This window comes from Aeromonas salmonicida (assembly GCF_028355655.1).
In the GTDB taxonomy this organism is placed as follows: domain Bacteria; phylum Pseudomonadota; class Gammaproteobacteria; order Enterobacterales; family Aeromonadaceae; genus Aeromonas; species Aeromonas salmonicida.
The window spans coordinates 1-53,006 of the sequence record NZ_CP110646.1 but is presented as its reverse complement, the minus strand read 5'-3'; the positions used below and the strand labels follow the sequence as shown (position 1 = coordinate 53,006).

Annotated in this window: 70 protein-coding genes (1 of these 70 running past the window's edge); 11 read left to right on the top strand and 59 right to left on the bottom strand. The window is 58.6% G+C overall.

Translation table 11 applies throughout. From position 1 onward, the window contains the following. Positions 1–643, bottom strand: the 5' portion of a protein-coding gene (locus ONZ54_RS22990) for a tyrosine-type recombinase/integrase (protein WP_271788333.1). 479 nt of this gene lie to the left of the window's left edge; the window shows 643 of its 1,122 coding nt (coding positions 1–643); the start codon lies at positions 641–643; its stop codon lies beyond the left edge, outside the window. A gap of 1,156 nt (positions 644–1,799) precedes the next feature. Here ONZ54_RS22990 and ONZ54_RS22985 point away from each other — a divergent pair. Further along, on the top strand, positions 1,800–2,657 hold the full coding sequence (locus ONZ54_RS22985) for a hypothetical protein (protein ID WP_271788332.1): 858 nt from the start codon (positions 1,800–1,802) through the stop codon (positions 2,655–2,657). Positions 2,658–2,680: 23 nt separating this feature from the next. Here ONZ54_RS22985 and ONZ54_RS22980 read toward each other — a convergent pair whose 3' ends face one another. Then, positions 2,681–4,186, bottom strand: a complete 1,506-nt coding sequence (locus ONZ54_RS22980) for a terminase (protein WP_271788331.1) — start codon at positions 4,184–4,186, stop codon at positions 2,681–2,683. Beyond that, positions 4,186–5,001, bottom strand: a complete 816-nt coding sequence (locus ONZ54_RS22975) for a hypothetical protein (RefSeq protein WP_271788330.1) — start codon at positions 4,999–5,001, stop codon at positions 4,186–4,188. The genes ONZ54_RS22980 and ONZ54_RS22975 overlap by 1 nt, the downstream gene beginning before the upstream one ends. Positions 5,002–5,895: 894 nt before the next feature. Here ONZ54_RS22975 and parM point away from each other — a divergent pair. Continuing rightward, on the top strand, positions 5,896–7,077 hold the full coding sequence (gene parM, locus ONZ54_RS22970) for a ParM/StbA family protein (protein WP_334312743.1): 1,182 nt from the start codon (positions 5,896–5,898) through the stop codon (positions 7,075–7,077). After that, on the top strand, positions 7,074–7,490 hold the full coding sequence (locus tag ONZ54_RS22965) for a hypothetical protein (protein WP_271788328.1): 417 nt from the start codon (positions 7,074–7,076) through the stop codon (positions 7,488–7,490). Before parM ends, ONZ54_RS22965 begins: the two co-directional genes overlap by 4 nt. Positions 7,491–7,529: 39 nt before the next feature. Here the strand turns inward: ONZ54_RS22965 and ONZ54_RS22960 are convergent, their stop codons facing one another. From ONZ54_RS22960 to ONZ54_RS22740, 45 genes are all read right to left on the bottom strand, one after another. Continuing rightward, the gene (locus tag ONZ54_RS22960; RefSeq protein ID WP_271788327.1) at positions 7,530–7,922 is read right to left on the bottom strand and encodes a hypothetical protein; all 393 of its coding nucleotides are present in this window, start codon (positions 7,920–7,922) and stop codon (positions 7,530–7,532) included. Positions 7,923–7,941: 19 nt separating this feature from the next. After that, positions 7,942–8,127 (bottom strand): hypothetical protein, encoded by a 186-nt coding sequence (locus ONZ54_RS22955; protein ID WP_271788326.1) that lies wholly within the window; start codon positions 8,125–8,127, stop codon positions 7,942–7,944. A 356-nt stretch (positions 8,128–8,483) separates the two neighbouring features. Beyond that, a complete protein-coding gene (locus tag ONZ54_RS22950) occupies positions 8,484–8,924 on the bottom strand; it encodes a hypothetical protein (RefSeq protein WP_271788433.1) in 441 nt (146 codons plus the stop codon). 41 nt (positions 8,925–8,965) lie between these two features. Then, positions 8,966–9,400 carry a hypothetical protein gene (locus tag ONZ54_RS22945; RefSeq protein ID WP_271788432.1) on the bottom strand — a complete coding sequence of 145 codons (435 nt, stop codon included), beginning with the start codon at positions 9,398–9,400 and terminating at the stop codon, positions 8,966–8,968. Positions 9,401–9,414: 14 nt separating this feature from the next. Then, positions 9,415–9,630, bottom strand: a complete 216-nt coding sequence (locus ONZ54_RS22940; protein ID WP_271788431.1) for a hypothetical protein — start codon at positions 9,628–9,630, stop codon at positions 9,415–9,417. Continuing rightward, positions 9,627–9,851, bottom strand: a complete 225-nt coding sequence (locus ONZ54_RS22935) for a hypothetical protein (RefSeq protein WP_271788430.1) — start codon at positions 9,849–9,851, stop codon at positions 9,627–9,629. The genes ONZ54_RS22940 and ONZ54_RS22935 overlap by 4 nt, the downstream gene beginning before the upstream one ends. A gap of 174 nt (positions 9,852–10,025) precedes the next feature. Continuing rightward, on the bottom strand, positions 10,026–10,373 hold the full coding sequence (locus ONZ54_RS22930; protein WP_271788429.1) for a hypothetical protein: 348 nt from the start codon (positions 10,371–10,373) through the stop codon (positions 10,026–10,028). Continuing rightward, complete coding sequence (locus ONZ54_RS22925) at positions 10,374–10,622, bottom strand: hypothetical protein (RefSeq protein ID WP_271788428.1); 249 nt, start codon at positions 10,620–10,622, stop codon at positions 10,374–10,376. A 238-nt stretch (positions 10,623–10,860) separates the two neighbouring features. After that, complete coding sequence (locus ONZ54_RS22920) at positions 10,861–11,169, bottom strand: hypothetical protein (protein WP_271788427.1); 309 nt, start codon at positions 11,167–11,169, stop codon at positions 10,861–10,863. Continuing rightward, on the bottom strand, positions 11,169–11,378 hold the full coding sequence (locus ONZ54_RS22915; RefSeq protein WP_271788426.1) for a hypothetical protein: 210 nt from the start codon (positions 11,376–11,378) through the stop codon (positions 11,169–11,171). Before ONZ54_RS22915 ends, ONZ54_RS22920 begins: the two co-directional genes overlap by 1 nt. Beyond that, on the bottom strand, positions 11,378–11,542 hold the full coding sequence (locus tag ONZ54_RS22910) for a hypothetical protein (RefSeq protein WP_465248793.1): 165 nt from the start codon (positions 11,540–11,542) through the stop codon (positions 11,378–11,380). The genes ONZ54_RS22915 and ONZ54_RS22910 overlap by 1 nt, the downstream gene beginning before the upstream one ends. Beyond that, positions 11,509–11,931 carry a phiTE_072 family protein gene (locus ONZ54_RS22905; RefSeq protein ID WP_271788424.1) on the bottom strand — a complete coding sequence of 141 codons (423 nt, stop codon included), beginning with the start codon at positions 11,929–11,931 and terminating at the stop codon, positions 11,509–11,511. Before ONZ54_RS22905 ends, ONZ54_RS22910 begins: the two co-directional genes overlap by 34 nt. Positions 11,932–11,933: 2 nt before the next feature. Then, the gene (locus ONZ54_RS22900) at positions 11,934–12,275 is read right to left on the bottom strand and encodes a hypothetical protein (protein ID WP_271788423.1); all 342 of its coding nucleotides are present in this window, start codon (positions 12,273–12,275) and stop codon (positions 11,934–11,936) included. Further along, positions 12,272–12,589, bottom strand: coding sequence for a hypothetical protein (locus ONZ54_RS22895; protein ID WP_271788422.1), 318 nt, complete (start codon positions 12,587–12,589; stop codon positions 12,272–12,274). The genes ONZ54_RS22900 and ONZ54_RS22895 overlap by 4 nt, the downstream gene beginning before the upstream one ends. Next, positions 12,586–12,936, bottom strand: a complete 351-nt coding sequence (locus ONZ54_RS22890; RefSeq protein ID WP_271788421.1) for a helix-turn-helix domain-containing protein — start codon at positions 12,934–12,936, stop codon at positions 12,586–12,588. The genes ONZ54_RS22895 and ONZ54_RS22890 overlap by 4 nt, the downstream gene beginning before the upstream one ends. Before the next feature lie 217 nt (positions 12,937–13,153). Then, positions 13,154–13,507, bottom strand: coding sequence for a hypothetical protein (locus ONZ54_RS22885; RefSeq protein ID WP_271788420.1), 354 nt, complete (start codon positions 13,505–13,507; stop codon positions 13,154–13,156). Next, the gene (locus ONZ54_RS22880) at positions 13,504–14,118 is read right to left on the bottom strand and encodes a hypothetical protein (protein ID WP_271788419.1); all 615 of its coding nucleotides are present in this window, start codon (positions 14,116–14,118) and stop codon (positions 13,504–13,506) included. Before ONZ54_RS22880 ends, ONZ54_RS22885 begins: the two co-directional genes overlap by 4 nt. Positions 14,119–14,120: 2 nt before the next feature. Continuing rightward, positions 14,121–14,336, bottom strand: a complete 216-nt coding sequence (locus ONZ54_RS22875; RefSeq protein ID WP_271788418.1) for a hypothetical protein — start codon at positions 14,334–14,336, stop codon at positions 14,121–14,123. After that, the gene (locus tag ONZ54_RS22870) at positions 14,323–14,568 is read right to left on the bottom strand and encodes a hypothetical protein (protein WP_271788417.1); all 246 of its coding nucleotides are present in this window, start codon (positions 14,566–14,568) and stop codon (positions 14,323–14,325) included. The genes ONZ54_RS22875 and ONZ54_RS22870 overlap by 14 nt, the downstream gene beginning before the upstream one ends. 14 nt (positions 14,569–14,582) lie before the next feature. Further along, positions 14,583–15,086: a hypothetical protein gene (locus ONZ54_RS22865; protein ID WP_271788416.1), complete on the bottom strand. Its 504-nt coding sequence runs from the start codon at positions 15,084–15,086 to the stop codon at positions 14,583–14,585. Beyond that, complete coding sequence (locus tag ONZ54_RS22860) at positions 15,070–15,912, bottom strand: HNH endonuclease signature motif containing protein (protein WP_271788415.1); 843 nt, start codon at positions 15,910–15,912, stop codon at positions 15,070–15,072. The genes ONZ54_RS22865 and ONZ54_RS22860 overlap by 17 nt, the downstream gene beginning before the upstream one ends. Next, positions 15,909–16,142 carry a hypothetical protein gene (locus ONZ54_RS22855; RefSeq protein WP_271788414.1) on the bottom strand — a complete coding sequence of 78 codons (234 nt, stop codon included), beginning with the start codon at positions 16,140–16,142 and terminating at the stop codon, positions 15,909–15,911. Before ONZ54_RS22855 ends, ONZ54_RS22860 begins: the two co-directional genes overlap by 4 nt. A 23-nt stretch (positions 16,143–16,165) precedes the next feature. Continuing rightward, positions 16,166–16,636, bottom strand: a complete 471-nt coding sequence (locus tag ONZ54_RS22850; RefSeq protein WP_271788413.1) for a DUF4262 domain-containing protein — start codon at positions 16,634–16,636, stop codon at positions 16,166–16,168. Positions 16,637–16,756: 120 nt separating this feature from the next. Further along, positions 16,757–16,990, bottom strand: coding sequence for a hypothetical protein (locus tag ONZ54_RS22845; RefSeq protein WP_271788412.1), 234 nt, complete (start codon positions 16,988–16,990; stop codon positions 16,757–16,759). A 101-nt stretch (positions 16,991–17,091) separates the two neighbouring features. After that, on the bottom strand, positions 17,092–18,018 hold the full coding sequence (locus tag ONZ54_RS22840) for a hypothetical protein (protein WP_271788411.1): 927 nt from the start codon (positions 18,016–18,018) through the stop codon (positions 17,092–17,094). Positions 18,019–18,118: 100 nt separating this feature from the next. Then, positions 18,119–18,421 carry a hypothetical protein gene (locus tag ONZ54_RS22835; protein WP_271788410.1) on the bottom strand — a complete coding sequence of 101 codons (303 nt, stop codon included), beginning with the start codon at positions 18,419–18,421 and terminating at the stop codon, positions 18,119–18,121. Between the two features lie 264 nt (positions 18,422–18,685). Then, a complete protein-coding gene (locus tag ONZ54_RS22830; RefSeq protein WP_271788409.1) occupies positions 18,686–18,913 on the bottom strand; it encodes a hypothetical protein in 228 nt (75 codons plus the stop codon). Between the two features lie 12 nt (positions 18,914–18,925). Then, the gene (locus ONZ54_RS22825; protein WP_271788408.1) at positions 18,926–19,255 is read right to left on the bottom strand and encodes a hypothetical protein; all 330 of its coding nucleotides are present in this window, start codon (positions 19,253–19,255) and stop codon (positions 18,926–18,928) included. Further along, entirely contained in the window at positions 19,252–19,479 is a 228-nt protein-coding gene (locus tag ONZ54_RS22820; protein ID WP_271788407.1) for a hypothetical protein, read from the bottom strand. The genes ONZ54_RS22825 and ONZ54_RS22820 overlap by 4 nt, the downstream gene beginning before the upstream one ends. A gap of 87 nt (positions 19,480–19,566) precedes the next feature. Continuing rightward, positions 19,567–19,794, bottom strand: coding sequence for a hypothetical protein (locus tag ONZ54_RS22815; protein ID WP_271788406.1), 228 nt, complete (start codon positions 19,792–19,794; stop codon positions 19,567–19,569). Next, positions 19,791–21,053, bottom strand: coding sequence for a DNA-methyltransferase (locus ONZ54_RS22810; RefSeq protein WP_271788405.1), 1,263 nt, complete (start codon positions 21,051–21,053; stop codon positions 19,791–19,793). The genes ONZ54_RS22815 and ONZ54_RS22810 overlap by 4 nt, the downstream gene beginning before the upstream one ends. Continuing rightward, positions 21,050–21,400, bottom strand: coding sequence for a hypothetical protein (locus tag ONZ54_RS22805; RefSeq protein WP_271788404.1), 351 nt, complete (start codon positions 21,398–21,400; stop codon positions 21,050–21,052). The genes ONZ54_RS22810 and ONZ54_RS22805 overlap by 4 nt, the downstream gene beginning before the upstream one ends. Beyond that, on the bottom strand, positions 21,397–21,756 hold the full coding sequence (locus tag ONZ54_RS22800) for a hypothetical protein (protein WP_271788403.1): 360 nt from the start codon (positions 21,754–21,756) through the stop codon (positions 21,397–21,399). The genes ONZ54_RS22805 and ONZ54_RS22800 overlap by 4 nt, the downstream gene beginning before the upstream one ends. Next, positions 21,746–22,054, bottom strand: a complete 309-nt coding sequence (locus ONZ54_RS22795) for a hypothetical protein (protein ID WP_271788402.1) — start codon at positions 22,052–22,054, stop codon at positions 21,746–21,748. The genes ONZ54_RS22800 and ONZ54_RS22795 overlap by 11 nt, the downstream gene beginning before the upstream one ends. Beyond that, positions 22,054–22,338, bottom strand: coding sequence for a hypothetical protein (locus ONZ54_RS22790; RefSeq protein ID WP_271788401.1), 285 nt, complete (start codon positions 22,336–22,338; stop codon positions 22,054–22,056). Before ONZ54_RS22790 ends, ONZ54_RS22795 begins: the two co-directional genes overlap by 1 nt. A 95-nt stretch (positions 22,339–22,433) precedes the next feature. Further along, entirely contained in the window at positions 22,434–23,033 is a 600-nt protein-coding gene (locus tag ONZ54_RS22785; protein WP_271788400.1) for a hypothetical protein, read from the bottom strand. Between the two features lie 8 nt (positions 23,034–23,041). Beyond that, on the bottom strand, positions 23,042–23,686 hold the full coding sequence (locus ONZ54_RS22780) for a VRR-NUC domain-containing protein (RefSeq protein WP_271788399.1): 645 nt from the start codon (positions 23,684–23,686) through the stop codon (positions 23,042–23,044). Between the two features lie 2 nt (positions 23,687–23,688). Beyond that, positions 23,689–25,209, bottom strand: coding sequence for a coiled-coil domain-containing protein (locus ONZ54_RS22775; protein WP_271788398.1), 1,521 nt, complete (start codon positions 25,207–25,209; stop codon positions 23,689–23,691). A gap of 201 nt (positions 25,210–25,410) precedes the next feature. After that, a complete protein-coding gene (locus ONZ54_RS22770) occupies positions 25,411–25,632 on the bottom strand; it encodes a hypothetical protein (RefSeq protein WP_271788397.1) in 222 nt (73 codons plus the stop codon). After that, on the bottom strand, positions 25,622–25,792 hold the full coding sequence (locus ONZ54_RS22765) for a hypothetical protein (protein WP_271788396.1): 171 nt from the start codon (positions 25,790–25,792) through the stop codon (positions 25,622–25,624). The genes ONZ54_RS22770 and ONZ54_RS22765 overlap by 11 nt, the downstream gene beginning before the upstream one ends. A 351-nt stretch (positions 25,793–26,143) precedes the next feature. Beyond that, the gene (locus ONZ54_RS22760; RefSeq protein WP_271788395.1) at positions 26,144–26,434 is read right to left on the bottom strand and encodes a helix-turn-helix domain-containing protein; all 291 of its coding nucleotides are present in this window, start codon (positions 26,432–26,434) and stop codon (positions 26,144–26,146) included. A gap of 8 nt (positions 26,435–26,442) precedes the next feature. Beyond that, on the bottom strand, positions 26,443–26,880 hold the full coding sequence (locus ONZ54_RS22755) for a hypothetical protein (RefSeq protein ID WP_271788394.1): 438 nt from the start codon (positions 26,878–26,880) through the stop codon (positions 26,443–26,445). After that, positions 26,877–27,653 carry an MT-A70 family methyltransferase gene (locus ONZ54_RS22750; RefSeq protein WP_271788393.1) on the bottom strand — a complete coding sequence of 259 codons (777 nt, stop codon included), beginning with the start codon at positions 27,651–27,653 and terminating at the stop codon, positions 26,877–26,879. The genes ONZ54_RS22755 and ONZ54_RS22750 overlap by 4 nt, the downstream gene beginning before the upstream one ends. Continuing rightward, entirely contained in the window at positions 27,653–28,081 is a 429-nt protein-coding gene (locus tag ONZ54_RS22745) for a hypothetical protein (RefSeq protein ID WP_271788392.1), read from the bottom strand. Before ONZ54_RS22745 ends, ONZ54_RS22750 begins: the two co-directional genes overlap by 1 nt. Next, on the bottom strand, positions 28,078–28,374 hold the full coding sequence (locus ONZ54_RS22740; protein ID WP_271788391.1) for a hypothetical protein: 297 nt from the start codon (positions 28,372–28,374) through the stop codon (positions 28,078–28,080). The genes ONZ54_RS22745 and ONZ54_RS22740 overlap by 4 nt, the downstream gene beginning before the upstream one ends. 841 nt (positions 28,375–29,215) lie before the next feature. On the opposite strand from ONZ54_RS22740, the gene ONZ54_RS22735 reads away from it, so the two are divergent. Further along, positions 29,216–30,091 carry a RepB family plasmid replication initiator protein gene (locus tag ONZ54_RS22735; protein WP_271788390.1) on the top strand — a complete coding sequence of 292 codons (876 nt, stop codon included), beginning with the start codon at positions 29,216–29,218 and terminating at the stop codon, positions 30,089–30,091. A gap of 466 nt (positions 30,092–30,557) precedes the next feature. Here ONZ54_RS22735 and ONZ54_RS22730 read toward each other — a convergent pair whose 3' ends face one another. Then, positions 30,558–30,695, bottom strand: coding sequence for a hypothetical protein (locus tag ONZ54_RS22730; RefSeq protein WP_271788389.1), 138 nt, complete (start codon positions 30,693–30,695; stop codon positions 30,558–30,560). A gap of 546 nt (positions 30,696–31,241) precedes the next feature. On the opposite strand from ONZ54_RS22730, the gene ONZ54_RS22725 reads away from it, so the two are divergent. From ONZ54_RS22725 to ONZ54_RS22715, 3 genes are all read left to right on the top strand, one after another. After that, entirely contained in the window at positions 31,242–31,526 is a 285-nt protein-coding gene (locus ONZ54_RS22725; protein WP_271788388.1) for a chromosome segregation protein ParM, read from the top strand. 75 nt (positions 31,527–31,601) lie between these two features. Beyond that, entirely contained in the window at positions 31,602–31,847 is a 246-nt protein-coding gene (locus ONZ54_RS22720) for a type II toxin-antitoxin system Phd/YefM family antitoxin (protein ID WP_271788387.1), read from the top strand. Beyond that, positions 31,828–32,103: a Txe/YoeB family addiction module toxin gene (locus ONZ54_RS22715; protein WP_271788386.1), complete on the top strand. Its 276-nt coding sequence runs from the start codon at positions 31,828–31,830 to the stop codon at positions 32,101–32,103. Before ONZ54_RS22720 ends, ONZ54_RS22715 begins: the two co-directional genes overlap by 20 nt. Positions 32,104–32,151: 48 nt before the next feature. On the opposite strand, the gene ONZ54_RS22710 is transcribed toward ONZ54_RS22715, so the two are convergent. Together ONZ54_RS22710 and ONZ54_RS22705 are read right to left on the bottom strand one after the other, a co-directional pair. Further along, complete coding sequence (locus ONZ54_RS22710; protein ID WP_271788385.1) at positions 32,152–33,120, bottom strand: hypothetical protein; 969 nt, start codon at positions 33,118–33,120, stop codon at positions 32,152–32,154. Next, positions 33,117–34,811 carry a portal protein gene (locus tag ONZ54_RS22705; protein WP_271788384.1) on the bottom strand — a complete coding sequence of 565 codons (1,695 nt, stop codon included), beginning with the start codon at positions 34,809–34,811 and terminating at the stop codon, positions 33,117–33,119. Before ONZ54_RS22705 ends, ONZ54_RS22710 begins: the two co-directional genes overlap by 4 nt. Before the next feature lie 163 nt (positions 34,812–34,974). On the opposite strand from ONZ54_RS22705, the gene ONZ54_RS22700 reads away from it, so the two are divergent. The 4 genes from ONZ54_RS22700 (at position 34,975) to ONZ54_RS23320 (ending at position 42,770) form a co-directional block, all read left to right on the top strand. Then, positions 34,975–41,655 (top strand): helicase-related protein, encoded by a 6,681-nt coding sequence (locus ONZ54_RS22700; RefSeq protein ID WP_271788383.1) that lies wholly within the window; start codon positions 34,975–34,977, stop codon positions 41,653–41,655. Further along, positions 41,652–42,074, top strand: a complete 423-nt coding sequence (locus ONZ54_RS22695; protein ID WP_271788382.1) for a hypothetical protein — start codon at positions 41,652–41,654, stop codon at positions 42,072–42,074. The genes ONZ54_RS22700 and ONZ54_RS22695 overlap by 4 nt, the downstream gene beginning before the upstream one ends. Positions 42,075–42,219: 145 nt before the next feature. After that, the gene (locus ONZ54_RS22690) at positions 42,220–42,552 is read left to right on the top strand and encodes a hypothetical protein (protein WP_271788381.1); all 333 of its coding nucleotides are present in this window, start codon (positions 42,220–42,222) and stop codon (positions 42,550–42,552) included. 17 nt (positions 42,553–42,569) lie between these two features. Continuing rightward, a complete protein-coding gene (locus tag ONZ54_RS23320) occupies positions 42,570–42,770 on the top strand; it encodes a DUF4236 domain-containing protein (protein WP_416995765.1) in 201 nt (66 codons plus the stop codon). Between the two features lie 26 nt (positions 42,771–42,796). Here ONZ54_RS23320 and ONZ54_RS22685 read toward each other — a convergent pair whose 3' ends face one another. The 8 genes from ONZ54_RS22685 to ONZ54_RS22650 form a co-directional block, all read right to left on the bottom strand. Then, a complete protein-coding gene (locus ONZ54_RS22685; RefSeq protein ID WP_271788380.1) occupies positions 42,797–43,264 on the bottom strand; it encodes an N-acetylmuramoyl-L-alanine amidase in 468 nt (155 codons plus the stop codon). A gap of 114 nt (positions 43,265–43,378) precedes the next feature. Further along, positions 43,379–43,762, bottom strand: a complete 384-nt coding sequence (locus ONZ54_RS22680) for a hypothetical protein (RefSeq protein WP_271788379.1) — start codon at positions 43,760–43,762, stop codon at positions 43,379–43,381. Next, a complete protein-coding gene (locus tag ONZ54_RS22675) occupies positions 43,762–47,400 on the bottom strand; it encodes a hypothetical protein (protein WP_271788378.1) in 3,639 nt (1,212 codons plus the stop codon). The genes ONZ54_RS22680 and ONZ54_RS22675 overlap by 1 nt, the downstream gene beginning before the upstream one ends. 50 nt (positions 47,401–47,450) lie before the next feature. Beyond that, positions 47,451–48,572 carry a hypothetical protein gene (locus tag ONZ54_RS22670; RefSeq protein WP_271788377.1) on the bottom strand — a complete coding sequence of 374 codons (1,122 nt, stop codon included), beginning with the start codon at positions 48,570–48,572 and terminating at the stop codon, positions 47,451–47,453. Then, positions 48,572–51,088, bottom strand: a complete 2,517-nt coding sequence (locus ONZ54_RS22665) for a defense against restriction DarA-related protein (RefSeq protein WP_271788376.1) — start codon at positions 51,086–51,088, stop codon at positions 48,572–48,574. The genes ONZ54_RS22670 and ONZ54_RS22665 overlap by 1 nt, the downstream gene beginning before the upstream one ends. After that, a complete protein-coding gene (locus ONZ54_RS22660) occupies positions 51,085–51,720 on the bottom strand; it encodes a hypothetical protein (RefSeq protein WP_271788375.1) in 636 nt (211 codons plus the stop codon). Before ONZ54_RS22660 ends, ONZ54_RS22665 begins: the two co-directional genes overlap by 4 nt. Continuing rightward, positions 51,717–52,136: a hypothetical protein gene (locus ONZ54_RS22655; RefSeq protein ID WP_271788374.1), complete on the bottom strand. Its 420-nt coding sequence runs from the start codon at positions 52,134–52,136 to the stop codon at positions 51,717–51,719. Before ONZ54_RS22655 ends, ONZ54_RS22660 begins: the two co-directional genes overlap by 4 nt. 444 nt (positions 52,137–52,580) lie before the next feature. Beyond that, positions 52,581–53,006 (bottom strand): tail fiber assembly protein, encoded by a 426-nt coding sequence (locus tag ONZ54_RS22650; RefSeq protein WP_271788373.1) that lies wholly within the window; start codon positions 53,004–53,006, stop codon positions 52,581–52,583.

Genomic DNA, 53,006 nt, shown 5'->3' with positions numbered 1-53,006 from the left:
TGCGGGCCACCTCGGACGCCCGCAGCAGCGTTTCATAAGCCACCACCAGCAGCGCCAGATCCCGCTTGCGCACCAGGTAATGGGATTGCCCCCAGAGCTCTACCAGGCTATCGAGGTGAACCTCGCGCAGCGCGGAGGCCTGGTCGATCGTCTCCTCGGCCTTCACCTTGGCCCGCACCAGGGCGGCAAAGGTCCCCTGCAAACGCTCATCGGTGGTCGGGTCCGGACAGCCGGCCGCCCGGTGAACCCGCCCAATAGCCCAGCGGTCGATCGCCAGTGTGTTGCGGTGGACGCTGGTGGCCCGCTCGGTCAGATAGGCCTCAACGTCGGCCACGTCGGCCGGTAGTGGTGACCGGTCACCCGAATTCGCGCACCAGGTAGCGAACCGGGACCAGGCGCCGGTCAGGGATTCAATGGTCCGCTCGGAGTAGCGGCCGGCTCGCACCTGGAATTCCTCCAGGAACTGGGCGATTGCTTCCTGGATGCGAGGGTGTCGGTCGATACGATGGCCATGCAGGCGAGCGCGGCGGATCAAGTCGCCCAGGTCGCTCGGGGTGAAGGCGTCGAGATCGAGTTGGTCGATGGTGGCGGTGAGTTCGGCAGGCAACATCTTATCGCCGGCGAAGATTGCGAGTTGAGTCATGGGAAAGGGTCTTTTCTTGTTGTTTGGGCGCGTCGGTGAGTATAGCCCCATTCGCGTCAATTCGGAATAATTGTCATTAGTCCGAATTGATAAATCTTAGCAAGTGAGAGGGTGATTGCCTCCAGCATTGCGCGAGAGGGCCCGGATGGCTCGATCCACCATAAGGAGCCATAAAGAACCCAATCAAACGCCTGTTTACAATATAAAAAACTACCCGCGTCACACTTTGCGGAATTTTCGGTTAATTGGTGAGCTTTCCATTTTTTCGGATAGCGGCTTTCCTTGCCACTCGCGGAGGATGCTGAGAAAATCCGAGCCACAAAGAATAACAAGCTACACGCTATTTGGGCGGGATGAATGGATAGCAAGCTATCATTAAGAAGTGTTGTTAACGACATTGAATTTATTTACACGCGGGCCACTAATAACCAACCAGCACAATTTAAACTTCCACCCAACATTGCTGACATAGAAGCAGTAAGTCCCGCCTCTGATATTTTATCGGTCTGGATTACTTACCAGTTCGCAATACCTGACGAGTATGGCGACGAACTCTGTCACATCCAAAAACTATTTATTTCCGCCATGAAGAAACACCGACATGACCGACGCACCTAAACGAACTGAACCTCGCCAGCAGGGGCGCGAGAAATTGATTGGCATAGTTAGGGTCGTCCTTAGTGGCGCCCTGATAGGCTGGCTTTTGAGTCGGATCCCATTGGAATCCGGCGCTTGGGTAGCACTCGGACTCCTTATGGTGGCCCTCCCCCTTAACATCCTAACCCCGAACTCTGTTCAGCTCTGTGTCAGGATTACCGGCGTTACCGTGGCTTTGGTCACACTAAGCCAACTCATCGGAGGAGATATTTTTATGGTTTCAGCCGTAGCTACATGGATTGCTTTGGCTACCATTGCAGTGAACCGCTACATAAAGCGCGGGTAACCGACGCGCCCAGCCATACTCTGGCGCCAAGGGTGACAATCCTGGCGCCACTCCCCAAAAAGACGCCCCCCCCATCCGGGGTTGCACTATCAATCCAAATCCAGCCCGCCTCACTTCCTAAGCCCCTGATCATTGACTTGCACAGTCCTTTTGTGAGCTACTATGATCTCTATACACTTAATAAACCACCCTACAAAGAAGGCGGTCAACGTTATGGCAGTAGATATTTCCCGGTACGAAAAGTTCTTGGAAGTTCGCAATAACGCAATAAAGATAATCGAGAGCTATTCAGTTCATCATGAACTAAAGGGTGAAGATGAAGAATACTCTCAACTTAAAGCACTGGAAAATAGTGAGGCTGCCCAGCAGCCTAGCGGGGGCTATTTAACAGGCGAACAAAACGAGCCGGATAATAACAACACCAAACCAGCCACTAAAATAAGGCACGTTGGAATTATAACGAACCACAGCCACATTATGGAGCTGGAAAGATTAATTCAGGAATGGGATAACAGAGCTAGAGACTTAACAGCAGCCGACCCCCTTAGATTTCCAAAAACAGCATTTGTATTGGCACCAATCCCCCAAGTGATATATGGGGTAGGCTCCATGTCTATCGCCGTAGGGGGTGCTACTACCAGCAAGAAATTCACCAAACAGAGCTTTCTAGGGCGCTATGACCGCGCAATTAAACACGCCCGCCAGGCCGAGCAGGTAAGCCACAATAACACCCTCCTCAAACAGCTGGAGCGAGAACGGGCGTTATTGGCAGCAGATAACGAAACCCACTACCGAGTACGGAATAAGTGCGGGACTGAAACAATCTGCACGGTCACATTTACAGACGGCACAACCAGCCGGGTTCGCGTCCCTCGCGTTGGCGTCGCGTTTGCCGCACCATTTGGGGGTATAGAAATACGTAAGCCCCGCATGATGAGCCCTCGCTCTGACCGCTTGGAGCATATGGGCGTCGAGCCCCTTGATTGCTCGTTATCCGGCCTGGCCGGACTGGTATATAAGGAATCGGAGATTATTAAAGCCAGGGAAGAATACAACCGTCGCAATAAATAAGGCGAGCCATCAGGCTCGCCTATTTAACAGTCTTCGGCCACCATCGCCGCCGCCCAACCGGCCACAGATTCGCGCTCGGCAACCATATCCTCGGTGATGACCATATCTGCCGGGATGTAGTCGGCTATAAAGCCAAAACAGTAGGTATCCCATCTATCCGGGGAGGGTAACCCCTTTTCCTTTCGCATAACCTCCTTCTTCATCATGCACCAGCGGCCCATTTCATCGAGCCTGCAGGGGAGTCGTGACGCCTGATCCATCGTCTTTTCGTGCTTATCCAGGCGCAGACGGCCAGATTTCACCGCGTCCCGGGCCATGACATTGGCGAACGCCCGCTTATTGAGGAACCGCTTCTTATCCTCCTGGGAGAAGCACGATTGACCCCAACGTATGCGCTGCACCTGCCGCCCCGCCTCCTCCAGGATCGTTGCTGTATCGGCGCCTACGCCGTCGCCGTCCACGGCTATGGAAATGTTCGGGTATTGCTCTGGCGTGTACTCAGCGGCCACCAGGCGGCCAAAGTTGACGGGGTCGATAGTCCCCGGCCACTCCTTCACGCTCAGGGGCACAATCCGCCGCTCTAACCGCTCACCACTGACCCGCACCAGCGTAGCCACCGAACTGTCACGGCCGTTACCCACGTCCACCAGCAGCAGCCATCCCCAGTCCTTCGCCAGCTTGGGCATTGCCCTGGTAGCCTTCTCGCAATCGTCACGCGACAGCAGATATTCAGACGACGTGCGCGGGAACTCGCCCCGCACCTTGATCATGTACTCGGGCGCGTCACGGGAGCCGCCATACTCGCGGATCTTGGCCCGGATAAAGGCGATCGTGACCAGGGGGGATTGCTCAGAGTTGAGCTTTATCGACGTGTACCCTTCCGCGTCGCCGGCGTGGCGCTTCTTGAGCTTGTGGTGAGTGTCGTAGAAGTAGCCGCTTGGCCGCGTTGGCTGGCTCAGCAGGAGGATCCGGTTGTCCGTCTCGGTCAGGGCGCCCGTCATGACACCAAACGCCTTATCAGAGACGCCGGAGGCCTCATCCACGATGTAGAACAGGTGCGCGGCGTGTTCGCCGGCCAGCGACTCCTCGTTGCCGATACGGCAACCCTTGGGGGAGACGAACCAGACGCCCTTACTGGACCGCTCGAAGAAGGTGGTTTCGGTCAGGACAAAGTATTGCTCTATCCAGGGGTGGCGACGGCACAGCTCCTTGTAGTTCTGCTTGAGGTACTTCCAGACCACTGTCTGAACCTGGCCTATCTTGTTCGCCACCACAATGACGCGAGCGCCCGGGAAACAGAGCATGAAGATAAGGATCATGATACTGGTCATGTCTGACTTGCCGGTACCGTGGCCGGAGGAAACGGACGTTCTCGCCCCCGTCTCCTGGGCAGAGTCCAGAATGAGCTCCTGCTGCCAGGTGGGCTCCTTGGCGAACAGCTCCACCGCTGCAAGGGTCCAGTCATAGCGGTACCGCTTCACCAGGTCGAGATAGCGGGGGTCCTTGGTAATCGAGCGAATGCGGGCCATTACTCGAAGCCCTCGGGATCGTCGTCATCCAGTACCACATCCTCCGGGGTCCAGGTGCCATCGTCACCGATCAGTATCACCTCCCCCTTATCTGGGTCCTCGGTGCCGGCATTGGCAAAGTCTCCCTCACCCAGCAGCTCGCCGGCGAGGTGGGCGGCCTCATTGGCAATGACTCCCTCGATCAGCAGGGCCCGCTCAGGCATCCACTTATCCCGGATGAACTGGCGTTTCTCCATGTACGCCCGGGATTCTCTCTCCAGCTCCTCGGGGGTGATGCCGCCACCATTCTCGGTGGTGGGCTCCAGCCAGGTGATTTCCTTAAGCATTTCGGCATGAAGGGCCGGTGGCAGGTCTAGATCCTCACGGCTGAACAGATAGGCCGTCTCGGTGGCGCTCAGGGATTCCCGGGTCCGCTGATCCAGCAGCTCCGCGGTGCGGGCTATGCGCTCGCTGCGAGTGAGAGGGTGACGGTTCCACTCGGCCAGTGCCATGCGCCGTTGCTCGAGGGCCATCTTGTCGCGGTCCAGTTCGAGCTTGAGCACTCCCAGCTTGTGACGGGCTATCGAGGATTCCAGCTCCGTCATGCGCTGACTGATACCAAAGACAGCCTGGGCCTCGGCCTGGTCGCGGGGCATCTTATTGCCCTCGTCATCTATCCAGGCACCGCCCTCTAAGTAGTTGGTCTCTATCCGTTTGAGGATCTGGTTCTGTTTGCGATACATGGTCATGTACCGCCCCTGGGCGAGAAGGAGATCGCGATTGCCATAACTGGTGGCCAGAGCCAGGTCGCGTATCTCGTCATCGATCTCTAGCATGGAGCAGTAGCCGCCGAAGTCCATTGTATGGACCCCGCCAAAGTCGCCGTAGCGTTGGCCGTCGCCGCCGTTATTTGGGCGCGTCGGCCAATGCTCCCGAGAATTTTGATCAGCTGTTCGCCCTGATCCTCTCGCGTCTGCACCCCCCCCTGATCTGCCCCCTGACCCACCCTTAATCGGCCCCTTTTGGGCCTGTTTCCTGCCTTTTGGCGCTGCTTTCGCCTTCTGACCGGGTTGATCAGATGCAATGTGATCAGATAAACGCTCTTGATCAGATGCGCTTATCTGATCAGATGCAGCCACCTGATCAGATGTGTGAGCCTCGCGTCTCGACCCCTTACCCTGCTTGCTCTGGCGGCTCTCGGCGGTCATCTGGCGGGCCTGCTTACGTACCACCTTACCCACCCTGATCGCAGCGTCAGAGGGTGGTTTCCCGGCCGGTTCTGCAACCTGATCAGCTGGCTGACGCTCAGCCAAGGCAGCGGCCACCGCGGCGGCCATGGAACGGCGGGCAGAGTTGCGGTTTAAACCATTGGTTAGCACGTACTCCAGAAGCGACATAGCGCCAGAATGATGCTCAACGTAGTTGTTGATGTGGTACTGCCAGTCGATGGTTGCCTTAGCCAAAACACGTCTCCATTCCTACAACCTAACGATTTTGCCTGTTTGAGGTTGTGTAAACCAGCGGCGAAAGTACCCCCGACCCCCGGCGTACACGCCGCGAGCAATTTATACCCGATTATCCCCGCTATTCCCCCCTGTTCCCCAAATAGATATATACGGGCCAGAATTGGCCCTTTAATGAACAGCCGCAAGCGCATGGTTTGACCATTGCGGGTAAACCCCGGGGAAAATCGGTACTAATAGGGCATTCTGGGAGCTAGAATGGTTTAAATGGGGACGTTTTCGGCATATTATGCCCGCTGGCAACCATGCCAACCTGTCATCAAGGAGCCTATGACAATGACCTCTAAATCTGCTGCAAACACCGCCGAACATCCTAAGCCGTTCATAGCCCTAGTAGCACTGGACGACGGCAGCGGTAATATCGCCTGCTCATTCCACGATGCCGGCGGTGCGGTTTACGAGTCTCACCAGCCCTCCCTTATCGAAAAGGGCGCCGCTGCTGGGCTCGGCGCCTCACACATGAGCAATAGCATTTGGGAGACAGAGGAAGGCGAACGCTTCACAGTCCGCCGCAACCCAACAAAGCCTCTCACCACCCTGGACCCTGCCTACCAGCTCGGCCAAGCCAACCGGGTGCTTGCCATCGACACCATGGCGAAGGCCAACCTGGGCGGCGTGGCCTGTGTTGTTGGCTGTACCCTGCCGGTGGAACAGTTCTACAACCGAGGGGATGAAGCCAAACCAGTAAACGTTGAGCGCATCCAGGCCAAGAAAGACAACCTCATGAAGCGGGCTACCAACGTGTACGGCGCCTATGACTCCCCCGTCATCCTGCATGTGAAGGTTTTCCCAGAGGCCTTCCCGGCCTACTACTACTGCGCCAGCAAGACCCCTAAGGACTACCCAGAGGAGCATAAGACCCTGGTCGTTGACCTGGGCGAGTTCACGGCCGACCTGGCTATCATCAGCACCGGTGACGAATTCGTGGACTTCTCCACTCACGAGCACGGCATACACCTGATGGTGGCCCACTTCCGCACCCTGCTGGCCCGCCACCTGGACGACGTGCAATCCATGCTGGACGCCGACATTAAGAGCATCATCAAGCGCGGTTATATCGGCTCGGACAAGGACAACCCAGCAGCTATCGCCGCCCGCATTGACGTTACTCACCTCATCAAGGAATCGGCCGACTACCTCAACAGCCTGCTGCAGGCCGACATTCGCGAACTGGCCCGCGGCCAGATGCACAACTTGGATAGAATCGTGTTCGTAGGTGGGGGGGCGAACTGGCTCCGCGAGCAGGCCGCGGGATGGCACCACACCGTTGACATTCCCTCTGACCCCCACATGGCCGTAGTCCGCGGCGTCCAGCTGCTGCTGCAAGCGAACGCCAAGGAACTGCAGGCCGAAGCGAACGCCATCCTGGCGGAGAAGGCGGCTGTATGAGCGGCGCAGCAAAGTACCCGCTGACCCCGGAAACCAATAACGTGCATGGTCGATTCGCTCGGCTGTATGAGACAGGAGCGGCAGGCAAGGGGGCGCTGGTCGTTCAGTGTGTCGCGGGCGGCATGATGCTCAAGGAGTGCGGCATCCTGGACACGATCACCATGCTGGACCAGCACCCGGCATATCTGGCCGGCACCCCATCTGTGCGCCGGTCCATTCTGATCAATGAGCTGATCGCCCTGCTGGGGAATCAGGCGCCGGTCCACCAGCCCACCAGCGACGTTTTGACGACGCAACAGGCGGCGCCGGTAGCGGAGCCCTCCCCCACACCTCAAAAGCCAGCTGACAGCCAACCAGCGGCCACCAGCGAGGAAAGCGCTGGAACTCCAAACCTCCCCCGACTGGGGATATAAAAAAGGCGCCTCCGGGCGCCTTCTTCTTTTCTGTCTCTGTCACTTCCCAAGCAGCGCCTGGGCGGCTGTAATCGCCTGCTCCAGAGTGGGAAACGCGCCCTTGTTCGTTGAGCGGTCCCAGGCCCCGCCATCGAGACAGCGCACGTCATACCGGATACCTGTAGGCCAGGCCTCAAACCACGAACGCCGGTGCTCCTCATCAGACGACGCGAACGCGGCCCAATCAATCGTCTTGATGTAGGGTACTCGCCACCAGTCCTTGAGCTCCAGGGGGTCACGCTCCTCGTTCGGGGTGTTATCAAAGTCCTCCCGCAACTTGGGGTTGAGCGGTATGCCAGGCGCCGCCCAACTCGTTTGATTCTCCAGGTAGTGCTCAGGCAGGTATTCATCCACCTCCTCGCACTGCCCATCCACCTCTATCTGTCGTCCCATGCTCTGTCTCTCCAGTGTGTTAAGGCGCCAGGCTCTCGTTGATTCGACGCGCAAACTCTTGCTCGCAGGCCTTCTTGGCATCCTCCAGGTCAGGATAAGGCTTAAAGCTCTCGTATCCATCCTCCCAGGGCGCCTCGTCCACTGTCGGCCAGTCGTCGTCCTTCCACCCCTTCCAGGTGATAAGGAATCGACCGAACGGCGTCATGGCCTCCGTGTGGTTGTATCTGCAACTCTCCGTTGGGGCTGATTCATCAGTCCATGTGAGCGGCTTAACTCTACTCATAGGCCGTTATCCCTCTATCAAGGCCGGCAACGTTTAAGCAATCATTGCAAGCCAACCATTTTACTAACGTCGGGAAAATGGTCAGGATTTGCTTTTACGTTTGCTTATCAGAGCGGAACTGACACCCAGCACTGATAGCACCAGCAGCGCAAACAGAACACCTCCAGATGAAACCCACCCTTTCAAAAAAGAGAAAATAATCAGCAGTAAACAGCATAGAAAGGAGGTAGGTGACCCAACTACTTGTACAAATTTTGTCATAATTTTTTCCTCGATATTCATTCCAGGCCGTGAGCAATTGCCTGTTCGGCGGCTTGCGCCGGTGTCAAACCTTGCTGAAAGCGGGCGAAAAACCACTCATAGCGATCAAACGCCAGATCTCTGCGCTGGCCGCGACTACCCAGCTCCCGCTCCACCAGCTGCTCCCACCCGGCATATGTTTTCTGCTGCTCAGCCAGCCTCTTGGCCTCAAGGGCCATAGCCTCGCAGTCTCGGCCCGTATCCATGAAGTCGGGATCGTTCTCGCCGTACAGGCGATACCATGCCAGCAACTCCTGGGCGATAGCAAAATGCTGGTCATCCAAGCCGGCCACGCGACTCATGTCCGTGGGCCAGTTGATGCCATTCCAGAGCGACAGCGTGAGCCCTCGCAGGGTGATCGCGGCGCCATAGCCATTAAGGAGGATGTGGCGGTGAGTTAAAAATGGTGATTGTTCCATCTTCTTTCCTTGTTCTCGGGGCTTAGGTGCGCGACGCCATGCTACACCAGCTCAGGCGCACGGAACGTTGGTGTGTTCACGAACCCGCCAATGCCGGTTCGGCGGTGGTCGTCTTGGATAACCTGGATGTAACCAGGCCTGAACTTGTTCTCAGCCGGCGAAACGTACCCCTCCGGCCCTTCAAACACCTCGTGGATGGAGTAGCCCAGATCGACCAGGTACACCCGCTTGTGCGAGGCGCCACGCTCGCGGTTGCCGAACAGGGCAATATAGCTGGCCGCAACCGGGTGGCACTCTGCGCCGTAGCTCCAGCGCCCGCCCCCCATGAGGCTCGACTCATCCTGATAGCGGATCTCCTCCCCAACCTTGAAAACCTCCTCGGGCACTCCCAGAGCCTCACAGGCAACAGCTTCATGGTGCTGTTCATGCCTGGCACCACACAGGGAGCACAGGTAAATCTGTTTGATGATTGGCATGTCTCGTTATCCTTCTACGCCTTGCCCAGCAGCCGCAGGCAGTGCTTGCAGTTAACCTGGTCAGTGGGCCCCTCCTGGGGGCTCCCGTCCGCTTCAAATAGCCTGACCACTTGGCCGCAGGCCGTGAATACTTCACCCGCCTTGATCAGGTGCCACTTGCCCCAGGCGGGATCGTGATACCTCTCTCTGGTAGCCCACCGAATGGCAGCAGGCTCTCCAGCAGCAATCATGCCCCCTCCGCCGTACCGAGTGGACCGTACAACCCCTCTTCTGGGTACTCGGTCAAATAGGCGTACACCCCGGGCGGCCTCACATCCCCAACCCCGTCAGCGAATAGCTTATCCAGCTTGATGATGCTCACCTCCGCCTCCAGCTGCTCGGGGTCCTGCTCTCGGTCCGGGCTCATGAAATCCAGCAGCTCTACCAGGTCTTTTCCGCTTAACGTGATCACTTCATACCCCTCAATCCTCAGTGCCTGGACAGTCGTCAAGGCTGGTTCCCGCATCACCTCTCAGCACCCGGCAATCGCACGGGTCAGGGCCACCAGCCCCCCAGATGAAATGGTCGCAATCGTCACACAGCGGGCTCTCCTCGAAGACCGCTATCACCTGCTCCTCGAGCGCCATCACTTGCACCTTCCAAACTTCTTCTTGAAGAAAATCTCACTGTTGATGGCGCCTATCTCAATCTCAAGGGTTGTCTGCTCGTCCATGTCCTTGAAGGTGTCCCGCTTGCTCAGCTTGTCCAGGGCAGCCCGAGCCACCCTTTCCCTCTGCGCCAGAGAGTCCAGCTTGGCCAGCCCCTCCTTGGTCTTGAAATCAAGGCCGGCCGCCTCGGAGTGAAGCGCCAGCAACTCCCCGAGCGGGTCAGCCGCTCTAATGGCTTTCAGCTTCTCCAGGCGGCGCGATAGGCGGGCCTTCTCCGCCTCCAGGGCATCCACCAGGATTTGATCATTGCTTCTTGGTTCGGTCATCTACTCCCCCAGCTCTGGCGCAGAAGTCCGCTTGAATGCAGCCCCTACGTCAACGTCCATCACAGCGGCCAACTCAGGGGACAGCAGGGCGATAACCTCACCAGTGACCCCCTGGGCCTTGTGCCAGTTCCCGAAGTAGTGGAGCGACAGCAGCATGTGCAGAGCTCGGCGCATCACCTCATCATCCACCGGCTGGATGGTCGCTTGGGGCATGTACTTGATGCCGTCTATCAGAACCTCATGCAACATCGTTACCCCCAGAACCGGCCAGTGGCCTTGTTGAAGTGCCTGCATATCCCATGGAAGGGCCCCCGGGACGCGCCACGCTCGATGTAATGGGTTATCTCCTTCTTGGCTCGCCGGCGAGTGCGGTACCAACCGGACGTTACCGCCATGTCCTGGTCGCCAAAGCAGACCAACCAACGGCCCTTGCCGGCCGGGGCGGGCAATATCCCCCACCCCTCCGTCCACCACTCTTGCGCCTTGCTCACTTCTCTACTCCCTGCACCCAATGCCCCTGACTGAACGGGACCACTGCCTCCAGCTGCTCCTTGACCCCGCCAGAGGCCTTGAAGGCCTCCCACGCAACCAGATGCCCCGGGCAATAGTGAACCTCTGGCGCCACCTCCGCAGCATGACGGCCACACAGGGGCCGATCGCAGGTCTTGCCCTCACCCACCGGGAAGTCACACAGATAGCCCGACACGCCCCCGCAGCAAGTGCAGTGAGCCCCAAGATTCCCGCAGAGGTGGCCTATCGGCTTGCCGTCCTTATCGTGAAGCGCGTAGCACGGCATCAGCCTTGCCCTCCCCGCTGCCAGGTGATCACATCCCAGGAGTGGCTGACCTCGGACCGGTCATCTGCCGTTCGCCAGGAACAATCATCCTCCTCCACATGGATCAGCTCGAACTCACGAACCGAACCGGTGAAGCAGTGCTTGAGCTGGCACAGGATCGGCACCTCTGGCGGTGGCATTTCATCCCAGACACTGACCCATTCAGCCATCAGCCTTTCTCCTCGATGTACTTGCGCAGCCCGTCGCGCACCGCCTGGATAATGCGGCACAGGTACAAATAATCGGAATTGGCCATGGTCGGGGGATCACGGAACCACTCCTCACCGAAGGCGGCCACCATCAGCTTGTGGTCGCTGCAATGCGCCTCGCCGATCTCAATCTCCTCGGCACCCTCCCAGAAGGTTCTAGCCAGCCCCTGTCTAGCTCTCGAGCGCGGCGCTGGCGCAGGAACTCGACCCGCAAAAGCCTGGTAAGCTCCTCCCCCTCCGCTGTTACTTCTTCCGGGATGGAGCTCAGATTCTTGGCAAGGTAGTCGTCATCCCGGGCAACAAAGAACTCCTCCACGCTGCGACCAGACATAGAGGGCCAGCCGGCCACCCAACAGGCATCCCAGCAACGAATCGTGATAGTGCCCCGGCCAGGCTCCGGGTTGTCCAGGTAAACGGTGATCGGGTCCAAGTTATCGAGCCCTGTCAGGCGAAGGGCCGTCACATGGGCGGTGGCGACCTCCACCAGCGGCAAATCCTTATTCATGCGTGACATGATTAACCCTCTTGCTCGTCGGCAGGTGCTAACGCATTGCGGGCCAGTTCGCTCAGCTCGGCCCAGCCAGGCAAGGCGCGGTGCTGCTGAACCCATCGAGCAATGTCAGCGGCAAACGTGCCGGCCAGAGCGGTGAACCAGGCAGAGCCCGCATCAATGCCGTTGAGGGTCGCCGTGCGCTCCAGAACAGGCAGAGCGTCGTCCATGAACCATTCCGGTTGCCAGGCCACGCTCCCCCATGGGAATTCAGTGCCTGGATACTCCCGGGCCACTGCCTGGAAAACCTCGGCCATCTGGATCAGGGTGCGCACCTGGCGGCGCGTGAATGTCGTTCTATTCGTCATGTTTTATCTCCAGCCAGTCCACCAGCAGGCGGCGGGAAGCCCAATGCGGTCATTTCGCTGGTCAGCTTGGCGATCTGCCCCTGGAGCTCACCCAGCCTTTTCAGCATGACGCTATGCTCTCGCTGCTTGTTATTGAGCGTCCGCTCGACCTTCTCCACTTGGGTAAGCGGGTGCAAGGTGGTGCTTGGCCGCACTTCGTAATCGCACTCTGGGTCGCCCGGGCAGAACTCGAACCCTGATTCGATATGCAGCCACAGCGCCCGCAGGCAGAAGGGGCAGAACCGCCCCGACAACTTATGGGTGTCTGGGTTCAATTTCCCTCTCCCCCACCAATAATCGCCCGGGACACCCTTCTCAGGTGCTCCCTGGTTTCGTCATTCAGGCACCACTGACTATCCGCCACCTTCTGTAGGTGCAGGGCCGACGCTACCAGCTCAGGGCCAGCATTCTCCAGGCTGGGCGTAGACCCAGTAGCCAGCCACTCAAGCGACACGCCGCAAGAGCTGGCAATTGCAATGACCTTGGATAGGGTCGGCTCGCTTGAGAGAGGCGGAAAATACTTCCTGACGCCAGATTCAGTGAGCCCGCACTTCTCAGCAAAGGCGGCGTAACTCAGCCCACCTTTCAGTTCTATGAGTCGCTGTTGTAATGGCGTGATCATTGCTTCACCCTCACCCAATTGGCCGGAACGTACCGCACATTCACCTTGTCCTTGCGGTCATCCTTCCAATACCGCTCCCCGTACACCCTCAGCTTGAGGCGGCCATCTGGCATCACCTTCAAGATGTGGCAGGGCATCAGGTATGCCTTGCGGGACGGCCCTATCGCATGGACGCAAGCCAACAAGTGCGTCGCGTTATCTCTGTTCAGTTCGCTGTTCACGGCTTCACCCCCTCCATGAATCTCGCTACCAGCGCCAGAGCTTGCCGACGCTCGGCCTGCACTTCCGGGTTGTCCGGGTTGTTGTTCTCGCCCAGGAACGACAGCGGGGTCTTTTCCAGGGCTCTGGACACCCGGCCGTGGCGCTCCTCGCACTGGTACACTGCGCTACGTGTCAGGAAGGGCTTTTGCCCCTCCTTCTCGGCCACATGCAGCCGCTCCAATGCTATCCGGTCGAACGTCATCAGGTGGTCCATGGCGCACAGTGCCAGGCGCAGATCGTCATAGTCTGGGCGCTCACCAGAGCGGGCAGCCCTGATAATCTCCCCCAGCGTCTTGCCGGTCGGTGTCATGCCTGCTGCTCCTTGCCGGCCGACGCTTCGGCCTGCTGCATCAGCACCAACTGATCGCGGTAGCTCACCAGGGCGGCGAACGGGCGGGAATCCAGGGCTATCTTGTTCAGCCCGTTGTTGTCCGTCATCAGCCAAATCTGGCAGCCATCAAACGAGACATAGACGCCATCGCCCAGATAAGCCGGGTGCTGACCCTTCTTCGACTCCTCACCCGCCGACTCAGCGCGGCGCACCGGCAAGATCCGCTCTTGCCCTGCTGGTGGATAGGTGAATCCGCCTACCTGGTCACGGTTCAACTCCTTGAACTGCTCAAACAGATCAGTCCCATTCATCCCGTACCGGCCGGCAAGAGTCCGCAAAGCGTGATCGAACCCTGGGCGCAGCAGCGCAAGATTCCCCAGCGCCAACAGGACAAGCTGGCGATCACCCTCCTCCTCCAGCCGGTTCACGCCGGCACCTCCTACCTGGTAGCCCCACCAAGCCGACTGAATCATCGAATTGCTGTAGCAGTCCCCATCAGCATCACGCCTGAAAAGCTCCTCTGGGGCGCCCATCTGGCCGTACAGCGACCGCATGACCGCCGACTCGAAATTCTCTCTCTGGTTTGCCATCCCTATTCCCCCTGCTGCTTGCCGGCATCGCACCGGCAGGACTCTATCTGCACGCTCCAGGTGCCCTCGAAACGCGGTTCGACCGTACACCCGTCCATCAACCACTCCCCCAGGATCTTGCCCATGTCCTTGCGGTCAGTTCGGCGGGCATCGAGAGCCCCCACATAGGCGCCGCACTGACACAGAGCCACGAACCCGTTGGGCTTACGCTTCTTCATCGCTGACCTCCCGCTTGACCGGAACCCCAACAACGAGGCAAGAACAGCGACCACCAGCATGACCTTGGACGCTCACATAACCCGTCCCCTGGCACTGGTCACATCCGGGGTGCGCCTGGTTCGGGGTCACCCCCTCGAGCTCGCCCAGGATCACCAGCACCTCCGCGGCGGAAATGTGGGGGTGCATGTGCCCCATGTCCTTGCCCACCAGCTCAAGGCAATGATTCTTCAACCACGCAAGGCTCCTCACTGGGCTGGCTCCTCCTGCTTCTCCAGCTCCAGCGGCATGAAGATTTCATAAATCCGTGGCTCATTCAGGAACGACTCTTTAACCACAACCCTAAGCCCCTTCCCCAGCGTCTTGAAGAAGCCAAAGCTGGCCCAGTTGCACGTTTCATCGTTCGACATTTTCAGCCCGCTGTTGCAACGCTCGGAGTCAGTAGACACGCCATTGCAGCTGGGGCAACGGAATTGCCGGCTCGGGATCAAAGCCAGGAAATCCTGGCGGGTGTCGAACACGGACACCTCAGACAGATGAGGAAAGGTGCTCTCCTGGTAGTAGTTGGCGGCTGAATAGCTCCGCGCTTTCTCCACGGCCACCAGCACATCGAGCTGGGAGAGGCCAAGGACCTCTGCATACTCAGCCGTGAACTTGCCGGCGAACGAAGACACCCGCTCAGCGGTTCTATCGTCATAACCACTACACGCGCCCTTGATCTGCTCAAGCACTTCGTTAATCGCTTTTTCCATCTGACAACCCCTCTTTTGGCGTCTTAGGGCGCCGGTTGTTTTGTAACTTTTTACGGCCGGCTGTCCTTGCCATGGCTACGTCCGCTATCAATTTCGTGGTTTCTTTCAGCTCACCGGTCGCATGGTGCAGGCCTAATTTGCTGACAACGGCATGGTGCGCTCGGGTGACCAGCATCAGATTGTCCGGGGCGCAGTTGAGCGGGTTGTTGTCGATGAACCAAATCACATGGCTGGGCGGGATAGGCCCGTGCTCCTGTTCCCAGACAACACGGTGTTTGAGATCCCAGCTCGCCGGCTCGGCAACCTTGATCTCGATGTACCCATCCACACTGACCCGCTCACTGCCCACTGGGCGGTGATTGGCTGGGGTGTCACCCTTCTTAAACCGGGTCTTGATGGAGTCACCACCAGCCGACCAACCTTTCTTGCCCGCATTCCATGAATCAGACCCCGCCTCGAACCGGCCAGTGCGGCCGCTCTTAATCTTGTGGTTGCGAGTAAACCCCCGGATCTGCCCCTCGGTCTTGGTGTCCTGAAATACCGTATTGAACAGCAGCACAAGCTCGGAGAGGGAGTGATTCGGGTATTCACGCTCAATCCATGCCTTCTGGGCGTCGGTGTATGACAGCAGCTTGCCCTTGTTGAGCTCCCCCTTGGCGCGGCCACAAGTAAAGCCGTGGTTTTTCAGACAGGACCGGATCTGTCCAACCGTCTTTTCCTTGCCAAACGTGAAGTTAAACATCGCGGCCGTATCGCTCAGACCGCACTCCTTGTAAGTCTCGGAAATAAACTCAAGCTGGGCCGGCGTGTACTGGTTCGCCTTCACGGTTTCGCCTCAAGCATTTCAGGCATAACACGCCCAAGCTGCAACTCACGGGCGGCAACCTGGGCATCAAGCGCCAGACGGCCGCCATTGATGATCTGAGTGGAAACAGAGGTGATCGCCTTGCTACGGAGGATCTCGTCTTTCAGCGCCTCCCCACTCAAGGAGTCTTCGCCCAGGCGCTCCAGTTGGGCAAAAAGGTGGTTGTTCAGGTCACTCAGCTTGTTCTTCATGGCGGCTATCTCTCAATCCTTGGTCAGTGGTTCAGTCTGGGCAGCAGGTCTTGCTTGTCGCCCATATCAAAACCTGGTTCGTCAGGAAGGCGGCCTTGAGCATCCGGCCACCGAATTTGCACAAGGCGGACCTTGCCGACATCACTCCCGTAGTAGTCCAGGGCCTGAACGATAAATTCCTTCGTCTTGGGAGCGGTGCAATCCACTTCGACCAGATCCACCCTCAACCCGTTTTGCAGTAACTCATTGGAGACACCAAAGAATGCCCCACGCTCCTTATACTTGGCGGTCAGGCTTCCAATCAGAACGTGCTGAATGAGGGGATCCATAGAGCCGACAATAATGATCTCGGGCAAACCCAAAGATGTGAGGCCGACAGTGTAGGCAAAGTCATTCTCTTGAGGACTATCGGTGGCAAACACACTAATCACGCTCGCTTGGCCCTTTGCTATCTTGCTGGCAATGTCCACTTGCAAGTTCTTGTATGCGGTCACGGTACTTTTTCCTTACGCTGATAATGAATCGAATAAACGGGCGTACTTTCTTGAAATATGCTCCCGGGAGACGTCTGCGAGCTTGGTAACGGCCGCCTGTGTCACCTCGGCACACGTCCCTTAAAGGGCCGACCATCGGCGCTGGTTGCGGTCGTCGTAGTCAAGGCCAAAACACACCTTCACTCGGTTGCAAACCGTCTCGCGCTCGCCGTCAATGACGATGAGCCCCTTACCTAGGAATTGACCAAACAGAGTCCGCTGATCAGCGGCAGTCATACGGCCAGCCCAGACCCCAAAAACGGAGCCTGTTTTCTCCAGCAGAAACAGGGCAAGGGCGGCGGCGTAGTCGTGCATGGCGTTTTCTCCAGGTGCTTATATGGCGCCAATAATGATCGAACCCACAACCACAAACAAGAAATATTTTCCTATTGATTGGAAATATTTTCCTTGCAGATTTACTCAGAAGAGGGGTCTTGAGTTGGGTCGTATGGTGTTACTGCATAGGTCTTTTCGTCATATGTCAGGACAAAGGACAAGGGAGCGCACTTGGCCGGCGCTGCAAACCGCATTGCATCCAGAAACATCCCCTGGAGCTTCGCCTGCAGCTGAATGTCACCACCTGGTAGTGGGGCCCCCAACATAAGAACGATTGCCTCTTGGGCCAGTTCGAGTGCCTTCGTGTCAAGGGTGCTACTCATGCGCCCCCCGACCAGGGCGCTTTCAATACGGCGAGCAAGGTCATGATTCCTGGCATACCCAAAGCCGCTTTGGAGCGGGCGCAGAGTCTCGCGCAGCAGCTCTGCCAGGGCGTTAACCTGGGTGGTAGCCTCAGTGAGCCGGTGGTGGTGATTGGCGAGCAGCTGTAGCCGCGAAAGCAGGGGGTGCTGTTCTGGCACTTCGCCGGCCAATATGGCCTTGTCGATGGCAAGGCCGGTTCGGTTGCGCTCCTGCAGCAGCTCCTGCACACGGGCATGAAGGCCTGCACGGTGGGGCCCCTCAACCTCCAGCATCAGCCGCAGCGCCTGGCTGGTGACAAAGCCGAACTGTTCGGCCCGCATTTCCTCAAGGAAGGGGTCAGGATCCGGGGTGCCAGTAACATGGCCTATCTCATGCGCTAGGAAGTGCGCCACCATGCAAGGGTCCACCTCGGCATCTACCCAGGCATGAATCACGTTTTCCTCGGTATCCACCCAGCCCCAGCAGCCCATGGCCCGCATCCCCGCCAGCATTTCCTCATGCGAGAAACTGATCTCGCAGCCGTTCTTGTCCAGCCCACCAGCCTCAGAGCCGGCCAGCAACTCCTTAACCGTCATACCCTGCTCGTTGGCTTCATCGAGCCACAGGGATTCGTGTACTGCCTCCGGGGTGTCGTACCAGATCATTGTCAGCTCTGGCGGACGTGGATCTGACCGGATGGCTTGCTCGCTCTTGATACCTATCATGACCACCTCAAATTCACTTTAAACATCCTACCCATCCCCATCAGTTACGGCCGTTGAAGGCCTTGCTTACTTCACGTTCGTTCGCTATGTCCGTCATCTGCCCGCAGTGCTGGCATTTGCATTTGGTCTTTGCCCTTGTCTCGTCCACCAGCCGGTTCAGTTGCTCCAGGTAGCGGACCACGCGGGACTCCTTGTTGGTGAACTGCTCTATCACCCACATGGGGTTAAGGTGCTCACCGCAGATCCCGCACTCGACATAGCCAAGCGTCTCGTCGTATATGAACTTGTTATGACGGCAATCCCGGGCGAACCGGTCCACCTGCTGAATCACTCGATCGGTCATCGCTCAATACTTCACAAGGCGGATACTGGTGGCATGGACCAGTTCGGCATGGAGAGAAATTGGGCGCTGCTCGCGCTTCACCACCTCGTCATCAGGGCGGGGGCATTCCAGCGGGACGCGATGTAACACCACCTCCCCTGACAAGTAATTCGCCGTATGCGGGATCACCAGTCCCGTGGCCGAGCACCCAACCACCCAGAAACCCGCACTCCCGACACGTTGAAGGTTCGGGCACTCTGCACATGTTTGTTTCATTCCTATCCCTTACAGAATCCGGTCACCCAAGAGGGCGTAGAGATCCCGGGCCGCATCGTTGATTGCCTGCTGGTTGTTGCCACACAGGGCGTAATACAGTCGCTCCAGGAGATCCCCCTGGGTGTTGTCATCTTGTCCAGGCGAGGAGAGCACCACCCTCCCCCGGTCTTTCAGCTCGGACACCAGATCCTCGGTGTCGAAATCACTCAGGCTGACCTCTACCGTCACACTCGGCATGGCTGACCCTCCCTAGTACATGAGAATGACCGGCTTGGTCTTGACGATCTGCTCTACCGCCATTACCTGGGCAGCGTGGAGATATTCTTGGGGCTCCACCGTCAGCAGTACCGGCACGAACCCCGCGCAGGCGAGCCAGGTCTTCGTTTTCCCGTCGAGCACCATGGCCTCCGGGAACAGGGCGCGAAACTCGCTCAATACATTCGACGCCGGCGACGCAGAGCCGAACCCAAAGGCCCGCTGCAGATGGCAGCGACGAACCTCCCCATGAAGCGCCAACATGGCTTCGATAAACCGCAGCCGAGAAAGATTCTTGCTCTTGAGTGCCAGGTCCTTGCTCATCGGCGCCTCCCGCTCCAGGCCATGAACACCCCCTTGTTTTGGTCCCGCATCTTCGAGGACGGCAACAAGGGCAGCAGGGCGATCAAGGTCTTGAGGCGCGGATTTTCAATATGGCCTTCGATCGTGACCTTGGCGCCCGGGTTGAGCTTGGTGTAACGCTCTTTCAGATCCTTGGCCTCTGCATCGGTCAGGTTGTTCTGGACTATGGGCTCTCTATATCGCATTCCTTGCCTCCTCGGCTAAGTGGGCGCCCAGGTGATCAGCAATCACCCGCCCCGGCACCTGCTGGTAATCGCGCTCCATGATGAAAGTCATCCCCAAATCATCGGGCGCCAGGAAAAACTGCTCTTGCTGAATCCCATGGTGAAGGTCCAGCCATCCGGCTTGTTCTTCATTTCCACCAGCACAGCGCCGTACATGGACGAACCAGGCTTGAGGTGCCAGGTCTTATCCGTTTCGTAGGCATCCCGTGTCACAAGCGGGCTCGGCGGCATGAAGTAAGACGTCAAATCGCGGGTCATGATGGCCAACTGGGTCATGCAGCCTCCTGGCAAATGGTCAGTGTTTTTTCGTATTTCACGATGAAGTTAGGATATATGGGGTAGGCCGCTGCGACGCGACACTCGGAAATCTCGTAGTAGCTAGGGTCGAGCTCTATACCGACGAAACTAAACCCCTCCAGCAGCGCCGCTTTGCCGGTACTACCAGACCCCATGAAGGGATCCAGCACTACGCCGCCCGGGGGCGTTATCAGGCGGCACAGCCACCGCATAAGGGCCGTAGGTTTTACCGTAGGATGGTTGTTGCCCTTGGTGGCCGTGTTCTCCACCTTGCGCAGGGTCGTACCACGCTTGAACTGAGGGCCGGGATCAATCATCCCCTCATGCCGGTCTTGCCTGGAGGCCTTGGCGCAGTAGAAGAAACGCGACGCGCTGCCGCTATCCCCCTGGTACGTGCTCCCCTGCTCGTCGGTATTGCCCTTAAAGGCGCCAAAGGTGTTTTTAAACTTGCTGCTGTTGCGCTTGTGAACAGGGGCAGCTGCACCAGCCTGGGCCGGGAACAGAGACACAACCTCCAGGGAGCCGTCGTGGCAGACGTTGGCAGGCCAGCGGCCTAGCTGGGATGGTTGCGACCGGGCGACTGTCTCTCCTATCTGACCAGGTACAGCCGTCAACTTCTTTGCAGGGCCTCCCCATCCAGGGGTTCCAACCTCGGGGGTTTTTCCATTGGGCCAGCCGATCCGGCAACCGTCTACGTTCATGGCGCCGGTGCCATGTCTCAGTACGTTTGCGGCCACGGTCCCCTTGAACGGCTTGCGGGCCAATGTGATCGGCTCCAGCGCCGGCTTTAGCGCAGTACCCCACCCTTCCCAATCGTCAGCCAGGTTGTGTGACTTAGGGAAACCCGAGCCATAAATCCACCCCAGCATCCCATCACGGCCAAAGGCAGCATCCAGGAGTTTTAGCTGGGCCGGGTCGAGACTTTCCACCAGCGCCCGGGCTGCCTCATTGGTGTCGTAGAGATACGTCACCATGTCGCGGATCTCAAAACCGGCGTCCTCGATGTTCGAGGCCATCCTGTGCTGGGTTCGGGTGCCGGCGAACGCGAGGATATAACCACCCGGTTTCAGCACGCGCAGACACTCGCGCCAGATAGCCACACTCGGCACGTCGTAGTCCCACTTCTTATTCATCATCTTGATGCCGTAAGGCGGGTCCGTGACAATGCCATCCATACTGTTGTCTGCAATGCCGGCCAGGACTATCAGGGAATCCCCATTGTGCAGAGAGACGTTCATGCCGCCACCCCCTGATCAATCTCCTTCCCTCGCTTTGCGGCAACGACCAACACAACGAGGCGCAAGGCAGATATGGGGTCAGAGGAAGCGAAAGAGGCCTCATGCTTGCCGTTCGCCATTGAGGCCCTGGCGGTCTGCCCCTCGATCGATACAGTCATTTCCAGAGTCGCTTGCAGCAACAGCGTGTCGTTGCTACAAGTCAACGGACGCCACAGCCGGTATCCATCCCTTTTCCCAATCCGCAAGCAATTGCGCTGCCGCTCATAGCACAGCACTGGACCAATGTCGGCCGCCTTGGCCGCCAGTATTAACAAGTCCTGGTAAGTCAGTTGCTCAAACACCATCATGTCGCCGCCTGCATAGATTCACCCGATTGCCGGGTCAGTAGCTGGCGCCACAGCACCATGGACGTAGAGCCCGGGGCAGGTTCCGCTGACTTCTTGCCAATCACAGCCTTGACCTGCAGTGACACCACTTTAGGACCTGCGCCCTGGACAAAGCGGCGCTCCACGCAAAAGCGATCGCTCTGGTGCAACTTGTTGAGGATCGTGCTTATCGCCGGCACTGTCGTCTCGGCGCCGAACCGGTAACGAAAACCCGCTTCATAGACCTCCCGGGCTGTCATAGATTTGCCCTGCTCCAGCATGAAGGTTGCAAGCTGCACGGTCTTGTTAGGGTTGTCGTGATAACGCTCAACGGGCATCAGACCCCCCTTGCTCACCGCCTGCGCGGGGCAAAAACTCGCCATTGCCGAGCACATCAAGTACCTGGGCAATGACCTCTGGGGGCAAGCCCAAGGCAACTCGCTCCCTCTGGACGATGTACTGACCCGGGCGAGCCGTATCAGCCACAATAAATCCCGCACCCTGCAACGCCACAAGAAGGCGCAGGATACGACTATTGCCCCAACCAAATAGCCGCTGAATATTGACAGAGGCCAACTGCTGGCGGCTCTGTAGCAACTCCAGTAAGGCCTGGCATTTGGTATTTCCCATATCCATCAGTTCGCCTCCTTGGGCTGTTCACCTCTATTGGCTCGATAATCCACCCCAAGCCGATCAGCCTCACGGCGAGCCAAGGTCATCAGTAAATCGCAGCGACTGCCGTAATTCTCAAGGGCCACCAACTGATCCAACATGGCCCGCTCAGTAGTAGATATGCGCAGCCCTCGCAGCTCCAAGATGCCCAGTTCACGCTCCCGCTCACGGCGAGCACTCTGATAGTCGGCTTCCTGCTTGCGGTTGCGAGTACGCTGCCGCCCCCTCTTGATTTCCTCGGTCGCCATAAACACCTCGAATGTGTGAATTACACTACAAGACATATTACAAATTAAGGTTAGGAAGAATTAAGCAAAAAAGCGCCATAACGGCGCCCTGATTATCAGTGAACAGCCTCCTTATCGGCACCGCCAGCCGACAGGTTGTTTTGAGTCGCCACACGGGTTATCGCCTCGCGCCACTGACTCATGTTCAGTTCGCTCAGTCTGGCGATAGGCTGTTCCTTGGTATTTGTCAGGGTGACCTGCTTAACCTGATTTTTAGCCACAGGGAACTTCAACTCCCACCAGTGCCTGGTTGTGTTGTGCGTCACCGTAGCGCCGAACTCGGCCGCGATCGCTTCTAGGTCCTTGCGAAACACCCGGACACCCTGCTCTGCATCCCATCCAGAAGGCTGGGCCACTGCCGGCACATCCAGAGCCTTCCCGCTGTCGCTCAGGACGTACAGGACGCCACCGAACGGCCGCTTTTTGGCCTCGACCAGATAACCAGCCTCAATCAGCCCAACGGCGGCCACGCCACTTATAACGGGCGCCCCAGGGGCTTCCTGCTCCTGCTCCTGCTCGTCCACCAGCTCGATCAGCTTGGTGCCCGTCAGCATTGCCTTGCGGCGCGGGGCAGGCACGACACTGGACAAACGGACCAGCATGTATACCGCTTCGTTTTTCAGGGCGCGGACGATCTCGGCTCGCTTCGGCGTCATTCTCACTATTAAATCTCCTTCATTTGCCAGGCAGAGTTTCGTGGCCAAGGAGGCATAGCCTCACTGAACAACAGGCGGCGGTATCTCATCAGCTCATCGAGGGCTTCTTCAACCCCTTCAACCAGAGTGCAGTAATAACCGCGCTCTGATAACAGGCGCAATTTGAGCACCTGGGGCTCGCTGACCTTACCGCCCTTGGCCTTTAACTCCATACGGCACCCATGATATACGCCGCATGGCAAATCTACGATAATATCCGGGTATCCGTCCTTCTGGCCGCTCGCCTTCATCATTCCAGCCGTCTTGCCGGGGCGGTATCCGCCATTAGGCACCGCACTAATCAGGCTGTAGAGCTCGGGATCCATCACCTCTACCCGGGCGAACAGTTCCACCTGCTCGTAATACTCTTGGTTGCCTTTGCGGAGATCCGGGTTCTTCGCCAGCAGCGCCATTGCCACGGCATGGGGAGAAACATAACCGGGATCGCCCAGCTTGGCGCCTACTGGGTTTTTCTTCTTCCCCTTGCTCGGCACTGCCCCGGGCGGGTTCGGTAGGGAAAAGCTCTTGCCTGAACCGGTTCGCAATCCTTTCTGGGCCCACCCCTGACGCTTGGATACTTGAGCCATCAGAAAACTTTCGTCGAACCTTGACATGATCAGCGTCCTTTCTTGCTGGCTTTGTTGACCTTGTTGGTCTGCTTGGCTAACTGGCGTTGCGCCTTATCGCGGGCACGTACCAGGGAGGCCTGGCTGTTCAGGATGGTCTGGCGGCGAACCTGGAGCCGTTTCTGGGCAGCGTCAATGCTGCCCAGCAGCGGCTCACTGGCATAAGCGGCAGCATTGGCCCGCACCTCGGCATCGGTCACCACATCCAGCAGCGCCTGACGGTCCAGGCCGGCAATGTAATCCGCGATTTCGTCGCGCAGGTGAACAGGCGGGGCAACGGCATCGGTAATGTTATGAGCCACACCGTCAATTTCATGGTGAAGGGTCGGAGTGATCACCACCTGCCGGCCACGTTCATCCGTGTTCGCTGACAAGGCGACCATGCAGCCGCCGCCGTGGCGGCTCGTCCACCACATCAGCGGGCGGGTTTTGTCGATCGGGGCGTCCGACTCCTCTATCAGGCAATCGGTGTGCAGGCTGAACAGCGCAACGTGCCCCTCCTCGCGGGTAAACCCGGGAAGGTTGTTTCGGCCGTGGTAGAGGTGGATCGTCATGTTTGCGTAAACCAGCCGGCGCCCCATTTCACGGATCATAAGCGCCTGCTCCTGGATAGAGCACCCGTAACGCTCCAGCTCCAGCTTGGCGAACTCAAGATCGCGGATCCCCTGCTCTACCGCGTCTGACTGAGAATCAATGTGGGTCATAACATCGCGCAGCTCGCCAGACACGGCGGACAGTCTCACCTTGAGGCCTTCACGCTCGACTGACTGCTCGCGCAGGGCGGCCAGTTCCTCGACGCTGATCATCACCATGCCAGCTGGGGCGAATGCCGGCGACGCCGCCAGCTGTTCACGAACCCGAACCTCGGCCGCCGCGACGGCATTGCTCTTGGCCTTGTCAGCCAGCGCAAGGCTTTCAGTCACTCGGCGCAATTCGTTGCGCAGCTCCTTATCAGATACTTCCAGGGCTCCAAGGTTTTTCTTGGCAATCGTCAGGTCAAGCTGGACCCGGTGAAAATCATTGGTCAGCGCCTCCAGACGTTCCCTGTCATGGTTATAACGGGCTGTCAGGTCGGCCAGCTGCTCGCCGCGCTCGCCTGATTTGGCGGCCAGTTCCTCAGCCACTGACAGTCGATCAGACAGGGAGAGGCATTTGTCCTGCTCGGCCACCAGCAGCGCCCCCAGGTGCTCTAGGGTGGCAGCGTCAGTATCAGCGTCGGCATGGGCCAGCAGTCTGGACTCAAGCTCTGCCTTGGTGCGCTCCAGGCCGACTATGCGAGCCTTAGCTGCCACCATTTCACCGTTGAGCTGAACCAATCGACCCCTGGCCTTTTCGGCGGCGTCCTCGGCAATATTGGCGCGAGCTTCCGCCGCCGCTGCATCACCGCGCAGAGAGATCATCATCGCCTCTGTCAGGCGGTTAGTTTCCGCGTCGAGCATTCCATCCTCGCCCTGGCGAAAGATCGCAAGGGGGACGGATACCATTTCTTCCGTATGTGCTTCTTGGTGCATGAAGATTCCAAACACGTCCAGGTGGGTTTCAAATAATGCTTAGGATGTTATCAAAGCCGACGCGCCAAAAATACTATTTAGTCAGCCAATCCATGACCAGCAGTAAGAAAAGCGGAAGTAATACGGGGAACGAGATCCACCGCACATACCACAAGACATTTGTCAGGCGGCGCTCTGCTTTGAGGTGGTCATGGCACCCCATCACGCACGGCCGCGCAGACGGTTCAGGCCAGCTCGGAAGGATTTAAGCAGACCGCCGCCATAACGCTTATCGGCCTCCCCCAGTCCAGCTATCAGAGCACTCTGCAGCCTATCCTTGCGGGCCAGTTCGGCCTGGAGCTCCGCCTTGGCAAATGCTTCATCCACTTGCCGAGACAGGGCCCACTGCACCGCATGGCACACCACTGTTTTTTTATGCTTCATCACTTTCCCCGTTCAGGCTGCCAGGAACACGACGGCCAAGGCTTTGATATATCCGCCTGGCCAGCTCGTAATCCTTCCGTTTCAAATACGCAGGGCTTACATCCTGCACCGAATCAAACCACTGTCTCACCAGCTCGAGCTCGTCTATCTCAAGCTGCATTTTCGCCTTCCCCTTGCATCAACTCAGGGCGGTTATTTCCCCCTTTTTTTCGGGCCCTCTGGCACTCATTGAGGAGCGCAAACATTGCATTCCATTCACGGCAAATCGCCTCATCCTGCAATGACCAGCAACCGCGCTCAGCGGTCCTGCTTGACCGCCGCCCGTGCCTCTCGGCTCGCTTTTTGGCTATTCCGGGCGGGGTACGTCTGGGCAGTAGCAAGGCCAGCTGTTCGGCTGTCAGGTCTAGGTTATCGTCTATGATTTGGAGCTCTTGCTGGCTCCATGACGGCCCTCGCCTATGCGTTACTTTTTGCCCAACCATCGTTGCTGCTCCCGTTGCGATATGGAGTATCAGTCCTGGTGAGGGATCGGAGCTGACTGATCGGAAATCACCGCGGGAGCAGTACGATCCATCAGCCAAGCCACATGAGGAGCAAAGCGGCTAGTGTTGATATTCATCAGACATTCCAGTGAGGGAGTCCGATAGCCCAGTTCGTAGTTCTTGAGCGTGGTCGGCGGAATACTCAGTTCTTCGGCGAACTTCGGGCGGCTCAAGCCGTAGTATTCACGCAACACGCGCATCTTTTTGCGAAACAGTTGCAGGTCAGCGGACAATTCTTGGGTCAGGGTTACTTTAGACATGGGCACCTCTAAATGATGATTGTCGCGAACTCGGCAGAACGCCGGCTCACACGGTCTAGCAGTTCTTCCATTGCAGCAAAGGCAGCATCTAACGCGACGCCAGCCGCTGTTTGCAGGTCAAGGACCAGCACGGCCGGGTAGCGTGGGCACACCACCGGGCGCAGCAATGGAATTTGGGCCACTTCGGGGAGCGCCCCCGCAGTGTCAGTTAGTCGAATTTCGTTGCTCGCAAAACCTTGATAGCGAAATCCGACTGTTGCGCTGTAATTGAGATAGGCCTGCATATGCTCTGGCAGGGCCGCCACCATCGCCGGCACATCATGCTCGGCGTACCTGGTTGCTGCAGCGGACAGTGACGCCATAACCTGGTTGTATTCAGTGCCGAACTCTTCCCGGATTGATTCAATAAGTACGGACGTGACGGTAATGATTGGTCTGGCTGTCATGGCTGCATGGCCTTCTCGTTGTAACTCTGGGTATTTGCGTCGCCGGCACGGGGCAGGATCTGCTTTGTGTCTGGGTCTATGTGGTAATCGGTTCGGTCTACCTGGTCCCCCAGGGCTGACCAGCCCGGGCGGTTCCGACGGGTGAACATGTCCAGGCGCTTAACGTCGGCGCCGTAGAGCCGTTCCAGGCGCTGGTAAACCTCGTCGGGTTTAACGCTATGCTCCTGCACCAGACTCTCCAGCACCTGGTGGACGCCCTTATCCAGGCGCTCCAACACTCGGCCTTTACCGCGTACCCCGACGATCACAATCTCGGCATTCGAGCGGGTGTAATGGCCCTGGCCCCAATGCCAAAAATCCTTGCACATTTGCTCAACCAGCTCGGGGGTGATCCGGCCCAGCAACTGGCCGGCCAGGACAGGGGTTTTGGACACACTCCGAGGAGTGACTCCCAGCAGGGCAGACAACTGGTTGGTGAGTGTCTTGCGCAGGCGAAAAGCAACATTGCGCCAGTGCTGGGAGGTTCGCTTCACCCACACAAAGCCGAGGGTGCGGTATGTGAACCCCCACGCCTTCATCAGCTCCAGGGAATCCGGCAGCTGGGGGCCAGTGGTCCACATCCACAAGACGGCCGTTGGCGCGGCCAGTTCGGCCACGTTCATTGCCTTCATGTCGGCCAGCTTCATGGTTTCGTAGTGCCTGACTGCCCCGCCCCGGTTTTTGCTCTTGTCGGAATAGCGCCACGGGGGATCAGCGTGAAATAGTTGGAACATCAGTCAAACCTCGAATGGTGTTTTTCAACCCACTTTGTTTCTGCACGGGCCTTGATTTCTTCCTCGCTCCATAAGCCCCGAAACTCACGATGATCGCGCTTCATTGACTGGTGGATTTGCCGCAGCTTGCGACCGCCTGCCAGGAGGTGCTTGATCACGGCTACAGGGTCGGACAGGTCGTATCCGGTTTCATCACAGGCGGCGCACCCGCACTTGCTGAACAGGCCCCCTACCATGCCCGTGCCATTGCAAAAGCTGCATTTGAGCGGAGCGCCTTCTACAGCTTCGGCTCTAGGCTCCGCGTCGAGAGGCGGGAACTTTGCCAGCATGGATGAAGGTGCAGCAGCCTCGCGCTGCTGACGGATGGCTTCGGCTTGTTTGCGTTTGAACTCGGCCAGTTCGGCAGCGAGAGAAGGATCGCGACTCATGCTGTAGCAGTGGGATTCTGAGTTGTCTGCTCTGCCTTGCGTTTGGCTTGACGCTTTTCGCGACGCTTGGCGTTGGTTGTCTCAGCTTTGGTTTCCCGCGCCTGACGTAGATCGCGGATCTCGCGCAGCATGGCTATCCGGTCAGCGATCCACTGGGGAACCTTGTTGCGACGGTAGTATCCCCGGAGCGAGTGATGGCCCTTGAGGCCCAACATCTTTGCAAACTCTGTCTTGCTACCAAAAGCGGTGCCAACCAGCTCGATTTGCGCTGCTTCCAACTCAACCACCGTCATTTTCTAAGTCCTTATCGGCAAACCCATTCAGATACGATACAGGTTCTGGGTACCGGTCCGCAAATATCCTAAGCTATTTTTGTGAGCCATCTAGGAATGGAGTGGAGTTTGAATTATTTTCCATTCAATAGGAAATATTTTCTTGCTTAGTTCGTGACTTGCTCATAATTTGCGCCTATTCTGAGTTTGTCGGTTTCGCATAGGACCGACAAAGGCGCCACCAAGCCGGTGGCTCAATCTCAAATCAAGAAGCGGATTTATGAGATATGGCAACTACCAAAGTTAGTATTTTCAGTGCATTGAAAGGGATCGATTCCTTCGATAAGTTGAAGGAGTTTGAAGCCACTGTGATGAAGATGAAGATCAACTACGATCTTCGGAACCGGCTTTTGAGGCAAGCAACAGAGAACTTTTGCACTGCCTGTCCAATGGACTAAATAAAACATCCTAACATGGGGGCTTGAGCCCCCTTTTTCATGACCATTAGACGACGTGAGATCCCCGCCCACAGTGAGGCGCAGCGGAACTAGACGAGCGAGTTATCCACAGAAAAAAGCTCCGCTAATACCTAAAAGATCCCTCTTTAAGATCCCTCTTTAAAAGATCCTAAAGATCCCCCGCTCTCACGAAAACGGCTGAGAGCCTTGCTGAGCCTGGCCTGGCGGCATGTGGATAAGTCGTTTTGATGTGGCCCTATCTGTAGTTTGATGTGGCCCTATCTGCAATTTATGTCATATTGATGTGGCCCTATCTGCGGAACGATGTGGCCCTATCTGTAATTTGATGTGTCCCTATCTGCAAGCGGATGCCAATCAGACAACCATGACAAGTGCGCGAAAACATGAATAGAAACACCGAAGAATCAGATGGTTACACCCCAGTCATTGAGGAGGGGGCGCTCTTGACCACAGTCAAACACGACAGCTTATCCACCGTTCACCCGAATATCATCTTGCGTACTCAGGTGTTCACCCCGATCGCCAGAAACCCGAAAACAAAAGCGTCTCTCGGCCGCACTGCTGACGTTTCAGACGCCATGCGAGAGCTGATCTTCGCCAAGAACGAGGGTTATGACCGGGTGGTGATCTACGGCGCCAAGCTGGATATAGAAACGGACTTTCGGGTGTGGGGTGGGATCGCCTTGGCATTTGAGAAGGAGGGGTTCAAGCCTGACGGGATCACTCTCTCTTTCAAAGAGTTTGCATCCTTGTGCGGGTTTCCTTCCCGGCACTTGAACACGGCTCTACGGGAGCGCCTAGACCGCTCCCTCACTCGCATCATGAGCCAAGTGATTTCGTTCGGGCGGGATGGGGGTAAGGCCACCTGCAAGACCCACCTACTGCAGCGGGCCGACTACAACCAAGAGGGAGACTGGGTGCGGCTGGTTCCTGACCCTAGCCTCTGGGAGCTCTATCAGATCGACTATAACATCCTGCTATCCATCGAGCTCCAGGAGTCGCTGCGGCGAAAGGAGGTTGCCCAGTGTCTGTATATGTTCATAGCGGCCCTGCCAAAGTCGCCGGCGCCGATCAGCTTTACTCGCTTGCGGGAGCGCGTCGCATTGGCCGCCAGCAAGCCCGCCGAGGCGAACCGGAGCATTACCAACGCCTTGGCCGAGCTCAAGAAGATTGGCTACCTGGACTATGAGATTGTGACCAAGAATCGCGAGCGCTACGTGCTGATACATGAGAGACATAAGCGATTGAAAAACAAATGAAACACCCCTCCAGGATGTAGCCCTAATTGGTAATTCTGTGAGCTAGTTCGCAGCAATGGAATGCCACCAGCAAGAGCGCAGGATAGGGAGATAAATAGGGGGTGAGTTGAGAATACCCATGTGAGCCGCTTCACATATTTCAGGCAAAGAAAAGCCCACCAAGGAGGTGGGCCAAGAGTTCTTTGATCATTTCGGCAGATGATCATTGATCAGGAGCCTAATGATCCTTTAGGCTATCGGTGTGATCCAGGGAGTTCCACCTCCCCGGGCACCAAACAACCGGTCAACTCACCTCTACCAAAGGTTGCTGACTACCAGACTATTTTGCCATTCGCCTGGCACACGCTAGGGTCTTTGCCAGTTCCCTAACATGGTTGCACCATCGCGCAACTGTGTTCAGTCTAACTGACCACGATCCCCCGCTCAAGTGTTTGGCGAGTCCAATTTATGGTATTTGCCTATGACATTAACAAAAACTGCCTGCGCCATAGCGCACAGTGACCAGATTGTCGCCGTTCTCGCCAAGATGCCGATCAGCACCTTTGGCTCCCCCGCCGTCCAGCGCGTCGCCATCCAGATCGCCTCCAGCCTGAACAAGGCGCAAGGGTGGGCCTTCTCCCTGCCGATAAAGTATTTCGCCAAGAAAGCCGAGTGCGCCCCCCGCACGGTTCAACGTGCCTTGCAGTCACTGACTCAGCTCCGGTTCTTCGAGGTGGAGTACCGCAAGGACCCCCATGACGCAAAGAGCAACCTCTCATCTGTGTACCGACTCGGATCAGCGCTGCGCTCAATCTGCGAGCAACTTGTCACCAGGGGGCGATCAGGCGATCGTGGTTCTTTAAAACCAAACACAGACAGACCTACAAGAAAGATCCCCGCTCCCGCAAATTCAGTTTCGCAGAAGCCCACCAGGAAGCCCACCAGGAAGCCCTACAGGCCCAGCAAGGCGAGCAAGCCCACCAGCCCTACCTGCACAGTCCGCACACCCGAAGAATGGGAAGCAAGGCGCCTGGAGGGCATAGAACTGGCCCAGGAGTCCTCCCATAGGGCCATGGCCAAGATGGCAAAGTGGATGAAGGGCGTACTCCCTGCTTGACTGGAAAGGCCTAGGCCTTAATCATGCGTGACATGATTAGTTGGTGAGGCACCTATGAGACTATCGGCGATTCAAAAAGACGTGCTGCTGGTGCTGTTTGCCATCAGCAGCAAGGGGAAAGCGGGCCCGGTTCCCAGCATGGACCTGCTGGGCATGATAAACCGGGGGCGGGATCTCGAGGTGTTTCCCAGCAACTTCCGGGTATCGTGCCACACCCTTGTGGATAACGGCTTGCTGGAAAAATATCGGGACGAACAGCTAAACCTGGGCTTCTGGCCCACGGGTGCGGGGCTGGAGCTGGGCGGCCAGTTCTACAGGGCACGGTTTGAGGGGGCATAGACGGCCCTGGGGTATTGTACGTCTTCGGGTACGTGTGCCATACTCGCGGCGCAAGCAACGACCAAGGAGCAAATCATGCACACCCTCACGTTCTCAGACGCCCGCAAACACTTTGCTGACACCATGAGCCGTGTAACCAACGACGCCCAACCGGTTCGCATCATGCGCCGGGACGCCCCCGACGTTATCATCGTGGACGCCGGCGAGTATGAGGCCATGCTGGAAACGATCTACCTGTTCGGTAATCCGGCGAATGCGGCTCACCTCAACGAGTCACTGGCACAACTGGAGCGCGGCGAAGTTGTCACAGTGGACTATTAATTTCACCCCAAACGGGGCTGCTGACTTTGCCTACTGGCAAGAGATCGATCAGCAAAAGGTAGAGCGGATAAAGGCGCTACTGCACTCTATCAAGGCTGACCCGCTAAGCGGGATAGGCAAGCCTGAACGGCTACGCCACCACAAAAACCCGGCGCTCTACTCTCGACGCATCGACAGGGAGCACCGGCTGGTTTACAGCGTATCGAACGGCACGGTTACCGTTGTTGCCTGCCGGTACCACTACGGTGACAAATAGAAGGGCCGCCAATTGGCGGCCCTCAGTTTTACAGCTGCAGGTGATAACTCAGCGCAGACGGATCTGGTGACCGAAATCGACGGCGCCCTGTACCTGGGGCGTTTGACCATGCGCCGGCACAGACAACGGCTCGCGCTTACTGCCCAGCGGTAAGCTACCAAGATCGGAGCGAGACAGGCTATCCAGGAACTGGCGGAAGATCCGCGCATCATCCGGGGTAGCCATGCTGGAAATCGCCAGGCGCTGATCCTTGGTCAGCATGACAGGGTACGCTTCCAGGGCATCCATCATAACTTGCTGGCGCTGCTGGGTAGCCGCCTTGGCCTCCTCCCGGGCCGCCTCCAGATCTTGGGTCAGCTGGGCGGATTTCTGGCTCTGCTCAAACAGCATTCCATCGAGCATCATCACATCGTAAAGGTTGGCCTCCTCAATTCGGCGAACGGCCGAAACCTGCACCCAGCTATCGAGCATTGCGGAATAGACCTCACGATCCATCCCCAGCTGGGCAATCATCGTCTCCCCGGCCGAGTCGAGCATTGCCCCCTGGCGGGCCAGCGGGACAAAGTTGGGCTGGGCCACGTAGTCGAACCCGTACATCACTTGGGGATGGTCCCCGGTGTAGTTGCTGGGGCCGGTTACTGCCCAGGACCAGCCACCAGCATTTGAATCGAGCATCGAGCACACGATAGCCCCGGACGGGGTATCCAGGATCTCCTGGGTGTGGTGCAACGTGCCATCATCGTCCAGAGCGATCGCCACCGTCCGGTTGCTGGGGATGTTCTGCATGATGACCGGCTTGCCATCGAGCATCACAACCTCTTGCTCGCCTGGCTTCATCTTGCCGGATAGCGACCGGGCCGAGTGGCCGAAGTAGCCGAACAGCTCACCCAGGCGCAGGCCTTCTTGGGTGGCTGCCGAATCCAGCATCTTCTTGACCGAGTGGTGAACATAGCGCCGCCCGTTGTGTCCGGTGCGGCCCTCCTTGTGGATGTTGATCGTGGTCTCTACGCGCCTCATAGCGGTTCTCCTAACAGGTTAACGAGTTGGGTGTTGATGACGCCCTCCAGGAATGACTGGAAGCCACTGGGGGAGCCTTTGTAGCCGACGGACTCCATAAAGTTCTGATCGCCCTCCTCCGCTGCAGCGTCTGCCGCTGCTTTGGCAAGGTCCTTGATAATCAGGGCCGCCTTATCAGGGTCGAGCCGCACAATGTCGGTCAGCACCAACTCCTTGAAGGTGTCCGAACCAGACAGACGGCCGTTTTCGATGGTGTCCAGCACAGTGGCAAGGCCCATGGCGTAGTTGGTGCGGGTTTCCATGGCGTCGGCCTGTTCGGCCTCGATCGCGGTGTTGAGGGAGTGGAATTTGATTTCGATGGGGCGCAGCTCGCCGGCGCCGAAAACTTTGCCGTACTTGTGGGCCATGTGAATGTCGATCAGCCGGTTCGTGGACTGGACCACCCCCACCCGCAGCCAGTTGGCTCGAATGGCCGCCTGAATGCTTGTACGGAAGAATCCACCATCCCCCAGCCCGCCAGACATAAGATCCCCCCAGCCCAGCATCGACACGTCTATCCCCAGGGATGACGCCATGCGCTTGAGGTGGAACATCACATCTTCAATGTGCTGAATGTCCGGGCTGACCGTTTGGGTGTCGATCGTCACGCCGCCCTTGTTGCCTGACAGGTTCGGGATCAGCTGATTCCACACCGTCGGGATAAGCCCCTTGGCTTTCCCCTTTCGGGCGGCGGCTTCCATGTCCTTGCGCATCTGGGAGCCAACCAGGTTGAGGTACTGCGCAGCCCGGGCAGGGTCCAGGTTATCCATGCCCAGGGCAACGAACCGGTCAATGCGCGAGGCGTTATAGCGGCTGCCCTTCATCGAGCGGATCGAGTCGCTAAGGTCGCTCCATGAGCCATAGGCAAATTCGAGGAATGACGTGCCGTAGTCCTGCGTCTCGATGGGCTTGCGGCGGTGAATGTCGTCATAGAGCGAGTAGCGGACCCCTGACGTGCCGGCTGGCTCCAGGGAGAGGGACGGCTGCCAGTACGGCACCTTGAGGCCCACCAGCTGCCAGGGCTCCACCAGCTGGATCTCCCCCGGGCGCGTGGGCGCCTTGAGATATTCGCCGGTGAAGCCGGCCAGGCGCCCGCCGCGGACGTACTCACGGATCTGGTGCGCCATGGTGTACCAGGACGATTCGAGATCCACGATCCCCTTGCCCGTCTCGCAGTACGGCCGGATGTAGTGAACGCCATAGGCTGCCATGAGCTTGCACCAGCTCGGCAAGCCGTTATTGAGCATCGGGCCCAGTTCGGCCATGAGCGAGGCGGCGATCTCCTTGGCGTCGTCCGTCTTGGCTTCAATGGTGATGATGTTGCCGGTGCGGCTATCCACGCTCAGGGCGTGTGATATGTGCATGTCCAGCGCGGCGGACAGCACCGGGTCAACGATCATGTCCTCCAGGAGGGCGTACTTGGCGAACCGGTCTGTGGGGAGAACCTTTTCGCTCATCCAGTCCTGCTCACCGATAACGGTAGTCCCAGCCTGGCTGGTTGCGCCGTCGCCGGCCATGGCATTGCCGAGGTGATAGCCACCCCCGCCCTGCAGCAGGATCCCGCGATCTTGCCCGTCGTCCGGGTTGTAACCGGTGAAGGCCTGGCGCAGTAAAGACACCAGGCCTTTTTGTGAATTAGTTGTATCAGCCATGCGGCCGGCCTCCCATAGGCGCTAGACCATGGGCGGGAGTGGGAAGGGGGCGAGCGGGATCATATCTGATTGCGGGCACCGGATGTTGAATCGTCCAATAATCCATTGATTCCACAATGGGGTTAGGATGTGCGGATCTGTTCAACCAACACAAGGTGCATCCATGCCAAATAACACTGTGGCAAATGCGATAACCGCTATCTTGCAAGCCAGAAACATGGCCGACTTGATGGCGGAATATGATCGCCTGTTCCCCACTGCCAGCCGCACCGCGGCGGTATACGGCGTCGAGAAAGCTGATGGCGTGTCTATCGAGCGGGTCCGAAAAGAAGCCAATGAGCGGGTGCTGGCCGTACTGCAGCGGGTCGGCGCCGACGCCTCCCTACTGACCGAGGATGACCGGGCTATCCTGCGCCAATACTCTGGACTGGGCGGCATCGGCGGCTCTATCCATGAGTATTACACCCCGCAATGGGTGGCTTCCGGCATCTGGGATCTGATGGCCGCCATGGGTCAGGGCCCGGGTAACTACCTGGAGCCCTCGGCCGGTGCCGGCGTGTTCCACGGCACCAAGCCGGCCGGGGCGCTGATGACTGCCACCGAGATTGACGATACCAGCGCCCAGGTAAACCAGCTCCTCCACCCCGAGGACAAGGTGATGAATCAGTGCTTTGAGCAGCTGGCCGTCTCCACCGAGGATGACAGCTGGGATGGCGCCGTGGGTAACGTGCCCTTTGGCGAAACCCGGGGCAGCTATGGGGCGCTCGATCCCGAGTACGCTCACATCAAATTCGTGGACCAGTATTTCGTCTCTCGCATCCTGGACAAGATCAAGTCCGGGGCGCTGATGACCGTCGTCGTCCCTATGCGCATCGTCAGCGGGGCCAAGTTCAAGAAGTGGCGAGCCGAGATCAGCCTGAAAGCCGAGTTCCTTGGCGCTCACCGCCTCCCCTCTGGCACTTTCTCCAACAACGGGACCGACACGGCCACCGACATTCTGGTTATGCGCAAGCACCCGGCAGGCCTCGCCGAGCTGGTGAACGGGCGCAAGAAGGCGGCCCTGGAAGATGCCAATGTGCTCTGGGACACGTTTATCAATGGCAAGTGGTTTGAAAGCGCCGAGGGTAAGCGATTTATCCACGGCGAGCAGTCTATCCAGGGCGCTGGCAAGTTTGCCCGGACCGTCGTGGAGAAAGGCGCCACCACCAATGATCAGATCAAGCAGCGCCTGGCCCACAAGTTCCAGTCTCGCATTGACTGGCCGGCGCTCGAGCTGGCCGAACCGGTTACCCCGACCTTTGAGGAAGGCGATGATCGGATGATCAACGGCCGCTGGCGCCGGCTGGTCAATGGCACCTGGCAAACCACCTCTCTGGTCGGCAATGACGGCGACACGATCAGCAAGGATGAATACGGGGTCGGGTCACTGCGCCAGCTCAAAACCATGCTGGAACAGTCCCCGCTGAACGCCCTGGAGCTGAACCACACCCAGTTGCTGGCCGTACACCGCGACTTCCCCGACACCGTTGACGGGATTGTTGGGGACGCTATACGCCTCGCCAAAGAGCAGCCGGCAGAGCACCGGACCCGCATCGTGCGCGGGGCCATCATCGGCCACCGCATCCAGGGAATGCTGGGTGAGATCAACGAGGTTGGGATCATCCCGGCCGAAACCGCCGCGGAGCTGCGCAACCTGATCAGCAATGAGATCAGCACTTTTGGGGTAGCTGCAGCTGATCGCAAGCTGGCAACCCTGGGGGGCGGCAATGCGGCCGGCGCCTGGAATGCCTTTGTGACCGCCACCGACGTGAACGGCCAATTCAGCGCCCTGCTTAAAGGCACCCTGGACCGTGGCCCGGTTCGCGCCTTTGATGACACCAGCGCCGCCCAGACGGTCGCTTACTTGTTCGGCCAGCTGGAGCTCAACCCGGTCGATTTGTCGGACTTCCTCGATCTGTACCGCGGCGACGAGGGTAAGACCCTGGTCGAGCTGGCGAAGATCCCGGGCGTGGCGATCACGCCGGCTGGGATGTTAATGCCCATGGACCGGGCCACCAGCGGCAATATCGTTGAAACCCGCCGCAAGGTGATGACCGCCATGGGTGCCGAGACTGATCCCGCCATCCTGACGAACTACCAGGTGCAGCTGGACGAGATCGAGCGCCGGCGCTATCGGGCCAAGGTCGATGACATTGAAATGACCATGGCCGCCAAGTGGCTGCCCCGCAGCTATGTAGGCGAGTTCCTGCGCGAGCAGGGTTACCGCGAGCTCCAATACTCCAAAATCGTGACCAACGAGAACGGGGAGCTGGTGGACGACACCGAATACCAGGGCAACGACGGGGTATGGAGCGGATACAGCACCCGGGGCGGCAAGAAGCGCACCAATGCCAACGAACAGTTTGAGCGGCAGCTGGAGAACTACCTGAACGGGGTCACCGTGCGATCTGGTGACGCAGCCGGCGCGGCCGCCTACCGCGATCGCATCAAGGGGATCGAGGAGCGGTTTGCTATCTGGCTGCGCCAGCATGACGACGTGGACAAGCTGGCGGACCTCTACAACGACTCATTCAACGGCCATGTGGCCTTTGAGCACTCTGACGCTGATCTGGAGCTCGAGGGGATTTCCGGGCGTATCGTGCCGTTCGGTTACCAGTGCTCGGGGATCCGCCGCGCCTCCGAAGATGGCCGCGGGACACTGGCTTTCGGTACCGGCCTTGGCAAGACCCCAACAGCCCTTGGGCTGGCGGCTTACAACAAGCAGATGGGCCGCGCCAAGCGCACCGGGATCGCCGTGCCGCTGGCCGTGCTGGAAAACTGGTATCACGAAGCCAAAACGTTCTACAACGATGACGCTTTCAGTCGTGTGTTCTTCGTCGGGCTTGAGCCGGTTCGCAACAAGGACGGCGCGATCGAGCTGGAGCAGATCCTGGACGATGACGGCAATCCCCGCCTGGGCGCCAACAATGAGGCGCTGACCCGGGACAAACTGAAATCCCTGAGTGCCAAGGAAGTCAAAGCCCGCCTGAATGCCATTCCCCAGTCAAACTATGACGTGGTGGTAATGAGCAAGGAGCAGCTGGCAACAATCCCCATGCGTCCTGAATCCATCGTCGCCCATGCTGACCGAATGGAATCCGCAGGCCTGCGCGGGGGCAAGATCCTCGCCGCAGCCAAGAACCACCGGGAGGCGATGAAGAAAGAGAAGTTCGCCGAGAAGCACAGCAACACCGGTACCGTGAAGGCGCTCGACATTCCCTACTGGGAAGATATGGGATTCGACAACCTGATCATTGACGAGGCCCACAACTACCGCAACAGCTACCAGGCAGGACGGGAGAGCAGCAAGCTGGCCTATCTGCCCACCCAGGCCTCCGCCAAGATGGCAATCGATCTGGCCGTCAAATCCTCCTACATGCGCGAGAAGCACAACGGCCGCGGGCCGGTTCTGCTGACCGCCACACCGACAGTGAACAGCCCGATCGACATCTTCAACATGCTTTCCCACGTCCTGAGCATTGAGGAGTGGGGGCTGATGGGGATCACCGACGTGGACGACTTCATCAAAGTGTTTGGTGAGGTTGAGGATGTGCTGGTTCAAAAACTCTCGGGTGAAGTGGAGAGCAAGCAAGGCCTAGTCGGGTTCAAGAACCTGTCAGGGCTGCGATCCCTTTTCCACCGCTGGGTCAACCTCAAAGACGCCAAGGACGTGAGCCACACGGTCACTATCCCGGATCTGGAGGAGACGCTGACCGAGGCGGATATGACCGCCGAGCAGGCTACCGTCTATGAGGAGCTGCGCCAGCGGGCCGAGGCTTTGAGTAAGGGCCAGTCCAACGACGATAACGGCAACCCGACAGACTTCACCTTTGCCATCATCCGTGACATGGACCGGGTGTGTTCGGATATGGACCTCTACCGCCGAACCATGACCTTCCGCTTCCCGCTCAAGTACGGCGAGGCCGTGGAGAAGTTGGTTGCTGACTTGCCCACCAATATCAGCAGCGCCGGCACCGACGAAGACAAGCAGGACGAGGAAGCCGATAAGACCGTCATTCAGGCCAAGCTCGACGCCAAGCTGACCACCGGGGACCACGCTATCACGCTCGTAGTGCCTGACGTCTATGAGCAGGAAGTTGTAAGCCGGCTGGAGAAGTTCGGGATCACCTCGAGCGACGTATCGCACCCGCTCATGCCCAAGTACGCCCGTATGCTGGAAAACCTCAAGCGAGGCCACAATGAGGGCGGCAAGCAGATCATCTTTACCGAGGAGAAGTCACAGCACGAGAAACTGAAACGGATCATCGTCAATAGCCTTGGCATCCCGGCAGAGCAGATCGGCATTATCAATGCCAAGACGGTCAGCGAGAAGGGCGTAGACGGCGAACAGGCCAGCCTTGAAGGGTTTGCCGGCGCCTACAACGAAGGCAAGATCCGCATCCTGATCTGCAACAAGAAAGCCGAGGTAGGGGTCAACCTGCACCACGGCACGACCGACATTCACCACCTTACCCTCCCCTGGACGCCGGCGAGCATCAAGCAGCGCAACGGCCGCGGCGCCCGCGTTGGTGCCAAGCAGAAGAAGGTCCGGGTCCACTACTACGTGGGCAAGGGGTCATTCGACCAATTCCGCCTGGACACCCTCAAACGCAAGGCCAACTGGCAAAACGAGCTTTTCACGTCCGATGCCGAGAAGATGAAGAACGCCGACGCCGACGACGCCATGGACGCCAGCCTGCTGCTGGCCGCTGACCCAGAGGAACGACGAGCTCGCATCGAGGCGAACCAGGCCAAGGCTCGCGCCAAGATTGAGGAGGCCGCCCGCCGTCGCGCCGGGATCGACTTGCACAACTTCCTCAAGGCTGCCCACGACATGGGCGGGGACCCTGCTGAAATACAGGCAAGCCTCGTTTCGCTGCAGCAGCAAATCACCCAGCTCAACGAGCAGGCCAAAAACAGCCAGGAGTGGGCAGAGCGCAACCTGGAGCAGTCCAAAACCGACCAGTACAGCGGTGGTTACTACCTGCAGAAGTACCGGGGCAACCTCAAGGAGGTTGAGCACTACAACGATCAGGCCCGCAAGGTCCACAAGAGCCTGATTTTCACCGAGCGCAAGCTGGAGCGCACCACCAAGGCAGCTGACGCCCTCAAGCGCCTGCGCCCCTCCCTTGAACAGGCCATGAAAAAGGGCCTGCTGGACGCGCCGGCTGACATTCTGGACAAGGGTTATGAGTACCTGACTGATGGCATCGTAACGGTACGCCTGGGACGCAACTACCAGACCGGCTTTGGTGAGATCGTGCGGGTGGATAAGCTGGATTTTGACGGCAAACAGGCACAGGTCACCCTGATCCACATCCCGTACAAATCCAAAACCCCCCTCAAGCCAGGCAGCAAGAGCTGGTACGGCATTGGGTCCCTTAAAACCGAAGTCAGCTACACCCCAAGCGAGCTGGAAGTCTGGCAGGAAATGTCCTCCGCGCTGCCTCTGGCCAGAGCCGTGCAATTGCTCGACGCTGGGCAGTTCAGCCAGCACCTGATCACCGGTGCCCTTGGCCTGGTGGCGGACTACTACCTGCTGCACAGCACCGACGGCGCCGGGTTCGAGGTGGTTTACCACCCCTCCTACAGCGATAAGCCCATGACCAAGGATCAGCGCGGCCGCATCGTGTACCCGGACAGCAGCAATGCAGGCCTCAAGTCCAAGCTGGCACAGTGGCTGATGGCCGACCGCACCAGAATGGCAAAGAGCAGCTACGGCAACTCCCAGGAGGCCCCGGCCGCCTGGCTCACCGCGCTGTATGGGGCCAACGTGGTGGCCGCAGTCGAGGAATACGGCAACAAGGCACCTGATCAGGTGGTGAATGAGTGGCTTGCCGCCAGCCTGGACAGCTACCGCAGCACAAATAAGATCAGCCCTGACCGCATTTCTCTCTACCACTACTACTTCGAGTCATATGCCCGGAAGTTGATCCCGTCTGAGTGGAGCAACCGCACAGCCTTTGAGGCGGCCATCAAAGCCGGCGAGAAGATCCTGGAGGATGAAGGCAAGTTGGAGGCGAAGGCCATACAGGCCCGCAAAGACGCCGAAGCCGTGGCCCGGTTCGAGTTGGCCCGCCAGGACAGCAACCGTGACGCCATCATTGAGCGCCTGGTATGGGTGCGTGACACCGGCCGGAGCTACCGCGAGAGCAATGGCTACACCGTCGCCGGCAAGCTGCGCAGCGAGAAGGAGGCCCCCTACATCGTGGACGGTTCATTCAACCTCGCCCAGGGCGTCGCTGACATGGTGGCCGCTGGCCTGATGGTTGCGCCAGCAGAGATCACCACTTCCAGCCTTCGCCAGGCTTGGGATTCTGGGGTTTACAACCTGTTCAGCAATCACAGCGCCACCGCATCCGCGCTGCAAACCTGGATCGATGGCGACAAACCCAAGGAGGAGCCAGCGCCGGAACCTACCCAGGAGGATCAGACCAAGACGGCCACCGCAGATGCCACCCTCGAGGCGGTGAACGCGGGGGATACCCGTATTGGCACAGTGCTGGTGCGCCGCAATGCCATGCCCATAAACCAGCCTGCCAGCAAGACGCAATTCCGCGGCCGCTGGAGAACCCGCCCCGCCGTCAACAAGGCCGTGGGTGAGGTGATCGGCCTGTTTGACCAGCAGGGGAAAATGGGGGTCCTTTACGACAAGAAAGAAAACATCAAGGCCGCTTTCGGCGCTGGCCGGGGCCTTGTATTCTTTACCGATTCGGTATCAGATGAATATCCGGGTGGCTGGTGGTTCATCCCCGCTACGGCCACCCTTCAAGAGATCGCTAACGTGCTGGGAGTTGACCAATGATTGCCGAAACCATAATCCCTACAGCCAAGGAACTGGCCCCACTCCTGGCCGAAGCGACCGCCAATCAGGACGAGGAGACATTCGTCGCCAACTACCTGGCGGGGCTTGTCCAGGTGCTGGGGCAGGACCCGCGCCAATATCGCAGCTTTGGTCCCTACTGGTGGCCGCTCAAGAGCCTGATGATTGCGCGGGGCATTCAGCCCGGGGCAGGTTCCCTTGAGCTGGGCACCCTGCAGCGTTATACGATGGACACCCCCGCGCTGACCCTTTGCGCCGCCTGGGATTATCAGCAGGGGCGCATCGAGGAGGGCAAGATCCGCACCGCCAGCCACCAGCTGGAGCTGGCGGAAGGTGAGCTCTACGAATACGAGTTGGTGGATGAGGATATGGAGGCCTTCATCGAGCGAAACAAGCGTTAATCCGCTAGTTTGCAACGAGTAACCCGGCCTATGCGCCGGGTTTTTTGTGCTTACCACCAATGATGTGAGGAAATTTTTTCTCCATATGTTGGTAATATTTTCCTTGCGCTGTAAGCTGGGGCCAATAATTGCTGTGAGGCTTTCCATGACTGAGAACACCACTATCACCCATGACGACATACCCCACGCCATGCAGGCCCTGGGGATCGTTAAAACCAAGGATTTTGCCAAAAATCTGGGCATCACTCCCCGGTCACTGTCTAGCGGCACTGATGAACCGATGGCGATATGGCGTCAAATGTCGATCGAGTGTCTGTTGCGCAGAGAAAACAAGTGGGAGCTATTTTGCCAGTTACGCGGTGACCCAGTTCCCAGTAAGAAGCGTAAAGCGCCCCTGACCGGTGAACGCTGTGTTATCTGCCACAACTGCCTGGAAGTTCTACAGAGTAACCAACCTGACGAACCGAAAGGCTGCTGACAAATAGGGTCGAAGCTATGAGCATTCAGTACCGCAAGCGGATTCGGCTACTCCCCTTCTTGTGGCTCAACTTGTCAAAGGCGGGTTGGTCACTGACGCTTAGCGCTGGCCCTTTCTCCTTCTCCTTTGGGCCCCGAGGGAAACGGGTGTCTGCATCCCTTCCTGGGACCGGGATTTCGTACCGCAAGACGCTTTCAAGTCGCTCGAAACCAGAATGAACAAGGGGCCCGTAGGCCCCTTTCTCTTATGCTGCTTTGGGCTTGGCGCCGATCCACCAGGTACGAACATCAAAGCACGGGCAATCCTTGAGCCAGTCTCGGCTATCAATCTTGCCGTCCTTGTTGGTGTCGCCGAACCAGTCACGGTGACCCTTGATCGCGCTATCGGCCAGGCCATATTTCGCTTTCAGGCCGGCTATCAGTTTTGCCAGGGCGGCGAACTGGGCCGGGGTGTAGTTGTTTTCCGGCTTGCCGGCTGCGTTGACCCCACCGACCAGACAGATCCCCAGGTTGTCCTTGTTGTACCCCCCCACATGGGCGCCGGTTTCAGTTTCCGGGCGGCCAGGCTCAACGGTACCGTCACGGCGGATAACATGGTGGTAGCCAATGGTCCTGAATCCACGGTTTCTGTGCATGGCGGTTATCTCTTTGGCTCCAATATCTCGGGCCCCAGGAGTCGCTGAACAGTGAACGGTAAGAAATTTTATAGTCATTTGCACAATTGCCTCAAAAAAAGGTTAGGATGTTTTCGGGCACCCTAGCCCAACTACACAAACTGTAGGCTGGAGCGGGGAAGGGGAAACGGGCGCGTTATGCGCCCGTTTTTTTTATGGCTTCAATTTGCCCAGCAGTTCGTAATGCTCTCTCACTCTGCACGGTACCACGCCATCCAGCATGATCTCGCCAGCGTCGTCCAGGGATTCGCCGTCATCATCCACCAGCTCCTCCCCATCGAGATCGGCCGGGGCATCCTCTACCCCAGCAACCTCTATCCCCATCATACGGAAGAACACGCCCTGGATCCCCATTGCGCTATAAGCTCCCGGTGCCATCGAGACGCCGCGGCCGTCATCCTCACCATTACAGAAATCCTCAAAGCTCGGCTGCAGCAAGGCCGGTTCCACAGCCATAGCACAGCGATAATCTGAGGTCGGGGCGTCCAGGGTGATCGTGGCCGCCATACCCATGTACTCCAGGGTCAGCACCTGCATTATTTCGCCTCCTTGTATTTGGTCCCCAGCATCTTAACGGCCGCCAGCACCATAGCCAGGTGCTCAGGGTCTTTCATTGCAAGCCGGGCCATTTCGGCATCGGTAGCCAGAGCCTGAAAACCCATTGAAAACACTTCTGTGACAGTAACACTTTCAATGCCCCTGGAGCCGTAAATCTTGCCCACGTAGGGATGGTAGAACCCGTCATTGACTGCCACCTCGTTCTTGTACGATTTGGCCCCGGTCATGTGCTTGAGGTACGCAGTCTTGCCACTCGCCTCGGGTATTGCTGCCGAACGGCGGGCCAGCAACTGCTTGGCGGCAATCAGGAGCTCGGGGTGCTTGTACTCAACGAAGTGGCCCATTTCATGCCATAGGGTGGTCTTGGTCATCCCCTCCCCGCTGTTGATATAGTTGTGCTCCCGGCTGGCATAGGCTCGCTTCTTCTTGCGCACGATCTCGGGCGTTTCCATCTGGCCAGCTACTATCTGGTAGAACCGGTTCATATCCGCCTTCATGGCGGGAATGTCATAGCCATGGGCCAGGCTGGCGGCCGAGATCCTGATCTTCGACATAGCACCTACCTTCGCCGCATCACTGGCCGGCATGGCGCTATCCACCAGCTCGTCCAGCATCGCTCGCAGCGGGCCCACGCCCTCAACAATGGGCTTGCTGGCGCTGGTCCTGATCAGCTTGACGTAATGCTGGTAGAGGTTAACCGCCACCTCGCTGGCGGCGTCATAGTTTGGCTGGCCGCGCTGCTGCTCGATGAAGGCAATAACGGCCTCATAGGTACGCATATCGTAATAGGTCCCGCCAGTGGACAAGGCTTTTCCGCCCGCCTCGGCCATCAAGCTGGCGAGGCTATCACGCTGCGCCGGCGCCAGCCCTTCATAGGCCGGGTTGGTGGTCAGTTCGTCCAGCACCTTCTGCTTGCTCATGTGGCTGACAATGGCATTGGCGATCGCCGTCTCCCGGTTCGGCGTCTCAACCGACAAGGACAGTTGCCGGATCTGCTTCTCATACTCGGCGGTGTCGCGCTCAAACTGCACCTCCCGATCAGATGCCAACGTTGTCCGCAACTCGGCCAGTGTGGTGGCATAGCCCATCACCCATGACAAAAGCACATCGGATGGCGGCGTGGGCATTGATTTCAGGTTGGAATCAAACAAGGACAGATGCCTTCTCAGTACGGCATTAAGCTCGTCGGCGCCCTCCTTCCTGGCCTCGGCCCCCAGCATGACCTGGCGCAACATGTAGGCGACTGGGGAGAGCAGGTCAAGCCACGAAAAGCTATCCGCCAGCCCGTCAAACCAACCATTCACCGGGTTGTTTGCCCACTCAGGCCAGCGAGCAAGGACACCGGTTTTGAACCCCCGCTTATTCAGAACGTCGGTCACGCCGTGCAACTCCCGGATCGCGGTCTGCATGGCGCTGGAAGTAGGCACGGCACGGAAGGACTGCACGACGCGCCCGATCGCGGCCAGCTTTGCATCCAGGCTATCCTCATCGCCCTTGGCGGTGACCACCTTGAACAGCTCGGCGACTTGGGCGGGAGTCTGCGCCCCGTTGATCAGTTTCAAGGCTGGCTGCAGCGTATTAGCGCCGGCAGCATCAAACATCCCAACCTGGATCGCCGCCTTATCGCCGTAGAGCTCCGCCATGCGCTCATTGACGCGACTCAGCACCGTTACCAGGTCAATAGGTGGCTCACCGAACATGTCAGCCACCGCCTGCCCCTTGTGCTCCAGCGTCTGGCATATCTCCTCGGCCATGGCGGTGAAGGCCTCCGCCATGCGTTTCACAGAGCGGTTGTTTGCGGCGATGAAGGCTGCCAGAGAGGACGCCTGGGGATTGGCCGCGCCGAACATGTCCCCTTGTTTCAGGTACTCCTCAACCGCCTGACCGGCATCACGGGCCGCCCTGACAATTGTGGTGGCATCGACCAGCGCGGTCAGGGCCTCCTCATCCAGTGTCCGGGTCATCGAGACACCTTCGGCCAGCGTATCGGTGGCCTGCTTATGAGCCTCCCCGGACAGGGCCCGCATTGTCACGAACTGTGGCGCGGCACTGGTCAGGGCGCTTAACACGTTGCGGATCTCGGGATCTGGTTCCTCTACTGCCAGGCGCAGGAGATCGTCGTGCTGGTAGGCCTTGGCGAACACCGCGGCGCGGATACGGTCGATCACCTGGCGAGTGGGCCGGCCGTCAGTGGTCAGCAGTCCCGCCGCCTGCTCGCTGGTCAGCTTTGCCAGGAAGGCAGAAACGAAGGGGCGATTAGAGGCCGCTAGGAAGTCGCCAGACGCACCGGGGGAGAATAGAGCCATAACCCCATCGTCCATCGCCTCCGCGTCGATTCTGGCCTGCTCTGTGGGGCTCAGTGCCTGCATGTCTGACACATTGCTATCTTTGGCGAACTGGGCACGGTCCACTTCATCCAGCCGCACCCGCACCAGGACGGGAGAGCTGAACGCCTTCACTTGGGTGGTGGTGAAGCCATAGAGCTCGGCGTTGTCCTCCAGGTACTGCCGATATTCGCCGGCATGGCCTTCGACGTAGGCCTTGATGATTGCCATCGAGCGACCGTTGCCCGACTCCACCACGCGATCCGGGCCCATGATTGGAGCGCCCTGGCTGGAAAGGCCAGAGTCAGCCAGCCGCGCCGGCTGCAAGGAGCGGGACAGCTTGGTTATCTGCATTACGCTCGCTACTCGGGTGCGGTCCCGTGGTTGCAGCTCCTGGGGATAGGCGCCGTTGGGCTTGCCGTCTAGGCCGTTGGAGGCGATCAGGCTATTGGCTTCCACCAGCTTGAAGGCGGTACGCACGGACGCGCCTTTGACAGTCGCGACATAGCTAACCCGGCCGTGGTCAAACTCGTCCTCCACTATCGGCTCAAACTGCACATCTACCACCATGAAATCTAGCGATTCTGCGCCGTCCAAGTAGTTGGAATCAGGACCATTAACGGCTACACTTGAATCACCAGGGGCAATGCTTGTATCTGGGGCATCGGCGGTGGGTCGGCCGGTGTGGAGTTCCAGTGGTCCTTTCCTGCCAGAGCCCTCGACCCGAACACTTTCTAAGAACACCCCTACCGCCCCCGGGCGGCGATAGAACATAGCGCCATCCTGCATCTTGCGGCCTATCTGGCTCGCCTTGATGTGGTGCGAACTGATCACCACCTCATCGCCCATCTTCTGCACTGTCACACAGACAAACCCCCTCACCTTGCCATCAGGCTTGGCGAGCGCATTCACGAACAGATAGCTGAACTCCCTCTCATCCCCAGCCGTGCCCCGGCACTCTTTCAGCACCATAAGGGGATTTTCCAGCGTAGGGCGGATCCAGCCGGCGTGAGGAAGGCGGCCCTTGTCGCCGAGCTTGTCCAGCTGATTGGCGCCGAACCGGACGGGACCTATTGGCGTGGTGATGGTGGCCCCCATGAGCTCCACCAGTTGCTCCTGGGAGATCTCGGGATCGATGGTGTGAACATTCGCAGCCAGTATGTCCGCAACGTGTTGCGGGCCAAACTTGGCTGGTGGGGTCTTGGTGGTGATCTCATCGAACACAGCCACCAGCTCGTTGGCAGTGGCCGCCTCCAGAACGCTCTGGACGGCCTTTGTATTGCGGTCTTGCATGTGACCCCTCAAAGGGGCGGGCGGGAAAGGGTGGGCACCCCCGCCGTGGTTTAGGCGGCCACCAGCTCGGGGTTTTCGCCTATCCAGTTGGTAACGCCAGTTTTCACGTCCCCAAGCGCCATGCCCTCGGCGGCAACGTCCAGGATCCGCACCCTGAACACATCAGGCGCCTCCCCGTTGAAGTCGCCGCGCAGATAGCGCACCGAAAGGGTTTCCTCTTGCACCATCTCGGGGGCAACCTTCTCCTGTTCGACCACCAGCTTGTCCAGCACCGTCTTGATGTACGTCGGGGAGTAGCTGCCAGCGGCGGAAAGGCTCGGCTCGGCCAGGAGCCCGCGCAGCTCCACGATGGCGGCCGCTCGCTCCTCAACGTCCATTGTCTCGGATCGGTATTCAATCCCCACGACCGCTTCAACGATTCTTGCCCGGGCGCCAAGGGTTTCACCCTCTCCCAGCAACTTAATGGCGCCGGCAATGCCCATGCCATCAGTGCGCCACATGGCATAGGCGCTCTGGATGGTCTGGCCGGTGCTGGTGATCCCGTCTTTGGAGATCTTGATACCCAGCCCGTTGTTGTTCAACGGCTCGATCTTGAAGCCGTTCACCTCCTCGGAAAAGGCCCGGTCCGTGGCCTTCATGCCCTGTTCGATCATGCGCCGGACTTTCTTGCGCAGCTTAGGCGGGAACGGGCTTTTCACCCCTGCCCAGGCATAGTCGCCGCTTATGGTGGGGTAGGAGTCGGCCTTACTGGTACCGTCCACGTAAGCCGGCCACGCAACCTTAAACTCGGTCCGGTTGGCGGGGCGTTTGCGATCGCCAGGGTGCAGTATGATCGCCATATTCAGCGACTCGTTGGACACGACCACATCGCCGCCGTTAACGGCTACATTGTCGGCAAACTTCTGAGTCCATGCAGGGTGCTTGGCGCCCCCAATGGCGAAACCAATCACTGATCCAGCGGTGGCCTTTTCGGCCTCCTCATCGGTCCCCTCCTCGTCCTCCTCTGCTGGCGCCGGCTTCACCGCATCGCCCTTGAGCTTTGCCATGATGGCGGCCAGTTCGCGCTGGGCTTTCAGTTTGTCGAGAATGCTCAGGGTCCCGGCTTTCAGCTCGGCCTTGAGGGGTGCGGCCTGCTTCTGCAGGCCCACTTTTTCCAGAATGCTCAGTGCCATTATGCCGCGGCCTCCATCAGTTCAGTCAGGCGGTCCGCCACCTTGTGCAGGTAGGGCTCATGACGTTCAACGGCGCCGGCCGTCTCCAGCTGCTCAATGAGAGAACCCATCTTCTCCAGGTAGAGCTCGTAATTCTCCTCACTGGTGCGCAGGGCCTCCAGCTGCTCCAGCAGCGCCAGGATGGCCGGGTCGGCTTCATCCCACTGGTTATTCACTGCCGGGGGCTCGTCGGCTGCTGGCGGCTCGGTACCGCCTTCTGCTGGCAGCTCTACGGGCGGCTCGGTCCCAACTTCTACGGGCGGCTTGGCGGCCTCGCGGGCCTTGTCTATGAGGTTGTTAACCATGGATTTGACACTCCCGGTATAGCCGGCCTCCTGCAGGGCCTGGGTGAGCTGGGTACCCTCGTACTTGTCATCGACAAAGAACGGGTTATTGGTTTCGGTCAAAGAGCCCTTGGGCATGAACAGATCGCCCCAAATTTCATCGTCAGTCTGCTCCAGTTCGACCATGCGGCCGACTACATCCACCAGCTCCAGCAGACGGGCCGCCCTGGTTGCCTCGGTCCATACTGCAGCGGCCATATCTTCCAGGGAGTAATGGTCGATTTGGTCCCGGCTCAGGGGCTCAGGGTAGGCGATCATGCCATGACTCCAGCCACGGGGATCGCGGTCCTTGATGAACTCGGCCACACGGGGATCGCCGGTCACATCATCCGGGGCGACATAGGCCACCACGCCGTCAGGCTGGGCGCCCGGACTGTAGGGGCGGATCCGCAGCCCGTACCAGTAGACAGGGCTCGCAACGGGCGGCTCTGGCTCGGTGCCGGCTTGCTTATCAACCTTGCTTTGCGCCTCGTCGTAGGCCTCCTGGTAATTCTTGGTGACCAGCTCCTGGACTTCTGCTTTCGTCCTGATCTCGGTGCCGCCAGTGAGCGGGCCGCCGTCACCGTAAAGCACCCGGAACGTACCGGCCGGTTTCCCGTCGGCGCCCAGATTGACCGCGATGTAGTAACCGTCGTGCTCCTGCTCGCCAGGCAGCAACGGGGTATCCAGGGCAATAACCGGGTTATCGCCAAGTTCGTCCCACTGCGAACGCCAGCCGGCGCCATAGTCACCCATCATCGAAGACAGGGCCCCCTTGATCAGCTCAGCAGTGTGGATCCCTTCATCCTTGACCATGAACTTGGCGGCCTTACCCTCTTTGTATTCCTTGTAAAGAATGGAGGTAGCGTTATCCATCTTCGCGCCCTGGCTGCTGATAGAGCCAAGGAGGTACATGGTCCCGTCACGCTCGGTAATGGTGATGTAGCCGCTCAGCTTGCCGCCCTGGTTGTCATAGCGACGGGCAATCACCGCGCCGTTGGTCAACGTGAACTCGCCGGCAATGTTCAGCTGCTGCTTGATGTAGCGGATCCCATCCTCCGGCAGGTCAGACAGCTTGGTGTTGTCCTTGTTCATCTGCTCCACCGGGACCGAGCCGCCATCGTTCAGCAGGTAATAGCCGCGACGCTTGAAGCCGGTACCGTCCCAGGTGTAACGGATTGCCTCGGCGCCCGGGGTGCCCGGGGTAATGTCGATCAGCCGGTCGGTGGCATTGACCACCTTGAACCCGCCCAGCTTGCCGCCCGTGTTGGGGCGGTTTTGCAGGGTCAGCAGCACACCCATGGCCTCCTCTCCGGGCGTAGGCGGGGGGACAGGGTTAGGGGCAGGCTTATTCTCGGCCTTGCTGGCTTCCAAGCCGGCAAGCGCCTGGCGCAGCTCCTCGTTGCGCTGTACCTGCCTGTCCAGCTGGCCGTTTACCCGGGCGAGCTCGTCAGTGGTCCCGTTATGGGCCTCGGCCAGGGTGTCGATCTGCTCGGTCAGTAGGTCAACCTGCTTGATCTGCTGATCGGTGTCCGCTTCCAGGGTCGCCAGCTCCTCCGCCTTGGCCTTGTTGTCAGCCTGCTTGGCTGCAAACTTGGTGCTGTTGCGCTCGGCCAGGTTGGCAAGTGCAAGGGTGGTCTGCTTGAGAGATATATCCCGGCCCTTGTTCGGGGCGACAACGTGGGTCACGTCCCGCTTGTTCAGCAGGAACCGGAACGCCACCAGCGTATCGGTCCCTGTGATCTTTCTCGGGTCATTGCTGGGGCTATGGAAAATGACAAAGATGGACTGCCCATCAGATAGGGGGATTTCGGCGGACAGTACCGCCACGTCGCCCGCTTTCTTGGGAGTGCCAATCTTGGCGTCAGAGGCTTGGATCTCGGTGCCGGTCAGTGCCTGGTTCAATACCCGGATAAAGCCCGCCATGGTGCGATCAATCCGGTTGCTGGTGGTCACGATGGCATCGGTAAACACTTGCTCGCCCTGCCCCGCCAGTCCATAGAGATAAGTCGCCTCGATCTCCTCCAGGGTGGCCGGTTCCTGCATCATGGAATCGACCCCCAGAGCGTCCAGGAACTGCTGGCGCGTCAGTGGCGCGGCCTTGTGGTCAATCACGTTAACCACTTTGACGCCGTTATGAAGGGCATAAATCATGCTTCGCCTCCCAGGGCTTCAATCTGCTGGATCAGTTGGTTGGTGGTGGCCCGCTCCAGATCCAGCTTGTTACGCTGACTCTCAAGCTCGCTGGTGCTGGTGGCCTTGGCGGTCTGCAGCTCAGCTATCCGGGCTTCAATAGTGGCGACGTTGGTCCGGACGCCGGCGTTGGCTGCCTTGGCCTCGATGATCCGCGCCTGGAGAGTGCGGCCTGCGGGCTTTTTCTTCGACTCGTCCGGGGTAACCTTCTTCACCGCCTTGCGGGCCAGGCTGTTTTCCCAGCGGGCTTGTCCGGCAACCACTTTTGCCGCCACCTCTTTGGCGTAGGCATCCGTGGTTTTCAGGGCCTGCACCGGGATGATGGTTGCATTCAGCTTTGTCTCAATCACGTCGCCATGGTCGCCCAGGGTGATCGTAACGGCCTGGCCGCCTTCAAAGCGCAGCAGGGCCTTCTTGGTTGCCAGTCGGTCCTTGGTGATAACTCGGTTGGTGGCCTCCACTTCGGCGACGTTCTGGCCGGCCTTCTTGAAACTGGCGATCAGCTTCTTGAGGCCTGCCTCTGTCACGTTGTCGAAGTCGAGGGTGAAGTATTCAGCCTTGTTCTGGCTGTAACGTTCGTCTCTCTGGGTCATTGAATTTGTACCTCTATGGTCTTTGAGGCCTTGAGCGGGAACAGGGAATAAAACGGGTTGAGCCTGCAAGTGGTGGTGATCCTTACAGTCAATTCCCAGGTGCCAGGAGTTAGCAAATCTTCACGGATAAGCAGGTATTCGTCATTGCTGCCTACCGCACAGCCGGCCATCGAGCGGGTACGCCCCGTGATAACCGTTGTGGGGCGTTTGCGGTCACGGAATGAATAGGCGATTTCAGACCAGTCCGGCTCGTTGGCAGCGTGATAGTGCAGGATGTAACGGCGATACCCACCTTCACTTGCGGCTGGGTCCACCGTTACATCGGATACCTTGCTGCGCTGGAGGATGATTCTGTCCAGTAGCGCGGTAAGGAACACCGCCGCGGCAGTCGCAAGAAAAAGGGAATGTCCTTCCATTGTCAGAACCTCATCAGTTTTTTAATGCCCTGGAGCAAGCCGCTTGCCAGCACACCAATAACCGCGGCGCCATTGTGTGTGGACGCGATTACCAGCAGACACACAAGTGGCTCTGGCCAGCGTTGCCATGCCCCAAGGAAATACATACTCCAGCCAGCCAGGGCGGCCGTCATGAGCTCGGTTATGAGCTCCATCAAGCCAGGTCCAACCCGCTGGTCCCGCCTCCCTTGTAGATAGGAAGCCCCACCACCAAATAGCGCCAGCGCGGACACTACGGCAGCCAGGCCAGGATCCACTGTCATCGACACCCCCACCGCGTAATTCAACATTATCCAACAGCTCATAGTTACGAAATGAGGTTAGGAAGTTAGTGGCATATTACCGATCTTGCCCCTGATTTTGCGGATTGGCGTTATTACCACCCCACCCCCATGCCATTCAGATTCAGCTCGGCTGTTCGGGCCATGTCACATCAGTGGGCCATCCCGCACTTTGCGGCAGGCGGTAGAGCTCAACCCGGTACAGTCGCCATGCAGAGAGTTGATCTAGCTCGCTATCGGTGATGATGCCGAGTTTTTCGGCATCCTCCAGCGGGGCTATAACCAGGGCACCCTTGCTCAGCTTCTCTTTTATGCGGAGCCTCTGCTCTGCATCGGTGGGTTTCGGCTTGGGCACGATCACTATCTCGCCAAAGTCGCCACTCATAGCCCGGTCATAGAGCTCGCGCCCATGCCCCTCCACGTCATCGCTTTTGGCCGTAAATGGCATTCGCTCCGGTAAGTGAGAGAACAAAACATCCAGCGTTATTGAGGTGTCATCCCACTCCATGCGACGGGGGTTTTCGGCGCTAACTATTGTTACATTCATCAT

Bases quoted from the DNA above. Each gene is read 5' to 3' on its own strand.
- ONZ54_RS22795 (WP_271788402.1), bottom strand. From the start codon at position 22,054: ATGGATATGGGAAATACCAAATGCCAGGCCTTACTGGAGTTGCTACAG.
- ONZ54_RS22815 (WP_271788406.1), bottom strand. From the start codon at position 19,794: ATGACCCAGTTGGCCATCATGACCCGCGATTTGACGTCTTACTTCATG.
- ONZ54_RS22740 (WP_271788391.1), bottom strand. From the start codon at position 28,374: ATGACGGTGGTTGAGTTGGAAGCAGCGCAAATCGAGCTGGTTGGCACC.
- ONZ54_RS22800 (WP_271788403.1), bottom strand. From the start codon at position 21,756: ATGCCCGTTGAGCGTTATCACGACAACCCTAACAAGACCGTGCAGCTT.
- ONZ54_RS23320 (WP_416995765.1), top strand. From the start codon at position 42,570: ATGAGCATTCAGTACCGCAAGCGGATTCGGCTACTCCCCTTCTTGTGG.
- ONZ54_RS22940 (WP_271788431.1), bottom strand. From the start codon at position 9,630: ATGATTGCTGCTGGAGAGCCTGCTGCCATTCGGTGGGCTACCAGAGAG.
- ONZ54_RS22650 (WP_271788373.1), bottom strand. From the start codon at position 53,006: ATGATGAATGTAACAATAGTTAGCGCCGAAAACCCCCGTCGCATGGAG.
- ONZ54_RS22660 (WP_271788375.1), bottom strand. From the start codon at position 51,720: ATGACCCAGAGAGACGAACGTTACAGCCAGAACAAGGCTGAATACTTC.
- parM (WP_334312743.1), top strand. From the start codon at position 5,896: ATGGGGACGTTTTCGGCATATTATGCCCGCTGGCAACCATGCCAACCT.
- ONZ54_RS22930 (WP_271788429.1), bottom strand. From the start codon at position 10,373: ATGACCGAACCAAGAAGCAATGATCAAATCCTGGTGGATGCCCTGGAG.
- ONZ54_RS22925 (WP_271788428.1), bottom strand. From the start codon at position 10,622: ATGTTGCATGAGGTTCTGATAGACGGCATCAAGTACATGCCCCAAGCG.
- ONZ54_RS22705 (WP_271788384.1), bottom strand. From the start codon at position 34,811: ATGGCTGATACAACTAATTCACAAAAAGGCCTGGTGTCTTTACTGCGC.
- ONZ54_RS22905 (WP_271788424.1), bottom strand. From the start codon at position 11,931: ATGTCACGCATGAATAAGGATTTGCCGCTGGTGGAGGTCGCCACCGCC.
- ONZ54_RS22670 (WP_271788377.1), bottom strand. From the start codon at position 48,572: ATGGCACTGAGCATTCTGGAAAAAGTGGGCCTGCAGAAGCAGGCCGCA.
- ONZ54_RS22695 (WP_271788382.1), top strand. From the start codon at position 41,652: ATGATTGCCGAAACCATAATCCCTACAGCCAAGGAACTGGCCCCACTC.
- ONZ54_RS22865 (WP_271788416.1), bottom strand. From the start codon at position 15,086: ATGGAAAAAGCGATTAACGAAGTGCTTGAGCAGATCAAGGGCGCGTGT.
- ONZ54_RS22770 (WP_271788397.1), bottom strand. From the start codon at position 25,632: ATGAAGCATAAAAAAACAGTGGTGTGCCATGCGGTGCAGTGGGCCCTG.
- ONZ54_RS22920 (WP_271788427.1), bottom strand. From the start codon at position 11,169: ATGCCGTGCTACGCGCTTCACGATAAGGACGGCAAGCCGATAGGCCAC.
- ONZ54_RS22965 (WP_271788328.1), top strand. From the start codon at position 7,074: ATGAGCGGCGCAGCAAAGTACCCGCTGACCCCGGAAACCAATAACGTG.
- ONZ54_RS22710 (WP_271788385.1), bottom strand. From the start codon at position 33,120: ATGAGGCGCGTAGAGACCACGATCAACATCCACAAGGAGGGCCGCACC.
- ONZ54_RS22700 (WP_271788383.1), top strand. From the start codon at position 34,975: ATGCCAAATAACACTGTGGCAAATGCGATAACCGCTATCTTGCAAGCC.
- ONZ54_RS22955 (WP_271788326.1), bottom strand. From the start codon at position 8,127: ATGACGCCGTTCGGTCGATTCCTTATCACCTGGAAGGGGTGGAAGGAC.
- ONZ54_RS22980 (WP_271788331.1), bottom strand. From the start codon at position 4,186: ATGGCCCGCATTCGCTCGATTACCAAGGACCCCCGCTATCTCGACCTG.
- ONZ54_RS22750 (WP_271788393.1), bottom strand. From the start codon at position 27,653: ATGTTCCAACTATTTCACGCTGATCCCCCGTGGCGCTATTCCGACAAG.
- ONZ54_RS22785 (WP_271788400.1), bottom strand. From the start codon at position 23,033: ATGACGCCGAAGCGAGCCGAGATCGTCCGCGCCCTGAAAAACGAAGCG.
- ONZ54_RS22950 (WP_271788433.1), bottom strand. From the start codon at position 8,924: ATGGAACAATCACCATTTTTAACTCACCGCCACATCCTCCTTAATGGC.
- ONZ54_RS22655 (WP_271788374.1), bottom strand. From the start codon at position 52,136: ATGGAAGGACATTCCCTTTTTCTTGCGACTGCCGCGGCGGTGTTCCTT.
- ONZ54_RS22840 (WP_271788411.1), bottom strand. From the start codon at position 18,018: ATGATCTGGTACGACACCCCGGAGGCAGTACACGAATCCCTGTGGCTC.
- ONZ54_RS22875 (WP_271788418.1), bottom strand. From the start codon at position 14,336: ATGAAGAAGCGTAAGCCCAACGGGTTCGTGGCTCTGTGTCAGTGCGGC.
- ONZ54_RS22985 (WP_271788332.1), top strand. From the start codon at position 1,800: ATGGCAGTAGATATTTCCCGGTACGAAAAGTTCTTGGAAGTTCGCAAT.
- ONZ54_RS22790 (WP_271788401.1), bottom strand. From the start codon at position 22,338: ATGGCGACCGAGGAAATCAAGAGGGGGCGGCAGCGTACTCGCAACCGC.
- ONZ54_RS22725 (WP_271788388.1), top strand. From the start codon at position 31,242: ATGAGACTATCGGCGATTCAAAAAGACGTGCTGCTGGTGCTGTTTGCC.
- ONZ54_RS22960 (WP_271788327.1), bottom strand. From the start codon at position 7,922: ATGGGACGACAGATAGAGGTGGATGGGCAGTGCGAGGAGGTGGATGAA.
- ONZ54_RS22690 (WP_271788381.1), top strand. From the start codon at position 42,220: ATGACTGAGAACACCACTATCACCCATGACGACATACCCCACGCCATG.
- ONZ54_RS22835 (WP_271788410.1), bottom strand. From the start codon at position 18,421: ATGACCGATCGAGTGATTCAGCAGGTGGACCGGTTCGCCCGGGATTGC.
- ONZ54_RS22775 (WP_271788398.1), bottom strand. From the start codon at position 25,209: ATGCACCAAGAAGCACATACGGAAGAAATGGTATCCGTCCCCCTTGCG.
- ONZ54_RS22760 (WP_271788395.1), bottom strand. From the start codon at position 26,434: ATGTCTAAAGTAACCCTGACCCAAGAATTGTCCGCTGACCTGCAACTG.
- ONZ54_RS22685 (WP_271788380.1), bottom strand. From the start codon at position 43,264: ATGACTATAAAATTTCTTACCGTTCACTGTTCAGCGACTCCTGGGGCC.
- ONZ54_RS22805 (WP_271788404.1), bottom strand. From the start codon at position 21,400: ATGATGGTGTTTGAGCAACTGACTTACCAGGACTTGTTAATACTGGCG.
- ONZ54_RS22845 (WP_271788412.1), bottom strand. From the start codon at position 16,990: ATGCACGACTACGCCGCCGCCCTTGCCCTGTTTCTGCTGGAGAAAACA.
- ONZ54_RS22735 (WP_271788390.1), top strand. From the start codon at position 29,216: ATGAATAGAAACACCGAAGAATCAGATGGTTACACCCCAGTCATTGAG.
- ONZ54_RS22765 (WP_271788396.1), bottom strand. From the start codon at position 25,792: ATGCAGCTTGAGATAGACGAGCTCGAGCTGGTGAGACAGTGGTTTGAT.
- ONZ54_RS22780 (WP_271788399.1), bottom strand. From the start codon at position 23,686: ATGTCAAGGTTCGACGAAAGTTTTCTGATGGCTCAAGTATCCAAGCGT.
- ONZ54_RS22675 (WP_271788378.1), bottom strand. From the start codon at position 47,400: ATGCAAGACCGCAATACAAAGGCCGTCCAGAGCGTTCTGGAGGCGGCC.
- ONZ54_RS22885 (WP_271788420.1), bottom strand. From the start codon at position 13,507: ATGACACCGACCGGCAAGACGCTGGGGGAGATTATCAGGGCTGCCCGC.
- ONZ54_RS22855 (WP_271788414.1), bottom strand. From the start codon at position 16,142: ATGAAGAACAAGCTGAGTGACCTGAACAACCACCTTTTTGCCCAACTG.
- ONZ54_RS22665 (WP_271788376.1), bottom strand. From the start codon at position 51,088: ATGATTTATGCCCTTCATAACGGCGTCAAAGTGGTTAACGTGATTGAC.
- ONZ54_RS22830 (WP_271788409.1), bottom strand. From the start codon at position 18,913: ATGCCGAGTGTGACGGTAGAGGTCAGCCTGAGTGATTTCGACACCGAG.
- ONZ54_RS22890 (WP_271788421.1), bottom strand. From the start codon at position 12,936: ATGATCACGCCATTACAACAGCGACTCATAGAACTGAAAGGTGGGCTG.
- ONZ54_RS22825 (WP_271788408.1), bottom strand. From the start codon at position 19,255: ATGAGCAAGGACCTGGCACTCAAGAGCAAGAATCTTTCTCGGCTGCGG.
- ONZ54_RS22745 (WP_271788392.1), bottom strand. From the start codon at position 28,081: ATGAGTCGCGATCCTTCTCTCGCTGCCGAACTGGCCGAGTTCAAACGC.
- ONZ54_RS22810 (WP_271788405.1), bottom strand. From the start codon at position 21,053: ATGAACGTCTCTCTGCACAATGGGGATTCCCTGATAGTCCTGGCCGGC.
- ONZ54_RS22975 (WP_271788330.1), bottom strand. From the start codon at position 5,001: ATGCTAGAGATCGATGACGAGATACGCGACCTGGCTCTGGCCACCAGT.
- ONZ54_RS22720 (WP_271788387.1), top strand. From the start codon at position 31,602: ATGCACACCCTCACGTTCTCAGACGCCCGCAAACACTTTGCTGACACC.
- ONZ54_RS22680 (WP_271788379.1), bottom strand. From the start codon at position 43,762: ATGCAGGTGCTGACCCTGGAGTACATGGGTATGGCGGCCACGATCACC.
- ONZ54_RS22880 (WP_271788419.1), bottom strand. From the start codon at position 14,118: ATGGCAAACCAGAGAGAGAATTTCGAGTCGGCGGTCATGCGGTCGCTG.
- ONZ54_RS22820 (WP_271788407.1), bottom strand. From the start codon at position 19,479: ATGCGATATAGAGAGCCCATAGTCCAGAACAACCTGACCGATGCAGAG.
- ONZ54_RS22755 (WP_271788394.1), bottom strand. From the start codon at position 26,880: ATGACAGCCAGACCAATCATTACCGTCACGTCCGTACTTATTGAATCA.
- ONZ54_RS22900 (WP_271788423.1), bottom strand. From the start codon at position 12,275: ATGACGAATAGAACGACATTCACGCGCCGCCAGGTGCGCACCCTGATC.
- ONZ54_RS22945 (WP_271788432.1), bottom strand. From the start codon at position 9,400: ATGCCAATCATCAAACAGATTTACCTGTGCTCCCTGTGTGGTGCCAGG.
- ONZ54_RS22915 (WP_271788426.1), bottom strand. From the start codon at position 11,378: ATGGCTGAATGGGTCAGTGTCTGGGATGAAATGCCACCGCCAGAGGTG.